A 47,061-nucleotide genomic window follows, 5' to 3' on the forward strand; every position below is an offset into this window, starting at 1 on the left:
GCGACGGTGGTGGTGGGTGCGGTGGTGTGCGCCGCCTACGGGTGGACCATCGTCGCCTCGGTGCTCTCGATCTACGCGCTGGGGGTGGGCGCCTGGCTCGGTCACTGCGTCGAACGGGTGGCCGTCGCCCGCCGCATCAGCACGGTGCGCTCGGCGGCCAAACCACTGCAGCCGCTGCTGCCGGTGATGGCCGCGATCATGGGGCTGACGCAGGGCGTGGTGCGGGCGCTCAGCGATGTCGCCGACCTGCCGGCCCGCCGCCGGGAGCTGCCCATGCTGCGATGGGCGGACAGCACCCGGGGCAATCGGCGCCTCATCGACGGTGACGTCGAAAGCGACGACGAGCCGGATCGCTAGGTGCACTTCGCAGTGCTCAATCCGGTTGCAGAGTCACCGTCAGCAGGTTGCCGCGCGGCTCGTTAGCCCGGCTGCAGCTAGAATAAGTACCGCCCTACGCCACAACGGGAGTTCACGATGATGATGAATCTGCAGAAGGTCCCGGTATTGGCGGCAGTAGCCGCGGTGTTGGCTTTCGGTGCGATAGCGGTCGGAGCGGGGCTGGCACAGGCTAATCCCTTCCCCTACCAGCCGGGGCCACATGAACCCGGGCCAGGACCAGGGATACCCGGACCCGGTATGCCCGGCGGGGGCCCGGTACTACCACCGGGTCAGGTTTCGCCACTACCGCCCGGCCAGGTAAACCAGCTGCCGTTCGTTCCACCGCCCGGCCACTGGGGCAAACCGTGAACGTGGGTGTGTCAATTGAGCGTTGGCCAGACGTGGGCCCCGGGTTGACAAAATAGCCGCGCGCTAATGATTCGATACAGCACCCAGCCGCGACGACTTCGAGTCTCCGCGCTGGCGGCGGTGGCCAACCCGTCGTACGCCCGTGTCGACACCTGGAACCTGCTGGACGACGCGTGCCGTCACCTCGCCGAGGTGGATCTCGCCGGACTGGACAAAGCCCACGATGTGGCCCGCGTGAAGCGCCTGATGGATCGCATCGCCGCCTACGAGAGGTACTGGCTGTACCCGGGCGCAGAAAATCTGGCGGTGTTCCGCGCCCACCTGGAAAGCCTGTCTACGGTGCGGCTCACCGAAGAGGTCTCCCTGGCCGTGCGGCTGCTGGGTGAATATGGGGACCGCGCAGGGCTTTTCGATACCTCCGCGCCGCTGGATGACCAGGAACTGGTGGCGCAGGCCAAACAGCAGCATTTCTACACCGTGTTGCTGGCCGACGACGCCCCGGGCACGGCGCCCGACAGCCTGGCCGAATGCCTGCGGGCGCTGCGTTGTCCCTCCGACGACGTGCAGTTCGAGATCCTGGTGGTCCCCAGCGTCGAAGACGCCATCACCGCGGTCGCGCTCAACGGGGAGATTCAGGCCGCGATCATCCGCGATGACCTGCCGCTGCGCTCCCGCGACCGGCTGCCGCTGATGAACACGCTGCTCGGGCCCAACGAGGACGCGGCCGACGTCATTCCCGATCGCGCCAACGACTGGGTGGAATGCGGCGAATGGATCCGGGAGCTGCGACCCCACATCGACCTGTATCTGCTCACCGACGAGTCGATCGCGGCGGGCGACGACACCGAACCCGACGTCTACGACCGGACCTTCTACCGGCTCAACGACGTCACCGACCTGCACAGCACGGTGCTCGCCGGGCTGCGAAACCGTTATGCCACACCATTTTTCGATGCCCTGCGCGCGTACGCGGCGGCGCCGGTCGGCCAGTTCCACGCGCTTCCGGTCGCGCGCGGCGCCAGCATCTTCAACTCCAGGTCGCTACAGGACATGGGGGAGTTCTACGGCCGCAACATCTTCATGGCCGAAACCTCCACCACCTCCGGCGGATTGGACTCGCTGCTGGATCCGCACGGCAACATCAAAAAGGCGATGGACAAGGCCGCGAAAACGTGGAACGCCGACCACACCTACTTCGTCACCAACGGGACATCGACCGCCAACAAGATCGTCGTACAGTCGCTGACCCGCCCCGGCGACATCGTGCTGATCGACCGCAACTGCCACAAGTCGCACCACTACGGGCTGGTACTGGCCGGGGCGTACCCGCTGTACCTGGACGCCTATCCGCTGCCGCAGTTCGCGATCTATGGGGCGGTGTCGTTGCGCACCATCAAGCAGACGCTGCTGGACCTCGAGGCGGCCGGACAGCTGCACCGCGTGCGCATGCTGCTGCTGACCAACTGCACCTTCGACGGCGTCGTCTACAACCCCCTGCAGGTCATGCAGGAGGTGCTGGCGATCAAGCCAGACATCTGCTTTTTGTGGGACGAGGCGTGGTACGCCTTCGCCACCGCGGTGCCTTGGGCCCGGCAGCGGACCGCGATGGTGTCTGCCGAGCGCCTCGAGCACATGCTGGTGTCGCCGGAATACGTTGAGGAATACCGGAAGTGGGCCGCGTCCATGGATGGCGTCGACCGGTCGGAGTGGATCGAGCGCGAGCTGATGCCCGACCCGGCCACCGCGCGGGTCCGCGTCTACGCCACGCATTCCACGCACAAGTCGCTGTCGGCGCTGCGGCAGGCGTCGATGATCCACGTGCGGGACCAGGATTTCAACGCGCTGACCCGTGATTCATTCGCCGAGGCGTTCCTGACCCACACCTCGACGTCGCCGAATCAGCAGCTGCTGGCGTCGCTGGACCTGGCGCGCCGGCAGGTCGACATCGAAGGCTTCCAACTGGTCCGGCAGGTCTACGACATGGCGCTGGTGTTCCGGCACCGGGTCCGTAAAGACCGGCTGATCAGCAAGTGGTTCCGCATCCTTGACGAATCCGACCTGGTGCCTGAGGAATTCCGGGAGTCCTCGGTCAGCTCGTACCGTGAGGTCAGGCAGGGCGCGCTGGCCGAGTGGAACGAGGCGTGGCGCTCCGACCAGTTCGTGCTGGATGCGACGCGGGTGACGTTGTTCGTCGGCGCGACGGGGATGAACGGTTACGACTTCCGCGAAAAGATCCTGATGGAGCGGTTCGGCATCCAGATCAACAAGACGTCGATCAACAGCGTGCTGTTGATCTTCACGATCGGCGTCACCTGGTCGAGTGTGCACTACCTGCTCGACGTGTTGCGAAGGGTGGCAATCGATTTCGACCGCATCGAAAAGGCGGCCAGCGTCGCCGACCGGGCGCTGCAAAAGCGCCATGTCGAGGAGATCACCGAGGACCTGCCGCACCTGCCCGACTTCAGCGAGTTCGACGTCGCCTTCCGGCCCGTCGACGAATGCAACTTCGGCGACATGCGGTCGGCGTTCTACGCCGGGTACGAGGAGTCCGATCGCGAACACGTGCTGATCGGCATGGCCGGGCGACGGCTGGCCGAGGGCAAGACCCTGGTCTCGACCACATTCGTGGTGCCCTACCCGCCGGGCTTCCCGGTGCTGGTGCCCGGCCAGGTGGTTTCCAAGGAGATCGTCTACTTCCTCGCCCAGCTCGACGTCAAAGAGATCCACGGATACAACCCGGATTTGGGGTTGTCGGTCTTCACCGAGACCGCGCTCGCGCGCATGGAAGCGCAACGCAATGCCGCTCAGGCCGCGGTCGGCTCGGTGACCGCGGCGTTCGAGCTGCCCACGGACGCCTCCGGCATCAACGGGGTGCGCAATGGCGCCGACGACGCCCAAATCGTGCCGTCGGTCGCCGACAGCACCTGAAACGGGGTCACGGTCACGTCGATTTCACGATCAACTCGCTCGATGAGCGAGGCCCCGGAATCGGCGAGGTTCGCCGACTTTTGAGCCGGTCATGTTTCGCTCTGGTCGGGTGGCTCGACGTCGATGCCTGATTGAGCTTCTGCCGCATCGGCTTTGGGCTGGCCGGGGTGGCGACCGGGACGCTGCGGTATGACGACGAGCAACACCGCGATAAGCGCGGCGAGCACCGCCGAGGCGAGCGGGCGGCTCCATGCCAGGCCGCCGTCCGCGACGGGCTTGTCGATGAAGTCACCCACGGTCGCTCCGAGCGGCCTGGTGAGGATGAACGCGACCCAGAACAGGGTGACGCGCGAGATGCTGGTCCAGTAGTAGAGGGCGGCGACGACGATCAGGGCGGCCGCGAATACCAACGCGCCGCGTTCATAACCAAAATCGCGCGTATCGGCCAGCCAATCGCCGAGCGCGGTGCCCAGCGTCTGCGAGAACGTGATGGTCGCCCAGTAGAAGGCCTCCACTTTCGGCGTCGAGACGGTGGAGACCGAGACGGTGCCTTGCGTTGCGCGCCAAAGGCCCAAGGTGGCCAGAAGGCAAGCCAACAGCAGCAGCGATCCGCCCGTGTAGCCGATCCCCAGTGATCGGTCGGCGAAATCGGCCAGCACGGTGCCGAACGTCGTCGACGCCACGATCGTCGCCCAGTAGAGGGCGGAATGGAATCGCTTGGCGAAGATCTGAGCGACAGCCAGCGTCACCAGCGCGGCGCCGAAGATCAGGACCCCGGCGGCGTAGCCCCAATCCAGCGTCATCGTGACGGTATCGCCGCCGGTTTCGCCCAGCGTCGTGGCCAAGACCTTGATGACCCAGAAGCCCAGGGTGACCGCCGGCACCTTGGTCCACGCGCGTCTTGAAACGTCAGTCATCTACGGCCATCTTCCGTCGTCGCTGGTTGTGCATGCCTACGGTAGCCCGCGTCGGGTTCCGCTCACCAAGATCGCAACGCCGGCGGATCGCCGTGGGTGGCGCAATAGCGCGGCTGCCCGCGGTTTTCGCTGGTCGACCCCGAACGCGGCCCGGCGCAATACGCCCGGCCGTCGATGGGGGCCCGTGTCGCCCGCCCGGAAAGGGCCCCTGAGCTGCGTTAGCGTGGCGGCGTGGCGCAACCAGTACCGATCGCAGGGCCCCGGGCCAATCGTGCCCGCCGGGTGGCCGACGTGCTGCGCCAGCAGATCCACGCCGACGCCTACCCGGACGGCCTGCCGGCCGAACTCGAGCTGGCCGCTGAATTCTCGGTCTCCCGCAACACTATTCGCGAAGCACTGGCCGCCCTCAAGCGCGAGCGGCTGATCGACCGTGGACCCAAGATCGGCACCCACGTCGCGCAGCGCAAGTACGCCCACGGGCTCGATGCGCTGCTGGGGCTGAAGGAGACGTTCAAGGACCTCGGCGAGGTGCGCAACGAGGTGCGGGCGGCGATGCCGGTCACCGCGCCGCCGTCGGTGGCCCGCCGGTTGCGGCTGAAGCCGGGGGAGCGGGCGGTGTTGGTCGAGCGGTTGCGCTACCTCGGTGACCTGCCGCTCAGCCTGGACCTCACCTACCTCGCCCCGGACATCGGCCGGCAGGTGTTGAACCATCCCCTAAAGAACCCACTCGAAGAAGAAGACCTGTTCGCGCTCATCGAGCAGGTGAGCGGGCAGCGGCTGGGCTCGGCGACGCTGGCCCTGGAAGCCATTCCCGCCGACGCGCATTCGGCGGCCACGCTGCAGGTGCCCGAGGGCGCGGCGCTGCTGATGCTGGAGCGGCTCACCAGCCTCGCCGACGGCACCCCCGTCGACCTCGAGTACATCCGGATGCGGGGCGACCGAATCACCATGCGCGGCAATCTAGTTAGGAGCGAGGCATGACGCTGATCAACAACACGCGCGCGGACGTACCGGTGACGATCGACGAGTCGCTGTGTATCGACGGCTGCACGCTGTGCGTGGAGGTCTGCCCGCTGGACGCGCTGGCCATCGACCCCGAGACCGGCAAGGCCTACATGCATGTCGACGAATGCTGGTACTGCGGCCCCTGCGCGGCCCGCTGCCCGACCGGCGCCGTCACCATCAACATGCCCTATCTCCTTCGCTGAAAAGCATTTATCCCCAGGAACTTCGATGAAACGACACGCCGTCCGGCTGGCGTCGGTGACGATCGCGGTCGCCGCGCTCACCTCGGGTTGCTCGCTGGAATCCCTGTCGCAGTCATCCGGCGTGGTCAACGTGGTGGTGGGATACCAGTCCAAGACCATCAACACCGTCACCGCGGGCACGCTGCTGCGCGCACAGGGCTACCTGGAACACCGCCTGGCCGACATCACCACCCGCACCGGGACCAAATATGCGGTGCGATGGCAGGATTACGACACTGGAGCCCCGATCACCGCGCAGATGCTCGCCGAAAAGATCGACATCGGCTCGATGGGCGACTACCCGATGCTGATCAACGGCTCCAAGACGCAGGCCAACCAGCTGGCCCGCACGGAGCTGGTCTCCATCACCGGCTACAACCCCAAAGGCGCCCTCAACATGGTGGTGGTGGCGCCGGATTCGCGCGCCACGGGCCTGGCCGACCTCGCCGGCGCCAAGGTCTCCGCCAGCGTCGGGTCCGCCGGCCACGGCACCCTGGTGCGCGCGCTGAACAGGGCCGGCATCAACGGTGCCGAGGTGCTCAACCAGCAACCGCAGGTCGGCGCCTCCGCACTGGAATCCGGTCAGGTGCAAGCGCTCTCACAATTCGTCGCCTGGCCGGGTCTGCTCGTCTACCAGGGCAAGGCCAAACTGCTCTACGACGGGGCCGAGCTGAACGTGCCCACATTGCACGGTGTGGTGGTGCGCCGCACCTACGCGTCGGCGCACCCGGAGGTGCTGGGCGCCTTCCTGCAGGCGCAACTGGACGCCACCGATTTCCTCAACGACAAACCGCTTGAGGCCGCGCGCATCGTCGCCGGGGAAAGCGGACTGCCCCAGGAGGTGGTCTACCTCTACAACGGTCCCGGCGGCACGTCGTTCGACACGACGCTGAAGCCGTCGCTGGTCGACGCGCTGAAAAGCGATGTGCCGTACCTGAAGTCGATCGGCGACTTCGCGGATCTCGATGTGGCCAAATTCGTCGTGGACGAACCGCTGCGCGCGGTGTTCACCGCCCGCGGGCTCGACTATGCGGCGTCACGGGCGCGCACGACGAACCCGTGCGCGCTGCGCGGCGACCCCGCGCTGGCCGGCGAGCTGTGGTTGGACGGAGCCAACACCACGCAAACGACCGCGACCCCGACCGGCCTGCTGCAGGCCGTGCGGGATGCGGTCAGCCACGGCGCCAAGGTCCGCGCCGCCTACGTTCCCGACGCCGAACTCGGCACTCGCTGGTTCGCCGACAAGGCGCTCTGGGTCAAAGACGGGTGGAACTATCTGCCGTTCGGCACCGCGGCCGGGGCGAACAGGTACCTCGCCGGCCACCCGGGCGGCGTCGCCATGGATTACCAAGAGGCACTGGGAGGTTCGGTATGACTGCCCAAGTGGTGGCCGACCAAGTCCTTGGCGTGGTCTCGACGCCTTCGGTGACGCGGCCGCGGCGGATCACGGCGCGGTGGCGGTCGCGGCTGCTGCGACTGGCGTCGGTGGCCGCCGCGATCGGGCTGTGGCAAGTGCTCACCGCGGACAAAGTGCGGCTGTTGCTGCGGTTCGACACGCTGCCCACCGTCACCGAGATCGTCACCGCGCTGCACCGCCGGCTCGGTGCCGGCGAGTACTGGCTCGACCTGGCGCAGTCGCTGATCCGCATCTTGACCGGCTTCGGGCTGGCCGCCGTCATCGGCGTCGCGACCGGTGTGCTGCTGGGCCGTTCGCGGTTGTTCGCCGACGTGTACGGACCGCTGGCCGAGCTCGCCCGGCCCGTCCCGGCCATCGCGATGGTGCCGGTCGCCATCCTGTTGTTCCCGTCCGACGAGGCCGGCATCGTGTTCATCACGTTCCTGGCGGCCTATTTCCCGATCATGGTCTCCACCCGGCACGCGGTGCGCGCGCTGCCCACGCTGTGGGAGGACTCGGTGCGCACGCTGGGCGGCGGCCGGTGGCAGGTGCTGACCCAGGTGGTGCTGCCCGGCATCCTGCCGGGTGTTTTCGGCGGGCTGTCGGTCGGCATGGGCGTGGCATGGATCTGCGTGATCTCCGCCGAGATGATCTCCGGGCGCCTCGGCGTCGGCTACCGCACCTGGCAGGACTACACCGTGCTGGCCTACCCCCAGGTGTTCGTCGGCATCATCACCATCGGTGTGCTGGGATTCGTGACCTCGGCGGCCGTCGAATTGGTGGGCCGTCGCGTGACCCGCTGGCTGCCGCGCGCACAGGAAGGTTCGCGATGAAGGCGTCGAAAACCGGGATGAGTCTGGAGCTCGATCGAGTTCGGTTGTCCTACAACGGCCCTCCGGTGATCGACGAGCTGAGCCTGATGGTGCGGCCGGGGGAGATCCTGGTGCTGACCGGGCCGTCGGGCTGCGGCAAGTCGACGGTGTTGCGGGCGCTGGCAGGCCTGCTCTCACCCGATGGCGGAAGCGTGCTGGCCGACGGCGGCGCCGTCGCCACCACCTCCGGTGACCGCGGAATGGTCTTCCAGGACAATGCGCTACTGCCGTGGCGCACCGTGCGGTCCAACATCGAGCTGGCGCTGCGCCTGCGCGGCGAACCCCGGGCCGGCCGGCGCGCGGCCGCCGAGCGCTGGATCGACGAACTCGGACTCACCGGGTTCGGTGACTACCTGCCCAACAGCCTGTCCGGCGGGATGCGCCAACGTGTCCAGCTCGCGCGCGGCCTGGCCGGGGCGCCCCGCGCGGTGATGATGGACGAGCCGTTCGGGGCCCTGGACACCCGCACGCGGGCGGCCATGCAGCGGTTGCTGATCGACACTTGGCGCACCCACCCGACCACGATCGTGTTCGTCACCCACGACGTCGACGAGGCATTGGCGCTGGGGGACCGCATCGTGGTGCTGGGCCGCGCCGGTGAGTCGCCGCGCGCCTCGATCGAGGTGCCGGAACCGCGCAGCGACCGGCCGCACGAGGAGTTGCGCGCGCAGATCATCGCCGCGCTGAACTACGCGGAGGCCCCGTGATGCAGATTCCGGACCCGACGGCTGCGGTCCGGCTCGACTGCGACGTGCTGGTCATCGGCGGTGGCACCGCGGGCAGCATGGCGGCCCTGTCCGCCGCCGAGAGCGGCGCGCAGGTGCTGTTGCTGGAGAAGGCCCATGTGCGCCACTCCGGCGCGCTGGCCATGGGCATGGACGGGGTGAACAACGCGGTGATCCCCGGCAAGGCCGAGCCCGAGGACTACGTCGCCGAGATCACCCGCGCCAACGACGGAATCGTCAACCAGCGCACGGTGTATCAGACGGCCACCCGCGGCTTCGCGATGGTGCAGCGGCTGGAGCGCTACGGCGTGAAGTTCGAGAAGAACTCCCACGGTGAATACGCCGTGCGCCGGGTGCACCGCTCGGGCTCGTACGTGCTGCCCATGCCCGAGGGCAAGGACGTGAAAAAGGCGCTGTACCGGGTGCTTCGGCAACGGTCGATGCGCGAGAAGATCCGGATCGAGAACCGGTTGATGCCGGTGCGGGTGCTCACCGAAGACGGCCGGGCGGTGGGCGCGGCGGCGCTGAACACGCGCACCGGGGAGTTCGTCACCGTCGGCGCCAAGGCGGTGATCCTGGCGACCGGGGCGTGCGGCCGGCTCGGCCTGCCCGCCTCGGGCTACCTGTACGGCACCTACGAGAACCCGACCAACGCCGGCGACGGCTACTCGATGGCCTACCACGCGGGCGCCGAGCTGTCCGGCATCGAGTGCTTCCAGGTCAACCCGCTGATCAAGGACTACAACGGCCCGGCATGCGCGTACGTGGCCAATCCCTTTGGCGGGTACCAGGTCAACGCGCACGGCGAGCGGTTCGTCGACTCCGACTACTGGTCGGGGCAGATGATGGCCGAAGTCAAAAGCGAGATCGACTCCGCGCGCGGGCCCATCTACCTCAAGGTGTCGCACCTGTCCGACGAGACGCTGACCGCGCTGGAAAACATCCTGCATACCACCGAGCGGCCGACCCGGGGCACCTTCCACGCCAATCGCGGCCACGACTACCGCACCCACGACATCGAGATGCACATCTCCGAGATCGGTTTGTGCAGCGGACATTCCGCCTCGGGTGTGTGGGTCGACGAGCACGCCCGCACCACGGTGCCCGGCCTGTACGCCGCGGGGGATATGGCCTGCGTCCCGCACAACTACATGATCGGGGCGTTCGTGTTCGGCGATCTGGCCGGCACGGATGCCGCGTCGAGTCTGGCCGCCGTGGCCGCGCCGCAACACCTTCCGGAGGACCAGGTGCGCGAGGCGCACGAGTTGATCTACCGGCCGCTGCGCCATCCGGACGGGCCGCCGCAGCCGCAGGTCGAATACAAGCTGCGCCGGTTCGTCAACGACTATGTCGCGCCACCCAAGACGGCGGCCAAACTGTCGCTCGCGATTCGCGCCTTCGACCGGATGAGCGATGAGATCGCCGAGATGGGCGCCCGCAATCCGCACGAGTTGATGCGCGCGGTGGAGGTGTCGTTCATCCGGGACTGCGCCGAGATGGCCGCCCGATCCTCGCACACCCGCACCGAATCACGGTGGGGCCTGTACCACGACCGTGCCGATTTGCCCGGCCGCGACGACAGCCAATGGGGCTACCACCTGAACCTGCGCAAAGCGACCCAAGGCGACGCCGAGAAAGGAATGGTGTTCCTCAAGCGGCCGGTGGCGCCGTATTTCGTTCCGGTTCCGGAGCTGGACGGCCTGCCGCCCACCGACCGGACCGTGTACCCGGTGCAGGAGCCGCCGCTGATCGGTGGCCGGGCCCCCGCCGCGGCGGGAGCCCGCATCGCCTCGGCCGCAACGGTGTTCGAGCCGCCCTCACCCCGCATCGCCGAAGTGCTGCGGCTCGAGGAGCCGACGCTCGCGGACCTGGCGCGCTACCTTGCCGACGCGGATCCCGGCGTGCGCCGCACCGCGGTGACCACCCTGACCGAGCACATCCCCGAGGGGTATGCGCCGGCCCTGTTGACCGCGCTCGGCGATGACGATGCCGCGGTCCGCCGAGCCGGCGCCGACGGGATCCGCGAGCTGGTCGAGGTGCTGCCCGACCCCGAAAAAGCCGGGGAATACCTGGAATCGGGCGACCGCGTGGTGCGGGCCGCCGCGCTGTACGTGCTGGCCGCACGCCGCGCCGGTGACGGCGCCCGATACCGTCGTGCCCTCGGCGATGCCGACCATCGGGTCCGCATCGAGGCCGTGCGTGCGCTGGTGTCCGTCGACGACGTCCACGGGGTCGTCGCCGCCGCCGGCGATGAAGACCGGGAGGTCCGGATCGCGGCAGCCGCCGGACTGGCGGCCCTGAGGGGGGCCGCCCCCGCCAGCCGGGCGGTGCGCCGACTGGTCGCCGACACCGACCCGCTGGTGCGTGCCGCCGGCCTCGCCGCATTAGGTGAATTAGGGTGCGGCCAAGACGATCACACGGCGGTCAAGCAGGCGCTGCGGGCACCGGCATGGCAGGTGCGCGAAGGCGCGGCACGCGCGCTGGCCGGCGCGGCCGTGGACTTCGCGGTTCCGCAGCTGTACGAGGCGCTCAGCGACGCGCATCTGGACGTGCGCAAAGCGGTGGTGCTGAGCCTGGCCCGGTGGGTGGGTGAACCCGCTGCGCGTGAGGCACTGGGGATCGCGCTCAAGGACGGCGACGCGGACGTGCGCGCCTACGCGCGGCGGGCGCTGGAACAAGACGACGTGGCGCGAAAAGGATAGTCAGCGCAGGATCTTGGCGTAGAGCAGGCTGTCCTGCGGCTCGGGCCCCATGGTCGGGTAGACGGCGTGCCGGGCCAGTCGGCCCTCCAGGAAGAAGCCGGCGTGCTCCAGCAGGCGCGCCGAGCGCTCGTTGTCGACGCTGCAGGTGGCCCAGACGCGATACACCTCGCGATCGGCGTCGAGCGCGGCGAGCAGCATGCCGAGCACTTCGGACATCAAACCTTTGCCCCACCAGCGTCTGCCAAGGCAGTAGCCGATCTCGACCGAGTGCGGTGCCGTGCGCCGACAGCTGGCCAGCCCGATGACCTCGCCGCGATGCCGCAGCTCGATCACCCAGGTCTTCTCGTCGGCACTGGCGTTGAGCTTTTCGGTGATCACCCGCCGCGTCGCCGCCACGTCGGGATGCGGTGCCCACAACAGGTACTTGGTGACTTGCGGATCGCGGGCGACCCGCTGGAAGAGCGCCCCGGCGTCGTCGATCGCGGGCGGGCGCAGCGTCAGCCGCGGCCCGTTGATGCGGTCGGGTGGGTAGCCGGGCATGGCGATCCGCCCTTACAGGCCGAGCGCGCGATAGGTGTTGCGGACGAATCTCGGTTGCGCCGTGCGCAGTTTGGCCAGCGACGTGTTGCCGGCGACGGCCGTGGCGGCATCGACGGTCAGGTCCGGCAGATTCTGAATCAGATAGATCAGGATCAGACCCGCGGCGGGGTCGGCCTGCCACCAGGTCCCGTAGGCGCCGGGCCAGCCGAACGTGCCGACACCGCCGGGCCCGAATAGCGGTGTGCTCCTTACCGGATCGGTCACCACCGACAGATTCAGCCCGAAGCCGCGGCCCACCCAGTACGGCGCGCCCAGGAAGTTGTGCCGCTTCTGCTCATCGGTGAGCCGGTCGGCGCGCATCAGCCGGACGGATTCCTTCGACAGCACCCGCACACCGTCGACCGTTCCGTCGCCGAGCAGCATCCGCACGAAACGCAGGTAATCGTCGGCGCTCGACCACAACCCGCCGCCGGCATTGCAGAACGAGGGCGGCGTGAGGTGCGGCGGGCCCATCACGCCGTGCTGCAACTGGTGTTCGTTGGTGAGCCGGTACATGGTCGCCGCGCGGCGCCGCGCCTCGGGGGTGACGAAGAAGCCCGTGTCGGTCATGCCCGCCGGACCCAGGATCCGTTCGTCGAGAACCTGGTGGAACGGCTTGCCCTCGATGCGGGAAGCGAGGACACCCAGCAGGTCGATCGAATGGCTGTAGGTGACACGGTCACCGGGTTGGTGCACCAGCGGCAGCTTGGCCAGCTCGGCCAGCCAGGCGTCCGGCCCCTGGTTGAACGGCAGCCGCAGGTAGGCCTTGGAGATCGGCCCGGACACCGAGAATCCGTACGCCAGGCCGCTGGTGTGGGTGAGCAGATCCTCGATCAGGATGGCGCGGTTCACCGGGTGCGTTCGGTCCAGCGGGCCGTGCGGATCGTCGAGCACCCGCACGCCGGCCAGCTCCGGGGCCCAGCGGACGACCGGATCCTTGAGCTTCAGCTTGCCCTCGTCGACCAGGCTCATCACCGCGGCGACGGTCACCGGCTTGGTCATCGACGCGATGCGAAACAGCGTGTCCCGCTGCATTGGCAGGCCCGCGTCCACGTCGCGATAGCCGATTTCGTTGACCTGCAGCAGTTCTCCGTGTTGCCATACCACCGTCACCGCGCCGGCGAGCAGGCCGGCCTCGCACACGTCGCGGACGGAGGCCGCGTTGCCGTCAAGGGTCAAGCGATTCACCCGGTCAGGTTAGCGGGCCGGCGGTGCTGCCCGATCAGCGCCGATGACCCTGGCTCGACGTTTCGTCGAAAGCGGTTCGAAGAACCGGGTACTTCGTCCCACGCGCCGCCGCGACCCGGTAGGTACTCGCTGCCTGCCCCTGAAGAGACGCATGGGGCGGATGTGACCACCACGGGTGGGGAGCGATGTGGCCACCCGCGCCCGGCGCCGCCGCTCCCGAAATAAGTGCTACGCTGCCGTGCAGTCGACATCCTTTAACGATCCGTCCGGTGAGGCGGAGAAGGAGGTCAAGTTTCGTATGGGTGCTGCGGGCGACACCGGCTCAGTCAGTGATTCCCGGGAATTGATGTCGGCGGCCGACGTCGGCCGCACCATTTCCCGCGTCGCACACCAGATCATCGAGAAGACCGCGCTGGATGGTCCCGACGCGCCCCGGGTCGTGCTCCTGGGCATCCCCACCCGCGGCGTGGTCCTGGCCAAGCGCCTGGCCAACCACATCGGCGAATACAGCGGTGTGGACGTCGGTCACGGCGCGCTGGACATCACCCTGTACCGCGACGACCTGATGCAAAAGCCACCGCGGCCGCTGGAGGCCACCTCGATCCCGGCCGGCGGCATCGACGATGCGTTGGTGATCCTGGTCGACGATGTGCTCTACTCCGGACGCTCGGTGCGTTCCGCCCTGGACGCACTGCGCGACGTGGGCCGCCCCCGGGTGGTGCAACTGGCGGTGCTCGTCGACCGCGGCCATCGCGAACTGCCGCTGCGTGCCGACTATGTCGGCAAGAACGTTCCCACCTCCCGCAGCGAGAGCGTGCACGTGCTGTTGAACGAGAACGACGGTGAAGACGGCGTGGTGATCTCGCGATGACGCGCCATCTTCTCGCCGCCGGTGACCTGAGCCTTGACGACGCCACCGCCATCCTCGACGACGCCGACCGGTTCGCCCAGGCGCTGGTGGGCCGCGAGATCAAGAAGCTGCCCACGCTGCGCGGCCGCACCATCGTGACGATGTTCTACGAGAACTCGACCCGCACCCGGGTGTCCTTCGAGGTGGCCGGCAAGTGGATGAGCGCCGACGTGATCAACGTCAGCGCCGCCGGATCGTCGGTGGGCAAGGGAGAGTCGCTGCGCGACACCGCACTGACGCTGCGGGCGGCCGGGGCGGACGCGCTGATCATCCGGCATCCGGCGTCGGGCGCCGCGCATCTGCTCGCCGAATGGACGTGCGCCGACGACGATTCCGGCCCCTCGGTGATCAACGCCGGGGACGGCACCCACGAGCACCCGACGCAGGCGCTGCTGGACGCGCTCACCATTCGTCAGCGGCTCGGCAGCATCGAGGGCCGGCGCGTCGTGATCGTCGGCGACGTCCTGCACAGCCGGGTCGCCCGCTCCAACGTCATGCTGCTGGCAACCCTGGGCGCCGAAGTGGTCCTGGTGGCACCGCCCACGCTGTTGCCGGTCGGCGTCGACGGCTGGCCGGTCACGGTGTCGAACGACTTCGACGCCGAACTGCCCGCCGCCGACGCGGTGCTGATGCTGCGGGTGCAGGCCGAGCGGATGAACGGCGGCTTCTTCCCGTCGGTGCGCGAATACTCCACCCTGTACGGGCTTTCCGACCGCCGCCAGGCGATGCTGCCCGGCCATGCCGTGGTGCTGCACCCGGGACCGATGCTGCGCGGTATGGAGATCGCATCATCGGTGGCCGACTCATCGCAATCCGCTGTGCTGCAACAGGTTTCCAACGGTGTTCATGTGCGGATGGCGGTGCTGTTCCATGTGCTGGTCGGCACCGAATCCGCCGGAGAAGAGGGTGCGGCGTGAGCGTGTTGCTGCGCGGGGTTCGGTTGTACGGCGAAGGCGACCGGGTCGACGTCCTGGTCGATGACGGTCAGATCGCCGCGATCGGCCCAGGCCTTGACATTCCCGACACGGCCGACGTGATCGACGCCACCGATCAGGTGCTGCTGCCCGGTCTGGTGGACCTGCACACCCACCTGCGAGAGCCGGGCCGCGAGTACGCCGAAGACATCGAAACAGGGTCGGCCGCCGCGGCTTTGGGCGGCTATACCGCGGTGTTCGCGATGGCCAACACCAACCCGGTCGCCGACAGCCCGGTGGTCACCGACCACGTCTGGCACCGGGGCCAGCAGGTCGGCCTGGTCGACGTGCACCCGGTGGGTGCGGTCACCGTCGGGCTGGCCGGCAAAGAGCTCACCGAGATGGGCATGATGGCGGCCGGCGCCGCGCAGGTGCGGATGTTCTCCGACGACGGCATCTGCGTGCACGACCCGCTGGTGATGCGTCGCGCCCTCGAGTACGCCACCGGCCTGGGCGTGCTCATCGCCCAGCACGCCGAGGAACCCCGGCTGACCGTCGGAGCCGTCGCCCACGAGGGACCCACCGCCGCCCGGCTGGGCCTGTCGGGATGGCCCAGGGCGGCCGAGGAATCGATCGTTGCCCGCGACGCGCTGCTGGCACGCGACGCCGGGGCCCGGGTGCACATCTGCCACGCCTCCACCGCGGGCACCGTCGAGATCGTGAAATGGGCTAAGGGCCAAGGTATTTCGATCACCGCCGAGGTCACCCCGCACCACCTGATGCTCGACGACGGCCGCCTGACCAGCTACGACGGGCGTGACCGCGTCAACCCGCCGCTGCGCGAAGCGGCCGACGCGGTGGCGTTGCGCCGGGCGCTGGCCGACGGCGTCATCGACTGCGTGGCCACCGATCACGCCCCGCACGCCGAGCACGAGAAGTGCGTGGAGTTCTCCGCGGCGCGGCCCGGCATGCTGGGGCTGCAGACGGCGCTGTCGATCGTGGTGCGGACGATGGTCATCCCGGGACTGCTGACCTGGCGTGACCTCGCCCGCGTGATGAGCGAAAACCCCGCACGCATCGCGCGGCTGCCCGATCACGGCCGGCCCCTGGAGGTGGGGGAGCCGGCCAACCTGACGGTGGTGGACCCTGACGGCTCGTGGACCGTCGCCGGTCCCGACCTGGCCAGCCGGTCGGCCAACACGCCCTACGAAGCGATGACGTTGCCCGCCACCGTGACCGCGACCCTGCTGCGCGGCAAAGTCACCGCCCGAGATGGGAAGTGTCCGGCATGAATTCAGGCACCCTGGTGGGGTCGCTGATCTTCGCGGCCGTGCTGTTGGTGGTGATCACGGTGGTGATCCAGCTGATGATGCGCACCTCGCGGCGCCGCGCGCAGCGGCAGGCGGAGCTGATCGGCGATTTACCGCAGATCCCGGACGAGGTGGGTGCGGCAAGCATCACCACCCGGGGCCACTATTGCGGTTCAATGATGGCGCCGGGCTGGAGCGAGCGGATCGCGGCCGGCGATCTCGGTTACCGTAGCAAAGCGGTGCTGACCCGCTATGCCGGTGGGATCATGGTGGAACGTCTACGGGCCCAACCGATTTGGATTCCGAAGGATTCGATCACGGCTATCCGCATGGAGCGCGGAATGGGGGGCAGGCCGGCCCGGATCGGCATATTGGCGATCCGCTGGCGGCTGCCGTCGGGAGTCGAGATCGACACCGGATTCCGGGCGAACGACCGCCACGGCTACGACGGGTGGCTTCACGACGGACGGGATGGGCAGGAGAAAGAGGTCGCGTGAGCAGTAAGGCGCTATTGGTGCTCGAAGACGGCCGCGTCTTCACCGGCACCCCCTTCGGCAAGATCGGCCAAACACTGGGCGAGGCCGTGTTTTCCACCGGCATGTCCGGCTACCAGGAGACGCTGACCGATCCCAGTTACCACCGGCAGATCGTGGTGGCCACAGCGCCGCAGATCGGCAACACCGGCTGGAACGGCGAGGACGCCGAGAGCCGCGGCGACAAGATCTGGGTCGCCGGCTACGCGGTACGCGATCCCTCGCCGCGCGCGTCCAATTGGCGCGCCACCGGAACCCTGGAGGACGAGCTGATCCGCCAGCACGTCGTGGGGATCGCCGGCATCGACACCCGGGCGGTGGTCCGGCATCTGCGCACCCGCGGCTCGATGAAGGCGGGGGTGTTTTCCGGTGACGCGCTCGCGAACCCGGTCGAGTTATTGCAACGCGTGCGCGATCAACAGTCCATGTTGGGCGCCGACCTTGCCGGCGAGGTCAGCACGCCCGACGCCTACATCGTGGAACCCGAAGGGCCGCCCCGGTTTACGGTGGCCGCACTCGACCTGGGCATCAAGACCAACACGCCGCGCAACTTTGCCCGCCGTGGCATCCGCAGCCACGTGCTGGCGTCGTCGGCGACCTTCGAGCAGATCGCCGACATCAAGCCGGACGGTGTGTTCTTGTCCAACGGCCCTGGCGACCCGGCCACCGCCGATCACATCGTGGCGGTCACTCGTGAGGTGCTGGGCGCCGGAATCCCGTTGTTCGGTATCTGTTTCGGCAATCAGATCCTGGGCCGGGCGCTGGGCCTGTCCACCTACAAGATGGTGTTCGGTCACCGCGGCATCAACATCCCGGTGATCGACCACGCGACCGGGCGGGTGGCGGTGACCGCACAGAATCACGGCTTCGCGCTCGAGGGGGAGGCCGGCCAGTCCTTCGACACGCCGTTCGGATCGGCGGTGGTCAGTCACACCTGCGCCAACGACGGAGTGGTCGAGGGCGTCAAACTCGCCGGTGGGCGGGCCTTTTCGGTCCAATACCATCCGGAGGCCGCCGCCGGCCCACACGACGCGAATTACCTGTTCGACCAATTCGTCGAGTTGATGGCAGGGGAGCGCTGATGCCACCCACCCGGGCGAGCGTGCGTGTTTGTGCGGCGACACGCCGTAACCGCTGTACATCTGCGCACTCTCGCGTCCCGACCGGAGGGGGAAGGTAGTGCCGCGTCGCACCGACTTGCGTCACGTGCTGGTGATCGGCTCGGGGCCGATCGTGATCGGGCAGGCCTGCGAGTTCGACTACTCCGGTACCCAGGCCTGCCGGGTGCTGCGCGCCGAGGGACTTCAGGTCAGCCTGGTCAACTCCAACCCGGCCACCATCATGACCGACCCGGAGTACGCCGACCACACCTACGTCGAGCCGATAACCGCGGCGTTCGTCGAGAAGGTGATCGCCCAGCAGGCCGAGCGCGGCAACAAGATCGACGCGCTGCTGGCCACCCTGGGCGGGCAGACCGCGCTGAACACCGCGGTCGCGCTGTACGAGAACGGGGCGCTGGAGCGCCACGGCGTCGAACTCATCGGCGCCGATTTCGATGCCATCCAGCGCGGCGAGGACCGGCAGCGGTTCAAGGACATCGTCGCCAAAGTGGGCGGTGAATCCGCCCGCAGCCGAGTGTGTTTCACCATGGAAGAGGTCCGCGAGACGGTCGAGGAGCTGGGGCTGCCGGTCGTAGTGCGGCCCAGCTTCACGATGGGCGGCCTGGGTTCGGGGATGGCGCGATCCGTCGAGGAGGTCGACCGGATGGCCGGCGCCGGGCTGGCCGAAAGCCCCAGCGCCAACGTGCTCGTCGAGGAATCCATCTACGGCTGGAAGGAATTCGAGCTCGAACTGATGCGCGACGGCAACGACAACGTCGTCGTGGTGTGCTCGATCGAGAACGTCGATCCGATGGGCGTGCACACCGGTGACTCGGTCACCGTCGCGCCGGCGATGACGCTGACCGACCGCGAATACCAGCGGATGCGGGATCTGGGCATCGCGATCCTGCGCGAGGTCGGCGTGGACACCGGCGGCTGCAACATCCAGTTCGCGATCAATCCCACCGACGGCCGGCTGATCGTCATCGAGATGAACCCCCGGGTGTCGCGGTCAAGCGCGCTGGCGTCCAAGGCCACCGGCTTCCCGATCGCCAAGATCGCCGCCAAGCTGGCCATCGGTTACACCCTCGACGAGATCGTCAACGACATCACCAAGGAAACGCCGGCCTGCTTCGAGCCCACCCTGGACTACGTCGTGGTCAAGGCGCCGCGGTTCGCCTTCGAGAAGTTCCCGGGCGCCGATCCCACCCTGACGACCACCATGAAATCCGTCGGCGAGGCAATGTCGCTGGGCCGCAATTTCGTTGAGGCACTGGGCAAGGTGATGCGGTCGCTGGAGACCAGCCGCGCCGGCTTCTGGACCAAGCCCGACCAGGACGGCGGGGTCGACGACGTGCTGACCCGGCTGCGGACACCGACCGAGGGCCGCCTCTACGACATCGAACTCGCGCTGCGCCTCGGCGCATCGGTAGAGGAGGTGGCACGGGTCTCCGGCGTGGACCCGTGGTTCGTCGCCCAGATCGGCGAGCTGATCACGCTGCGCGCCGAGCTGATCGCCGCGCCGGTGCTCGACGCCGAACTGCTGCGGCGCGGCAAGCACAACGGTCTGTCGGACCGCCAGATCGCAGCGCTGCGGCCCGAATTGGCGGGCGAGAACGGGGTGCGGTCACTGCGTGAGCGCCTCGGCGTGCACCCGGTGTACAAGACGGTCGACACCTGCGCGGCCGAGTTCGAGGCCAGGACGCCCTACCACTACAGCAGCTACGAACTGGACCCCGGCGCCGAAACCGAGGTGGCCCCGCAGACCGAGAAACCCAAGGTGCTGATCCTCGGGTCGGGACCCAACCGTATCGGCCAGGGCATCGAATTCGACTACAGCTGTGTGCATGCCGCGACGACGTTGTCGCAGGCCGGCTTCGAGACGGTGATGGTCAACTGCAACCCGGAGACGGTGTCCACCGACTACGACACCGCCGACCGGCTGTACTTCGAGCCGCTGACCTTCGAGGACGTCCTCGAGGTGTTCCATGCCGAGCAGCAGTCCGGCGGAGACGGGCCGGGGGTGGTCGGGGTGATCGTGCAACTCGGCGGGCAAACCCCGCTCGGGCTGGCGCAGCGCCTCGCCGACGCGGGCGTGCCGATCGTCGGCACCCCGCCAGAAGCCATCGATCTGGCCGAGGACCGCGGCGCGTTCGGCGACGTGCTGACCGCGGCCGGCCTGCCGGCGCCGAAGTACGGCACCGCGACCACTTTCGCCCAGGCCCGCCGGATCGCCGAAGACATCGGATACCCGGTGCTGGTGCGGCCCTCCTACGTGCTGGGCGGGCGCGGCATGGAGATCGTCTACGACGAGGAGACACTCAAGGGCTACATCACCCGCGCGACCGAGCTCTCGCCCGAGCACCCCGTGCTGGTCGACCGCTTCCTCGAAGACGCGGTGGAGATCGACGTGGACGCGCTCTGCGACGGCACCGAGGTGTACATCGGCGGCATCATGGAGCACATCGAGGAGGCCGGTATCCACTCCGGCGACTCGGCGTGCGCGCTGCCGCCGGTGACGCTGGGCCGCAGCGACATCGAGAAGGTGCGCCGCGCGACCGAGGCCATCGCGCACGGCATCGGCGTGATCGGGCTGCTCAACGTGCAATACGCGCTCAAGGACGACGTGCTCTACGTGTTGGAAGCCAACCCGCGCGCCAGCCGCACGGTGCCGTTCGTGTCCAAGGCCACCGCGATCCCGCTCGCCAAGGCGTGTGCCCGGGTCATGTTGGGCGCCAGCATCTCCCAGCTTCGCGACGAGGGGCTGCTGGCCGCATCCGGGGACGGGGCCCACGCGGCCCAGAACGCCCCGATCGCGGTCAAGGAGGCGGTGCTGCCCTTCCACCGCTTCCGCCGCGCCGACGGCTCGGGCATCGATTCGCTGCTCGGCCCGGAGATGAAATCCACCGGCGAAGTGATGGGGATCGACCGCGACTTCGGCAGCGCCTTCGCCAAGAGTCAAACCGCCGCCTACGGGTCGTTGCCGGCCCAGGGCACCATCTTCGTGTCGGTCGCCAACCGGGACAAGCGCTCACTGGTGTTCCCCGTCAAGCGCCTGGCCGACCTCGGGTTCCGCGTTCTTGCCACCGAGGGAACCGCGGAGATGTTGCGCCGCAACGGAATTCCGTGTGACGAGGTGCGCAAGCACTTCGAGGATCCGCAGCCGGGACGTCCCGCGCAGTCGGCGGTGGACGCGATCAAGGCCGGCGAGGTCGATATGGTCATCAACACGCCCTACGGAAACTCCGGTCCGCGCATCGACGGCTACGAAATCCGTTCGGCCGCGGTGTCGGTCAACATCCCCTGCGTCACCACGGTGCAGGGCGCCTCGGCCGCGGTCCAGGGCATCGAAGCGGGCATCCGCGGCGACATCGGGGTGCGGAGCCTGCAAGAACTGCACAGCCAGATCGGCAACGGCGGCCAGCCCGGAATCGGGGCCCGGTGACCGGCTTCGGTGTCCGGCTGGCCGACGCGAAGGCCGAACGCGGGCCGCTGTGCGTGGGCATCGACCCCCACCCCGAACTGCTGCGGGCATGGGACCTGCCCACGACCGCCGACGGGCTGGCCGCGTTCTGCGACATCTGCATCGAGGCGTTCTCCGGATTCGCCGTCGTCAAACCCCAGGTGGCGTTCTTCGAGGCCTACGGCGCCGCCGGATTCGCCGTGCTGGAACGCTCCATCGCGGCCCTGCGGTCGGCCGGGGTGCTGGTGCTGGCCGACGCCAAGCGCGGTGACATCGGAACGACGATGTCGGCCTATGCCGCTGCCTGGGCGGGCGATTCGCCGCTGGCCGCCGACGCGGTGACGGCCACGCCGTACCTGGGGTTCGGGTCGTTGCGGCCGCTGCTGGAAGCCGCCGCGGCGCACGACCGGGGGGTGTTCGTGCTGGCGGCCACCTCCAACCCGGAGGGGGCGACCGTGCAGCGGGCCGCCTTCGACGGCCGCACGGTGGCCCAGTTGGTCGTCGACCAGGCGGCGGTGGTGAACCGGTCCGCGACCTCGTCGGGGCCGGGGTATGTCGGCGTCGTCGTGGGCGCGACGGTGCTGCACGCGCCCGATCTCAGCGCCCTGGGCGGTCCCGTCTTGGTGCCCGGGCTCGGTGTCCAGGGCGGGCGACCCGAGGCGCTTGCCGGGCTGGGCGGGGCGGAGCCGGGGCAGCTGCTGCCCGCGGTGGCACGCGAGGTGCTGCGGGCCGGGCCGGGTGTGGCGGAGCTGCGCGGGGCGGCCGAGCGGATGCTGGACGCCGTCGCCTACCTGGCGGTGTGACCCGCTAATCCGACGCCAGTGCCGTACTGGGCTGCGCGGTTTCGACGATGACGGTGGTGGCCTTGACGACGGCCACCGCGACGCTGCCGGGACGCAGCTGTAACTCCTCGGCGGCCTCGGTGCTCATCAGCGAAACCACGGTGAACGGGCCGCACTGCATCTCCACCTGGGTCATCACCTTGTCGCTGACCACCGAGGTGACCAGCCCGACGAAGCGATTGCGGGCCGAGCTGCCGATGCTGAGCGGGTCGGCCGGCGGCGAGGGTGCGTTGCTGCGGGAGAAGCGGGCAAGGTCCTCGCTGGCGATCACCTTGCGGCCCGCGGCGTCGTGACTGACCTCCAAGGCGCCCTGGTTGATCCAGCGCCGCACGGTGTCATCACTGACGCCGAGCAGCTCAGCTGCCTGGCGAATGCGCAGGTTGGACACGCCCCGATGGTATCCGATTCCCGACTGCGGATTAACTGCACGCGGCTCGGCCGGCGTCGTATCGCGCTGGTCAGGACTCGCGGCCGCCCACCGTCCCGGCGCCGGGGATCCGCGCCCAAAGACCCCCGCGGGCACGCTGCGCCGGTCGCATCGGGCGAGGCGGCGGTGCTGGCCGGCCCTTTGACCGGCGACGCGACACGCGCGACACGCCGTGACGAATGCGTGATCCCTCGCACCGCCCCCGATCGGTGCGCGCCGGCGCATTTGCGAACGGCCCCGTCACCGCACCCGGCGCCGGCCGGGCCGGTAAAACCGCTGGTAGAAGGCTCAGCAGCGGGCACAAGCGGCCGCGCTAAAGCCGCCGGGACGGCGTCGAGGCGGGCGTCGTCGGCGCCGTCTGGCGGGCCGCTTTGGCGGGACACGCGCCGTTGCATGCTGGGAGTTTGCCCCGTTTAGCAGGGGGGCGGGTTAGATTTCGTCAGGAGGCCTGAGTACGGTCGTCTCCGCTGGCAGAAGAACCGGCGAGACAAAATGAGATCGATTGAAAGTGATTGATCAGATACGGAGGAATCGTGGCCCTTCCCCAGTTGACCGACGAGCAGCGCGCGGCCGCGTTGGAGAAGGCGGCTGCCGCACGTCGAGCACGAGCAGAGCTCAAGGACCGGCTGAAGCGTGGCGGCACCAACCTCACCCAGGTGCTCAAGGACGCCGAGACCAACGAAGTCCTGGGCAAGATGAAGGTTTCGGCGCTTCTCGAGGCGTTGCCCAAGGTGGGCAAGGTCAAGGCGCAGGAAATCATGACTGAGCTGGAGATCGCCCCCACCCGCCGCCTGCGGGGTCTCGGCGATCGTCAGCGCAAGGCCCTGCTGGAAAAGTTCGGCTCCTAAACCGCTCGCCGACGATGCAGGCCGAACGGCCTGAGCAGAAGGCGGGCACTCCGACCCAAGCCGTGGGTGCACCTGCCCAGGAGCGCCTGTGAGCACCGGCGGGGGACCGGACGTCCAGCACGGGGCACGTCCCGAACCATCGGGTGACGGACGTGTGGTCGTGCTGTCCGGTCCCTCAGCGGTCGGCAAGTCGACGGTGGTCCGGTGTCTGCGCGAGCGGGTGCCGAACCTGCATTTCAGCGTCTCGGCCACCACGCGGGCGCCGCGGCCCGGCGAGGTCGACGGTGTCGATTACCACTTCGTCAGCCCCGTCCGCTTCCAGCAGCTCATCGACGAGGGCGCCCTGCTGGAGTGGGCCGAAATTCACGCGGGGCTACACCGCTCGGGCACCTTGGCCGAGCCGGTTCGGGCCGCCACCGCCCGCGGATTTCCGGTCCTGATCGAGGTTGACCTGGCCGGAGCCAGGGCCGTGAAACAGGCGATGCCCGAGGCCCTGACGGTGTTTTTGGCACCGCCCAGCTGGGAGGACTTGGAGGCCAGGTTGGTCGGCCGCGGCACCGAGACCGCGGAGGTCATGCAGCGGCGCCTGGAGACAGCGCGCATCGAAATGGCGGCCCGAGACGACTTCGACCGGGTGGTCGTCAACAGTCGATTGGAGTCTGCGTGCGCCGAATTGGTATCCTTGCTGGTGGGAACTGCGCCGGACCGGCATGACCCGGCTGGCCAGACCAGAAGTCAGACCACATCCAATCAAGATTGAGCACCGAATTTTTAGCGGCTATCAGGCCGTTTGGTCCTCTAGCCCGCCTTCGAACGCCAAGGAGATTGACCTCAGTGACTATTCCGCAGTCCGACTCGGCGCTGGCCGCCGTCCCCGACCGGTTCGATCCCGCCGCCGGGGGACAGGGCGCATACGACACTCCGTTGGGCATCACCAACCCGCCCATCGACGAGCTGCTGGACCGCGTCTCGAGCAAGTACGCCCTGGTCATCTACGCGGCCAAGCGGGCCCGTCAGATCAACGATTACTACAACCAGCTCGGTGAGGGCATCCTCGAATACGTGGGGCCGCTGGTCGAGCCCGGGCTACAGGAAAAGCCGCTCTCGATCGCGCTCCGCGAGATCCACGGCGACCTGCTCGAGCACACCGAGGGCGAGTAACAGGGCCGGGCCGGGCGCGCTGTGGACCGCACGCGGATCCCCAAACGAGTCGTAGTCGGTGTCTCCGGCGGTATCGCCGCCTATAAGGCGTGCACCGTCGTTCGTCAGCTGTCCGAGGCCGGTCATTCCATCCGGGTCATTCCGACCGAGTCCGCGTTGCGTTTCGTCGGGGCCGCCACCTTTGAGGCGCTCTCCGGCCAGCCGGTGCACACCGGCGTCTTCAACGACGTGCCCGAGGTTCCACACGTCCAGCTCGGCAAGCAGGCCGACCTGGTTGTGGTGGCCCCGGCCACGGCGGATCTGCTGGCCCGGGCGGTGCACGGCCGGGCCGACGATCTGCTGACCGCCACCCTGCTCACGGCGCGATGTCCGGTGCTGTTCGCGCCGGCGATGCACACCGAGATGTGGTTGCACCCGGCCACTGTCGACAACGTGGCCACATTGCGCGCGCGGGGTGCGGTGGTGCTCGAGCCCGCCGCCGGGCGACTCACCGGGACAGACAGCGGGTCGGGCCGGCTGCCCGAAGCCGAGGAGATCACCACCCTGGCTCACCTGCTGCTGGAACGCCACGACGCGCTGCCCTACGACCTCGCCGGCTGCAAAATGCTGGTGACTGCCGGCGGCACCCGCGAACCGGTCGATCCGGTGCGCTTCATCGGCAACCGCAGCTCCGGCAAGCAGGGCTATGCGGTGGCGCGGGTGGCGGCCCAGCGCGGCGCCGAGGTCACGCTGATCGCCGGCCATACCGCCGGGCTGATCGATCCAGCCGGTGTCGAGGTGGTCCATGTCAGCTCGGCGAGCCAACTGGGCGACGCCGTGTCCAAGCGCGCCCCGGAGGCCGACGTGCTGGTGATGGCCGCCGCGGTCGCCGACTTCCGGCCCGCGCACGTTGCCGCCGCCAAGATCAAAAAAGGCGCTTCAGAAGACGCCGCGCCCCCGACGATCGAGCTGGTGCGCAACGACGACGTGCTCGCCGGGGCCGTGCGGGCCCGGGCGCACGGGCAGCTGCCCAACATGCGGGCCATCGTGGGCTTTGCCGCCGAGACCGGGGATGCCAACGGCGATGTGCTGTTTCACGCCCGCGCCAAGCTGGGGCGGAAGGGCTGTGATCTGCTGGTGGTCAACGCCGTCGGCGAGGGCCGCGCGTTCGAGGTGGACAGCAACGACGGCTGGCTGCTGGCATCCGACGGCACCGAGTCGGCGCTGCAGCACGGCTCCAAGACCTTGATGGCCAGTCGTATCGTGGATGCGATCGCCGCGTTCCTGCGCGGGGACAGCGGGTAGGGCGGTCGAGTTCTTCTCGGCACCGGGACGGGGTGCCGGCCGGGCTGACGCGAGCCGATATAATTCGGTTGACTAACTATTTGGAAGGATTGGCATGAGCGAAAAGGGTCGCCTGTTTACCAGTGAGTCGGTGACTGAGGGGCATCCCGACAAAATCTGTGACGCGATCAGCGACTCGGTCCTCGACGCGCTGCTGGCGCAGGACCCCCGCTCACGTGTCGCGGTCGAGACGTTGGTGACCACCGGGCAGGTGCACGTGGTCGGCGAGGTGACGACAACGGCCAAAGATGCGTTCGCCGACATCGCCAACACGGTCCGCGCCCGGATCCTCGACATCGGCTACGACTCGTCGGACAAGGGCTTCGACGGGACGTCCTGCGGGGTGAACATCGGCATCGGCGCGCAGTCGCCCGACATCGCCCAGGGCGTCGACACCGCCCACGAGACCCGCGTCGAGGGCGCGGCCGACCCGCTGGACGCCCAGGGCGCCGGCGATCAGGGCCTGATGTTCGGCTACGCGATCAACGACACCCCCGAGCGGATGCCGCTGCCCATCGCGCTGGCCCACCGCCTGTCGCGCCGGCTGACCGAGGTACGCAAGAACGGCGTGCTGCCCTACCTGCGCCCGGACGGCAAGACGCAGGTCACCATCGAATTCGAGGATGACGTCCCGGTCCGGCTGGACACCGTGGTGATCTCCACCCAGCACGCGGCCGACATCGACCTGGAGAACACCCTGACCCCCGACATCCGGGAAAAGGTGCTCAACACCGTGCTCAACGACCTGGCGCACGACACGTTGGACACCTCCTCGACGCGGCTGCTGGTCAACCCGACCGGCAAGTTCGTCGTCGGCGGGCCGATGGGCGACGCGGGGTTGACCGGCCGCAAGATCATCGTCGACACCTACGGCGGATGGGCGCGGCACGGCGGCGGGGCGTTCTCCGGCAAGGATCCGTCCAAGGTGGACCGCTCGGCGGCGTACGCGATGCGCTGGGTGGCAAAGAACATCGTCGCCGCCGGGCTGGCGGAGCGGGTCGAGGTGCAGGTGGCCTACGCCATCGGTAAGGCCGCGCCGGTCGGCCTGTTCATCGAGACCTTCGGCACCGCGACTGTCGACCCGGTCAAGATCGAGAAGATTGTTCCGGAGGTGTTCGACCTGCGTCCCGGCGCGATCATCCGCGACCTGGACCTGCTGCGGCCGATCTACGCGCAGACCGCCGCCTACGGGCACTTCGGCCGCACCGACGTCGAACTGCCCTGGGAGCAGCTGAATATGGTCGACGACCTCAAGCGCGCCATCTAGGCACCTCGCGAGCGAACGTGACTGCAGTGTCACGTTCGGCAGGTCACCGCCGCGGCGCCGGATGGTCGGAATCCAGCGCGGGCAGCCCGTCGATGCTGCGCCGGTTGCGGCTGATAAGCCGCGCATAGGCCGCATCGGTCGCCTGGTTGTGATGCGCGTCGAGTACCGGGCGTTCGTCGACCAGCTCGTAGTAGGGCACCGCGAATCCGCAGGCGTCGGCGATTCGCTCCACATCGACCACGATGACGGCGCGGACGCCCGCATGTTGATCGCCGAAATGCCCTATGAGATCGGCGAATTCGGCGGCGTCGGGCCGAATGACCCGCCCGGTTCCGAACAGGCGCAGGATCCGCGAGCTGCGCGTGAACGAGCAGAACATGACGGTGATCCGGCCGTTGTCGCGCAGATGGGCGATCGTCTCGACACCGCTGCCGAACAGATCCAGGTAGGCCACGGTGCGATCGTCGAGCACCGCGAACGTGTCGCAATATCCCTTGGGGGACAGGTTGATTCGCCCTCCCTCGGAGGGGGCGGTGGCGACGAAGAAAACGGCCTGTTCGGCGATGAAGTCGCGCAGCGACGCGTCGATACCGGGAAATTCCTTCGCCACCCGTGCAGCGTAGCCGCTAACCGGTGAAGCGGTAGTCGTCCAAATCGAATCGCCGGCTGCGCCAGTAGGCCTCCAGCGTCGTCGAGGGGCGCAGCGGCACGTCGCCGTTCTTGTCGAAGTAATAGCTGTTGGCCAGCCGGCAACTGTCCTGCCAGAAGACCTGACGATGCCGCTTGCGCATCATCTCGGCGAAGTACCGGTCGTTGGCCTCCTTGGTGACCTCGACCCGCGTGGCACGCTCGCGGCGGGCCTGCTTCAGACACCGCACGATGTGGTGGGTCTGGGTCTCGATCAGTGCGAAATACGACGAGCCCACATAGCCATACGGGCCCATCACGCTGAACAGATTGGGGAATTTGGGCACGCTGACACCCTCATAGGCCTGTAGCCGGTGTTCGTCCCAGAACCTGCTCAGCGTCGTGCCGTTGCTGCCGGTGATCGCAAAGGTCGGCAAGCTGTCGGTGTCCATCACTTTGAATCCCGTTGCCAACAGCAGCACGTCGACCTCGTGGTCGGTGCCGTCGGTGGTGGCCACCGCTGCGGGCGTGATCTTGTCGATCGGTTCGGTGACCAGTCGCACATTGTCGCGGTTGAAGGTGGCCAGATAGGTGTTGTGGAAGCCAGGCCGTTTGCAGCCGACGGCGTAGTGCGGGGTGAGTTGCTCGCGCACCGTGGCGTCGTGGACCTGCTGACGCAGATAGGAAAGCCCGGCCGACTTCATCCTCTTGGCCATCGGGAACACCGTGAAGTATTGCGCCGCGATCGGGAAGGTCAGCTCGACGAAGGCCTGGCTGAGCAGCCGCTGGGCGACTTTGCCGCCCGGAATGTGCATCGCCCAGCGCACCGGCGCGGGCAGCGGTACGTCCAGCTTCGGGAAGCACCAAATCGGGGTGCGCTGAAATACCGTGAGTTGGGCGACGATTGGGGCGATTTCGGGGATGACCTGCACCGCCGAGGCGCCGGTGCCGATCACGGCGACGCGCTTGCCCGCCAAGTCCTGGGTGTGATCCCACCGGGCGGTGTGCATGGTGATGCCGGCGAAGGAGTCCACGCCGTCGATGTCGGGCAGATTCGGCACGGTAAGCACGCCGCTGGCGCTGATCAAGAACCTGGCGGTGACTTCGCCGCCGGGGTCGGTCTGCACCCGCCACAAGGAATGCTCGTCGTCGAACTCGGCTGAGAGCACTTTGGTGTTGAACCGGATCCGCGATCGGATGCCGTACTTGTCGACGCAGTGTTCGGCGTAGGCCTTCAGTTCGCGGCCCGGGGCGTAGGTTCGCGACCAGCGCGGGCTCTGCTCGAATGAGAACTGGTAGGAAAACGACGGAATGTCCACGGCGATACCGGGATAGGTGTTCCAATGCCAGGTGCCGCCGACGCCGTCGGCGGCTTCGATCACCAGGTAATCGGGCAGTCCGGCCTTGTCGAGCTTGATCGCGGCGCCGATCCCGGCGAATCCGGCGCCGACGATCAGCGTGTGGTGGTCGGGGTTCATTTGCGCCGCTTTCCGATCATGTGTATCCCGTTCTTCGGTCGTAGGGTCAGCGTTGCCTCGAGTTCGACAGGATGGCCGGGCGCGAGGTCAAAGGTAAAGCGCTGACTCATGATCGCCGCCATCAGCACCATCTCCATCAGGGCGAAGCTCTGTCCGATGCAGATGCGCCGGCCGCCGCCAAAGGGCAGGTATGCCGAGCGTGGACGGTCTTTGTCCGGCGGGCAGAACCGGCCGGGATCGAAGGTCTCCGGGTTCGGCCACCAGCGCGGGTCGTGGTGAATGTGGTGGATCGGGATGAGAACGGTGGTGCCGCGGCGGATGTGATGGCCCTCGATGACATCGTGTTCGATGGCCCGCCGCGCGAGGATCCACACCGCCGAGAAGTAACGCTGCGATTCCTGCAGGCATGCGGTGGTCCACGGCAGCCTGGCGAGGTCGTCGGCGGCGGGACGGCAGGGGCCCAGCGCGTCGTCGATTTCGTCAAGCATTCGGTCGCGCGCCGCGGTGTGCTGCGCCATCAGATACCAGAACCACGACATGGCATTGGCGGTGGTTTCGTGGCCGGCGAGCATGAATGTCAGCGCCTCGTCGCGGATCCGCTGTCGTGGCCACCGTCCATCGTCGGCGCGTAGCAACACGTTGAGCAGGTCGGCGGAGTCGGTCGGGTGCGCCAGTCGGTGATCGATCACCGCGTTGACGGCACGGTCCAGGGTGAGCGTGATGTCCTGTATGTCGCGCAACGGCGGCGGCATGCGGACGCCGGAGAACGCCAGCCAGTGCAGCGCGTCGTAAACCGGCCGCGGCATGAGGCCCCACAAGCCGAGGCGCTGCAGCCGCTCGGCATGCCGCAGCCCGCGTGTCGCCAGGTCGTTCATGCTTTCGATCAGTGGGCCGAAGTCCTGGCTGAACAGGGAATTGGCGACCACGCGCAGCGTGGCCTCGACCATCGTCTGGTGGATGTCGAATCGAGTCCCGGTCGGCAGTGTGTCGGTGACGGCCGTGATCGGATCGATGATCAGGTCGACGATGCCGCTCAGGTGGCGCCGGGCAAAGGTCGGGTTCAGCGGGCCGCGGTGCGCGGCCCAGGAATCACCCTCGTCGGTGAGCAGGTTGATACCCGCCGTGGCCCGGATGGGCTCGTACTCGTTGGATTTGACGTATTTCAGGCGGGCCTCGTGCAGCACGTGATCGACGTAATCGGGGTGACTGAGTGAGACGAAACGCCTACCGGCGCAGCGAAATCGAGTGATGTCGGTGCCGCATATGCGGCTCATGAATCCGTCGCCCACATCGAATCCGACAGTGAGGGCCTCGCGCGTCATTGTCCAGGAGCTCAGGCGTGTGGCGGGTCCCGTCAGGGCCCGCTCAGCGGTGAGGGGCGCCATGACTCCAACTGTAGGGGTGACGCGCGCGCCGAGTAATGAGATTATCGGACACAGAGTTGGGAATTTAGGACAGGTGATGGCACGTCCTGCGTCAACGTTGAGTCATCCGGTGCATGCGACCCGGGTGCTGTGCGAGGTGGCCAGGGAGCGCGGGGTGCCCACGAGCGACGTGTTGGCGGGCACCGCGATCGACCCGGCCGATCTCGACAAGCCGGACACGATGGTCAGCGCGGGCGACGAGATCCTGGCGGTGCGCCAGCTGCTGGCCCGGCTTCCGGGCCACAGCGGCCTCGGCGTGGATGTGGGCAGCCGGTCCACGCTTACCCACTTGGGATTGTTCGGATTTGCGGTGATGTCATGTGGCACCCTTCGGGAATTGTTTTCCATCGCGATGCGCTATTTCGCGCTGACCACCATGCACATCCATCTCACACTGTTCGAAACCGCGGAGGACTGCGTCATCGAGCTCGACGCCGACCACCTGCCCGCCGATGTGCGGGGATTCTTCATCGAACGTGATATCGCCGGAATCATCACGACTACAACGGCTTTCGCATTAGCGGTGACCGAAAAGTATGCCGATCAGGTATCGACGGAATTGGCGGTCGATGAGGAACTGCTGCGGCCGCTGCTCGAGCTCGTACCGGTTCACGACGTCGCGTTCGGCCGGGCGCACAACAGGTTGCACTTCCCGCGCGCGATGTTCGACGAGCCGCTACCGCAGGCCGACCGCCACACGTTGGAAATGTGCATGGCGCAGTGCGACGTGCTGATGCAGAACAGTGAGCGCCGCCTGGGCATCACCGCGTTGGTACGCAGCAAGCTGTTCCGCGATTCCGGTTTGTTCCCAACGCTTCCCGATGTTGCGGAGGAGCTCGACATCCATCCGCGAACGTTGCGCCGGCGGCTCGCCGAGGAAGGAACGTCGTTTCGGGCATTGTTGAACGAAGCGCGATCCACCATGGCCGTGGACCTGTTGCGCAATGTCGGGCTGACCGTGGAGGAGGTGTCCACCCGGCTGGGCTACACCGAAGTCTCGACGTTTTCGCATGCGTTCAAACGCTGGTGTGGCGTAGCGCCCAGCGCGTTTTCACGCTGAGCCTACGGGTGCAGGGCTTTCTTCAACGCGGCCAGCCCGCGCTCGAGCGCCGCGGTGGCCGCGGGCACCACACCGGCATAGCCCAGGTAGCCGTGCACCAGCGTCTCGGCGTTGTGCACGTCGGCGGCGACCCCGGCGGCCGCCAGCAGTTCGCCGTATCGGAGGCCGTCGTCGCGCAGCGGGTCGTACCCGGCGACGCCGATGTAGGCCGGCGCCAGGTTGCTCAGGTCTTTCGCGCGCCCCGGCGCCATGTCCGACGGTGGGTCGGACAGATCGACTTCGCCCGCATACCAGCGGGAGAACTCGGCGACGGCCTTGACGTCGAGAATCGGCGCGGTGGCGTTTTCGGCGAAGGACGGTAGCGAGGCGTCCCACATGGTCGACGGGTACCACAACAACTGGAACGTCAAGGCCGGTCCGCCGCTATCGCGCGCCCGCTGCGCCACCGCGGCGGCGATGGTGCCGCCCGCTGAATCCCCGGCCACGGCGATCCGGCCCGGGTCGGCCCGGAGGTCGGCGGCGTTCTCGGCGGCCCAAAGCGTTGCGGCCCAACCGTCTTCGACGGCGCCGGGGTAGGGGTGCTCGGGGGCCAGCCGGTAGTCGACGGACACCACGATCGCGTCGGCGCCGACGGCATGCTGACGGGCCGTGCCGTCGTGCGTGTCGAGGTCGCCGATGACGAAGCCGCCGCCGTGGAAGTACAGCACGACGGGCGCCGCGGGGCTGCCCGGGTGACCGTCGGAATGATTTGGTGGCCAATAAATCCGGACCGCGATCGAACCCGCGGGGCCCGCAATCGTGCGGTCCTCGACCCGCAGCTCGGGATGCAGTGGCCTGCGCGGCAGGTCGCGGAACCGCTGCCGCGCCGCGTCGATCCCGTCCTCGGTGGATAGCCGGAAGGGAACCGCATCCAGTACCTTCTGCAGGATGGGGTCGATCGCGGGTTTCTCGTCGGCTGTGTTATCCAAGCTGGGCATGGACGTACCGTACGCACCTCGTCTGGTGGCGGGCGCCTGGGTGGTGGCCGGCTGGGCGGCCCTCGGCTACGGCATCTACCTGACCGTGCTGGCGCTGCGCTCCCCGCCGGGTATGGAGCTGACCGGGCACTGGGTGCTGCAGCCGGCGTTCAAGGCGTCGATGGCGTTCCTGCTGATGCTGGCCGCGGCGGGGCACGGGCACGTTCGGGAGCGGCGGTGGCTGATGCTGGCGCTGCTGTTGTCGGCCATCGGCGACTGGGTGCTCGCGATCCCGTGGTGGACGCTGTCTTTCGTGGTCGGTTTGGCGGCATTCTTGTTGGCGCACTTGTGTTTTATCGCCGCCCTGCTGCCGCTGGTTCCGCCGTTCTCGCTGTCGTCGCACGGCGAGCGGCCGTCGACGCTGCGCATCGCCGCGGTGGTCCTGATGTGTCTGTCCTCGATCGCGCTGCTGGTGTGGTTCTGGCCGCACCTGGGCCCGGACCAGCTGACCCTTCCGGTGACGGTCTACCTCGTGGTGCTGACCGCCATGGTGTGCACGGCGCTGCTGGCGAAACTGCCGACGATCTGGACGGCGGTGGGGGCGCTGTGTTTCGCGGCCTCGGACTCGATGATCGCCATCAGCCGCTTCATCCTGGGCAACGAGGCGCTGGCGGTGCCGATCTGGTGGTCGTATGCGGCCGCCCAGATCCTGATCACGGCCGGGTTCTTCTTCGGCCGCGAGTCCTTCGCCGAGGACACCCGGGACGCTCCGGCCCCCGCTGAAGGCTGATTTGTCGCATGCTCCCGGTACGCTGCGGGCCGGACGGTAACAACATTGGATAGCAGCATGATTCGCGGCCCGAGGGCGTCGTGAGCCCCAGCGGGCGCATACCGGTCGAGGTGGAACCCATCGCCCGGGTGCTGCCGATGCTGTCGGTACCGCACCTGGACCGCGAGTTCGACTACCTGGTGTCGGCCGACCAGTCCGACGACGCCCAGCCCGGGGTCCGGGTCCGGGTGCGCTTCCACGGCCGGCTGGTCGACGGGTTCGTGCTGGAGCGCCGCAATGACACCGACCACCCCGGCAAGCTGGGCTGGCTCGAACGCGTCGTGTCGGCCGAACCGGTCCTCACCCCGGAAATCCGCCGGCTGGTCGACGCGGTGGCTGCGCATTACGCGGGCACCCGCCCCGACGTGTTGCGTCTGGCCGTGCCGGCTCGCCACGCCCGGGTCGAGCGGGAACCCGTCGTGAGCCGAGAGCCGCCGGGCCCGGCGCTGCCGGCGCCCGTCGACCCGTCGGGCTGGGACGTTTACGACCGGGGCGCTCAGTTCCTCGCCGCCCTGGCCGAGTCGCGCGCCGCCCGGGCGGTGTGGCAGACGCTGCCGGGCGAGCCGTGGACCGAGCGATTCGCCGAGGCCGCCGCCCAGACGGTGCGGGCCGGCCGGTCGGTGCTGGCGATCGTTCCCGATCAGCGTGACCTGGACGCCCTGTGGCGGGCCGTGACGATGCGGATCGACGAGGGCAGCGTGGTCGCCCTGTCGGCCGGGCTGGGGCCGGCCGCCCGCTACCGGCGCTGGCTGGCGGCGCTGCGCGGCACCGCGCGGCTGGTGATCGGCACGCGCAGCGCGGTGTTCGCGCCGATGAGCGATTTGGGTCTGGTGATGGTGTGGGCCGACGCCGACGACAGCCTGGCCGAGCCGCGGGCCCCGTACCCGCACGCCCGCGAGGTGGCGATGCTGCGCGCGCATCAGGCCCGGTGCGCGGCGTTGATCGGCGGCTACGCGCGAACCGCCGAAGCCCACGCGTTGGTGCGCGGCGGATGGGCGCATGACATCGTCGCGGCACGGCCCGTGGTGCGCGCCCGGACCCCGCGGGTGATTGCGCTCGACGACAGCGGCTACGCCGACGAGCGCGACCCGGCGGCACGCACGGCACGCATTCCCTCGATCGCGCTGCGCGCTGCCCGCTCGGCGCTGCAGGCCGGGGCGCCGGTGCTGGTGCAGGTGCCGCGACGCGGGTACGTCCCGTCGCTGGCGTGCGCGCGCTGCCGCGCCATCGCCCGTTGCCGGCACTGCACGGGTCCGCTGTCGTTGCAGGAGGGGGGCGCGGCGCTGCTCTGCCGCTGGTGCGGGCGGACCGACCCGACGCGACGGTGCGCGCGCTGCGGGTCGGATGCGGTGCGCGCCGTCGTCGTCGGGGCCCGCCGCACCGCCGAAGAGCTGGGCCGCGCGTTTCCGGGCACGACGGTGATCACTTCGTCGGGCGACGGTGTCGTGCCCGAGGTCGCGCCCGGCCCCGCCGTGGTGGTCGCCACCCCGGGAGCCGAGCCGGACGCCTCCGGTGGCTATGGGGCGGCGCTGCTGTTGGACACGTGGGCGCTGCTGGGCCGGCAAGATCTGCGTGCCGGGGAGGACGCGCTGTGGCGCTGGATGAGCGCCGCCGCGCTAGTCCGTGCCCGCGGTGACGGCGGCGTGGTGCTGGTGGTCGCCGAATCATCGCTTGCCACGGTGCAATCGCTGATCCGCTGGGATCCGGTGGGGCACGCGGAATCCGAACTGACCGCCCGAACCGAAGTCGGGTTGCCGCCCAGTGTGCACATCGCGGCCATCGATGGAACGCCCGCCGCCGTGACCGCGCTGCTCGAGGAGGCCGGGCTGTCCGACCTCGACGCCGACCTGCTCGGGCCGGTGGACCTTCCGGCCGGTGCGCGACGTCCGGCGGGAACCCCCGCCGGTGCACCGGTGACCAGAATGCTGGTGCGGGTTCCCCGCCGACAGGGCCTGGCGCTCGCAGCGGCGCTGCGGCGCGGCGTCGCTGTGCTCAGCGCCCGGCAAACCCACGAGCCCGCCCGGGTGCAGATCGACCCGTTGCACGTCGGATAACCTTCACAAACTATTACCCTAGGCGACAGTATGCGCATGCAATATTCTCTGTTTACGACATTAGAAGGTTGCTACACTTTCTATTCCTTAGCCGCCGAGAGGCCGGAAACCATCCGGGGAGGGGCGATATGACCGCGGACAACACGACCGTTGACGAGTCATTGGATGTCATCACCGATGCATTGCTGACGGCCTCCCGTTTGCTGATAGCCATCTCGGCCCGCTCCATCGGGCAGGTCGACGAGACCATCACCATCGCGCAGTTCCGGACGCTGGTGATCCTGTCCAATCGCGGCCCGGTCAACCTGGCGACCCTCGCGGGTCTGCTGGGGGTGCAGCCGTCGGCCACCGGCCGGATGGTGGACCGATTGGTTGCCGCCGGACTGATTGACCGCCTGCCGCACCCGACCTCGCGGCGTGAGCTGCTCGCCGCGCTGACCACGCGCGGCCGCGACGTCGTCCGCCAGGTCACCGCGCACCGGCGCACCGAGATCGCGGCCATCGTCGCGAAGATGCCGCCGCCGGAGCGCCACGGGCTGGTGCGGGCGCTGACGGCGTTCACCGCGGCCGGCGGCGAGCCCGATGTGCACCTGGACGCCGAGCTCGATCTGTAGCCGGCTCGCGACCATCGGGATTACGCGCTGCGCTTTGTCGCGGTGACCAGCAGGTACTCCCAGCCCATGGTGCCGTCGGCGAGGTGGTGCTGCGCGAGTTCGATGAGTTGGGCGTCGAGCTCGGCGGCCAGCACCCGGTTGTGGCCGATGTTCGCGTAGGCCTCGATCGTGGGGCCGTAGTGCTTTTTGAAGTAGGTGTGCACAGCCTCGGCGCCGCCGAAGCGGTTCACCGCCAACATGTCACGCGCCGTGGTGATCTCGCTGATGCGCTCACCGAGCAGCGCGGTGACATAGTCCGGGCGCCCCCACAGCGCCGCCGGCGGCACGGGGTGCGACAGGCTCGGCCGGTAGGGCCGGATGGTGGCCAGCATCCGGCCGAAGAAGCCTTCCGGGGTCCAGCTGATCACGCCGATCGTCCCGCCCGGCCGGCAGACGCGGACCAGCTCGTGGGCGGCGCGCCGCTGGTCGGGTGCGAACTGCACGCCGATCGCGGACATGACGACGTCGAATTCGCCGTCGCTGAACGGCAGCGCGTGCGCATTGGCTTCCCGGTAATCGATCCTCAAGCCCTGGGCGGCGGCCCGGTCCCGTGAGCGGAGGAGCAGCTCCGGCGTGAGGTCGGTGGAGACGACGGCGGCGCCGGTGGCGGCGGCCGGCAGCGAGATATTGCCCGAGCCGGCGGCGACATCGAGGACCCGGACGCCGGGCCCGACGCCGGTGGCCTCGACGAGGGCGGGGCCCAGCGGGGCCATCACTTCCTCGGCCATCAGGGCGTAGTCGCCCAGCGCCCAAACCGTGCGATGTGTGGCGGCGACGCTGGCGTCGCTGACGGTGGAGTCGAGGGTCATCAGACCTCCTTGGGGGAAGGGAAGGGTCGTGTCTCGACGTCGTCGTCGACCTGAAACGGCAGTGTGATGAGGCCGCTGAATAATGGCTCCCAGAAATAGTAGCCATGAGCAATAGTGTACGCACGCAAATCCGGTCACCTCGGGCGGGTCCGGTCGGCGTCCGGCGCTTCCTAGACTGAGCCGGTGCGCATCGTCTTCGCCGGTACCCCCGAGCCCGCGCTGCCCGCATTGCGCCGCCTCATCGACTCACCCCGCCACGAGGTGACCGCGGTGCTGACCCGGCCCGACGCGGCCGCCGGACGGCGCGGCAAGCCGGAGCCGTCGCCGGTGGCCCGCGAAGCGCTCGATCGCGGCATCCCGGTGTTGCGGCCGTCGCGGCCGAACTCGGAGGAATTCGTCGCGGAACTGTCGCGGTTGGCGCCGGACTGCTGCGCGGTCGTGGCTTACGGCGCGCTGCTGCGCGACGACCTGCTCGCGGTGCCCCCGCGGGGCTGGATCAACCTGCATTTCTCGCTGCTGCCGGCCTGGCGCGGCGCGGCGCCGGTCCAAGCGGCCATCGCCGCGGGGGACACCATCACCGGGGCCTCGACGTTCCAGATCGAGCCGAGCCTGGACTCGGGCCCGATCTACGGAGTGGTGACCGAGACGATCCGCCCCACCGATACCGCCGGGGAACTGCTTGAGCGACTGGCTATTTCGGGTGCGGTACTGTTGTCGACCACGTTGGACGGCATCGCGGACTCGACGTTGACGCCGCGTCCCCAACCGGTCGAAGGGGTCAGCGTCGCGCCGAAGATCACCGTCGAGCAGGCGCGGGTGCGCTGGGACTTGCCGGCCCTCGTGGTGGAGCGCCGCATTCGGTCGGTCACGCCCAACCCCGGCGCCTGGACGGTGATCGGCGACCTGCGCATCAAGCTCGGGCCGGTGGACGCCGGCAACGCGTCCGGGATGGCCGCTCCGCCAGAACCGTTGCCGCCCGGGGCTATGCACGTCGACCGCAAAGCCGTCTGGGTCGGCACCGGCTCCGACCCTGTTCGGCTGGGCCAAATCCAGCCGCCCGGAAAGAGATTCATGAATGCGATCGACTGGGTGCGTGGTGCCCGGCTCGATCCCGCGGTGCGGGCGACATGAGCGCCGGTGGTGACAGGCCGCAGCGCGGCCGGCCTGACCGCAAGCCGGCGCGGCCGCAGCAGCGCGACCGCCGTCCGCTCCAGCGGGATCGCCGGCCTTCCCAGCCCAAACAGCGCCGGCCGCTCGACCCGGCCCGGGCCGCCGCGTTCGACGTGCTCCGGGCGGTCAGCGAGCGCGACGCGTACGCGAACCTGGCCCTGCCTGCGTTGCTGCGCGAACGCGGAATCACCGGCCGCGACGCCGCATTCGCCACCGAGCTGACCTACGGCACCTGCCGTAGCCGAGGCCTGCTGGATGCGGTCATCGGCGCGGCCGCGGGACGCTCGCCGGAAGCCATCGATCCCGTGCTGCTCGACCTGCTGCGCCTCGGCGCGTACCAGCTGCTCCGCACCCGGGTGGACGCGCACGCCGCGGTGTCCACCACCGTCGAACAGGCTGGCATCGAATTCGACTCGGCGCGAGCGGGTTTCGTGAACGGGGTGCTGCGCACCATTTCCGGGCGCGACGAGAAGTCCTGGGTCGAGGAGCTGGCCCCGGACCCGGCGCGGGATCCGATCGGGCATGGCGCGTTCGTGCACGCCCATCCCCGGTGGATCGCCCAGGCCTTCGCCGACGCGCTGGGAGCGGCCGCGGGTGAACTCGACGCGGTGCTGGCCAGCGATGACGAGCGGCCACAGGTGCATCTGGCCGTGCGCGCCGGCGCGCTGACCGCCGCCGAACTGGCGGATGCGGTGGGCGGCACCGTCGGCCGCTATTCGCCGTACGCGGTGTACCTGTCGGGCGGCGATCCCGGCCGCCTGGCGCCGGTACGCGACGGTGTCGCACTGGTCCAGGACGAGGGCAGCCAACTGGTGGCCCGGGCGCTGACGCTGGCCCCGGTCGAGGGCGACGCCGGACACTGGCTGGACCTGTGCGCCGGACCGGGTGGGAAGACGGCGCTACTGGCCTCGCTGGGCATGCAGCAGCACCCGGATTCCGGGTTTCGGCTCACGGCGGTGGAGCCGGCCCCGCGCCGCGCCGATTTGGTGGCCGAGAACACCCGCGGGCTGCCCGTCGACGTGCTGCGGGTCGACGGCCGGCACACCGACCTCGAGCCGACGTTCGACCGGGTGCTCGTCGACGTGCCCTGCACCGGGCTGGGGGCGCTGCGCCGTCGGCCCGAGGCCCGGTGGCGGCGCCAACCGGCCGACGTGCCGATGCTCACCAAGCTGCAACGCGAGTTGCTCGGCGCCGCGATCGCGCTGACCCGACCCGGCGGCGTGGTGCTCTACGCCACCTGCTCACCGCACCTGGCCGAAACGGTCGGGGTGGTCGCCGACGCGCTGCGCCGCCATCCCGTCAGTGCGCTGGACACCCGCCCGTTGTTCGAGCCCGTCACCGACTTGGGCGACGGGCCCCATGTGCAGCTGTGGCCACACCGCCACGGCACCGACGCCATGTTCGCTGTGGCGCTGCGCCGCGAAGCAGGGTAGCGCCGCGAAGCGGGGTAGCGCCGCCAGATGTGAACCATGCCGCGCGGCTCAGTAGTCTGGCGCTCATGCCTGTCAACACGGGATCATCGAAGGGGCCCCTGATCGCACCGTCGATCCTTTCCGCTGACTTCTCCCGGCTCGCCGACGAAGCCGCCGCCGTGACCGGCGCCGACTGGCTGCACGTCGACGTGATGGACAACCACTTCGTCCCCAACCTGACTTTCGGGCTGCCGGTGGTGGAGAGCCTGCTGGCGGCCACCACCATCCCGATGGACTGCCATCTGATGATCGAGGACCCTGACCGCTGGGCGCCGCCCTACGCCGAAGCGGGGGCCTACAACGTCACCTTCCACGCTGAGGCCACCCAGAATCCGACCGGCGTGGCCCGCGACATCCGTGCCGCCGGCGCCAAAGCGGGGATCAGCGTGAAGCCGGGAACGCCACTCGAGCCGTACCTGGAAATCCTGCCGCAGTTCGACACCCTGCTCATCATGTCGGTGGAGCCCGGATTCGGCGGCCAGAGCTTCATTCCCGAAGTCCTGAGCAAGGTGCGTACCGCGCGCAAGCTCATCGACGCGGGGGAGTTGACGATCCTGGTCGAAATCGACGGCGGGATCAACGCGGACACCATCGAGCAGGCCGCCGAAGCCGGCGTCGATTGCTTCGTCGCCGGCTCGGCCGTGTACGGCGCTGCTGATCCGGAGGCCGCGATCGACGCGTTGCGGCGGCAGGCCGCCAGCGCGTCGGCGCACCTGCGTCGATGACCGTTTCGGCGGGTGAGCGCCTTGATGCCGCGATGCGCTTGGCGATCGAGCAGTCCAATCTCGTCAAGGGCACGACGTATCCGAATCCGCCGGTGGGTGCGGTCATCCTGGACGCCGGCGGGGAGGTGGTCGGCGTCGGGGCCACCGAACCGGCCGGCGGCGACCACGCCGAGATCCTGGCGCTGCGGCGCGCCGGTGACCTGGCGGCGGGTGGGACGGTCGTGGTCACCCTCGAGCCGTGCAACCACTACGGCAAAACCCCGCCGTGCGTGAACGCGTTGCTGAACGCGCAGGTGGGCACGGTGGTGTACGCGGTCGCCGACCCGAACCCGGAGGCCGCCGGGGGCGCGGCCCGGCTGAAGGAAGCGGGCGTCGCGGTGCGCTCCGGTGTGCTGGCGGACGAGGTGTCCGGCGGGCCGCTGCGGGAGTGGCTGCACAAGCAGCGGACCGGGCTGCCGCATCTGACGTGGAAATACGCCAGCAGCGTCGATGGCCGCAGCGCGGCCGCCGACGGCTCCAGCCAGTGGATTTCCAGCGAGGCCGCCCGGCTGGATCTGCATCGCCGCCGCGCGGCGTGCGACGCGATCGTGGTGGGCACCGGCACGGCGCTGGCCGACGACCCGGCGCTGACCGCCCGGCTGCCCGACGGCTCCCTGGCCGAGCGGCAACCACTGCGAGTGGTCGTGGGGATGCGGGAAATACCTTCAGACGCAAGGGTTCTCAACGACGATTCGCGGACCATGCTGATCCGGACGCACGACCCCATGGAGGTGCTCAAGGCGGTTTCGGACCGCACCGACGTGCTGCTGGAGGGCGGCCCGACCCTGGCGGGCGCCTTCCTGCGGGCCGGGGCGGTGAACCGGATCCTGGCCTACGTCGCGCCGACCCTGTTGGGCGGCCCGGTCACCGCGGTGGACGACGTCGGAGTGCCGACGATCGCGCGGGCGTTGCGCTGGCAGTTCGACGGAATCGATCGGGTGGGCCCCGACGTGGTGCTCAGCCTGGTGCCGCGCAGCGGTTAGCAGCGCGCCTAGCGCTCGCTCAGCGAGACCGCTTGCGGCTCAGGGATTTCCGGTTCCTCGGCCTGTTCTTTGCGGCCGCCGATCAGCAGGCCGAGCAGCGCCCCCACCACACAGATGCCGACGGTGGCCGCGAAGATGTCGCCGTACATCATGGCGAAGGCCTTGAGGTACATCGTTCCCTGGGCGGCGATGCGCTCCAACAGGGTGGCGTTCGGCGGAATCGCGGCCGTCAGGCCCGCGACGATCTGGTTGAACCGGTACAGGCCCCACGCGCTGAGCGCGGCCACACCGATCAGCATGCCCGTCATCCGGGCCACCACCACGGCCGCCGAGGCGATGCCGTGTTGCGCCGACGGGACAACACGCAGCGCGGCCGAGGTCAGCGGCCCGATCACCAGCCCGAGGCCGAAACCCGCCACCAACAGGTCGGCGTGCAGCGCGGGGACGTTCACCAGCCCGAGAATGTTGTGTTTCTGGTCCATCACGTCCTGGCGCCAGTAGTGGATCAGCCAGTAACCGTATGCCGCGATGAGCAACCCGACGACGGTCACCGCACGGTCGCCGACGAGGGTGGCGATCCACCCGCCCAGCACCGCCCCGATGGGCAGGGCGATCAGGAACCACAGCAACAGCCCGGCGGCCTGTGCCTGGGTCTGTCCCAGCACTCCCTGGCCGAACAGCTCGACGTCGACCAAGGTCACCATCAGTGCCGCGCCCGCGCACAACGATGCGCCCAGCGCGGCCAGGAACGGCCGGAAGCGCACGCCGGCCGGTTCGATCAGCCGGGTCCGGGAGAAGCGCTCCCACAGCAGGAACAGCACCGCGACCACGACCGCGCCGATCACCAGCGGCAACCCGTAGCTCGGCAGGATCTGCTTGCCGTCGGGTTCCGGGTTGTACAGGCCGATCACCGCAAGGCCCAGCGCGACCGCCAGCAGTACACCACCGACCAGGTCGACCTTCTCGGGCGTTTCGGTCCGTTCGTGCGACGGCAGGCTGAACTGGATCATCACCATGGCGATGACGGTCAGCGGGACGTTGATCCAGAACACGTAGCGCCAGTCGTGGAACAAGAAGACGATGAAGATCCCGTACAGCGGGCCCAGCACGCTGCCGAGCTCCTGGGCGGCGCCGATACCGCCGAGCACACCGGCGCGGTTGCGCTGGGCCCACAGATCGGCGCCCAGGGCGAGGGTGACCGGCAGCAGCGCGCCACTGGCCACACCCTGGATGGTGCGGCCACCGACCAGCAGGTGGAAATCGCCCCAATGACCGGCCAGCGCGGTGACCACCGAACCGACCATGAACAGCGCCAGGCTGACCTGCAGCACCAGCTTGCGGCCGAACCGGTCGGAAGCCCGTCCCAGCAACGGCATGGCGGCGATGTAGCCCAGCAGGTACATCGTGATGATCCAGGTGATGCGCTGCAGCTGGTTGATCGGGATGTGAACGTCGGTCATGATGTCGCGCATGATCGTCACGACGACATAGGCGTCCAGGGCGCCCAGGAGTACCGCCAGACTGCCCGCGCTGATCGCGACGCGGCGCCCGGTTGGTGTGGTCACGAGCTCACCGGGGGCTTGCTGACCTGAACCTGCTCGCCCCACTTGGACAGGGTGATCTCGGCGGAATTGCCCGAACTCTTCTGCAGATTGGCCCGGACCAGCTTGTGGTCACCGGTCTCCTGAATCCACACCGTGCTCGGCACCGGCTGGGTCGCGTTGAATTGCGGCACGATCTTGTTCACCGCGTCGGCCGAGACGTTCCCGCTGACCCGGATGGTGCTCTGCCCGTCGATGGTGTCGCGGCCCTCGGCCTTGGCGTTGCTGAAGTTCGCCAGCGCGTTGCCCAGCCCGCTGTCCGGGTTCAGCAGCACCGAGACGTCGTAGATGTCGGACGCCTTGCCGAAATCACTCCACTTGTTCGGGGTGAGGGTGGCGTAGAGGATTGCGTCGACGACCACGAAGTTGACGTCGATGTCGGACCCGCCCAGGGTGATCGTGGCGTTACCCGATGCGGCGGTGGCCGGCGCCGTGGTGAGGTCACCGTTCAGCGTCTTGATGGGGAGCCCGGGGATCTTGCCCTGAATGCTCAGCGCGATGTGCGCGCTCTTCACATTCTTGGTGGCGTCGGCCGACTGCTTGACCAAGGTCGTGGCGTCGGGGAGCGGTGCGCCGCTCTGCTTCGAGCCGGACGAGCAGCCGGCGATCAAGGCGGTGGCGAGGGTCAGGGATGCGAAAACGGCCGATACACGGCGGCGGGTCTGCATACTCTGCATCGTAGAGGGTGCCGGTGACCCCCCTGATGAACGCGGGGGCCCGGTGTGGTCGATACCACGGTGTTTGCCCTGCTCATCCGCCTGCGTGCGGGCCAATTAGCCTTAGGGGATGTTTACCGGAATTGTCGAGGAACTCGGCGAGGTGACGGGTCGCGACGTCCTTTCCGACGCGGCGCGGTTGACCATTCGCGGGGCCGTCGTGACCGCCGACGCGGGCCATGGCGATTCGATCGCCGTCAACGGCGTGTGCCTGACCGTCGCCGAGCTGCTGCCCGGCGGCCACTTCACCGCCGACGTGATGGGCGAAACGCTGAACCGGTCCAACTTGGGCGAACTGCAGGTCGGCAGCCGGGTGAACTTGGAGCGCGCCGCGGCCGTCAACAGCCGCCTGGGCGGGCACATCGTGCAGGGCCACGTCGACGGGACCGGGCAGATCGTGGCGCGTACACCGTCCGAACACTGGGAGGTGGTGCGCATCGAGATCCCCGCGGAGGTGGCCCGCTATGTCGTCGAGAAGGGGTCGATCACCGTCGACGGGATTTCGCTGACGGTATCCGGGCTGGGCAGCGACCCGCGCGACTGGTTCGAGGTCTCGCTGATTCCCACCACCCGCGAGCTGACCACCTTGGGCCACGCCCCGGTCGGAACGCAGGTGAACCTCGAAGTCGACGTGATCGCGAAATACGTCGAACGGTTGATGTCCCGCTGATCAAGCCGTCGGGATCACCGGCGTGTCGGCGTGGTTCATACTGAATGCAACACGTAGGGCTTCTCGTGTAGGCCGTTTTGACAGTGTTCCCGCCCGCAAGCGGGGACGGCGAGGTAGCAGAGATGACGAGGTTGGACTCCGTCGAGAGGGCGGTTGCCGACATTGCGGCCGGCAAGGCCGTCATCGTCATCGACGACGAGGACCGTGAGAACGAGGGCGACCTGATCTTCGCCGCCGAGAAGGCGACGCCGGAGATGGTGGCGTTCATGGTGCGCTACACCTCGGGATACCTGTGTGTGCCGCTGGACGGCGCGATCTGCGACCGCCTGGGGTTACTGCCGATGTACGCGGTGAATCAGGACAAGCACGGAACCGCCTACACCGTCACGGTCGACGCTAGAGATGGTGTGGGCACCGGGATTTCGGCTTCGGACCGGGCTACCACGATGCGCTTGCTGGCCAACCCCACCAGCGTCGCCGACGATTTCACCCGCCCCGGTCACGTGGTTCCGTTGCGCGCCAAGGACGGTGGCGTGCTGCGCCGCCCCGGTCACACCGAGGCCGCGGTCGACCTGGCCCGGATGGCCGGCCTGCAGCCGGCGGGCGCGATCTGCGAGATCGTCAGCCAAAAAGACGAAGGCTCGATGGCGCAGACCGACGAGCTGCGGGTCTTCGCCGACGAACACGATCTCGCCATGATCACCATCGCCGACCTGATCGAGTGGCGGCGCAAACACGAGAAGCACATCGCCCGGATCGCCGAGGCCCGGATCCCGACTCGGCACGGCGAATTTCGTGCCATCGGCTACGCCAGCATCTACGAGGAGGTCGAACACGTCGCGCTGGTTCGCGGCGACATCGCCGGGCCGGACTCGGACGGCGACGACGTGCTGGTGCGCGTGCACTCGGAGTGCTTGACCGGTGACGTCTTCGGTTCCCGCCGCTGTGACTGCGGACCCCAGCTGGACGCCGCGATGGCGATGGTCGCCCGCGAGGGGCGCGGCATCGTCCTGTACATGCGCGGCCACGAGGGCCGCGGCATCGGTCTGATGCACAAACTGCAGGCCTATCAGCTGCAGGACGCCGGCGAAGACACCGTCGACGCCAACCTCAAGCTCGGATTGCCCGCCGACGCAAGGGATTACGGAATCGGCGCGCAGATCCTGGTGGACCTCGGGGTGCGCTCGATGCGGTTGCTGACCAACAACCCGGCCAAGCGGGTCGGGCTGGACGGGTACGGCCTGCACATCATCGAACGGGTTCCGCTTCCGGTGCGCGCCAACGCGGAGAACATCCGTTACCTGATGACCAAGCGGGACAAGATGGGTCATGACCTGGTCGGGCTGGACGACTTTCACGAATCCGTCCATCTGCCGGGTGAGTTCGGGGGCGCCTTATGAGCCCCGGGCCCGCTTGCCGGGGAGAGCGGCGCCGATGAGCGGTGGCGCCGGTGTGCCGGAAGTGCCGGCGCTTGACGCTTCTGGAGTGCGGCTCGGCATCGTGGCAAGCACCTGGCACAACGAGATTTGTGACGCGCTGCTGGCCGGCGCCCGCAAAGTCGCCGCCGAGTCGGGTGTCGACAACCCCACGGTGGTCCGCGTGCTCGGCGCCATCGAAATCCCGGTGGTGGCACAGGAGCTCACGCGTAACCACGATGCCGTCGTCGCGTTGGGTGTCGTGATCCGCGGGCAGACACCGCATTTCGAGTACGTCTGTGATGCGGTGACCCAGGGCCTGACCCGGGTTTCGCTGGACGCGTCGACGCCGGTTGCCAACGGGGTGCTGACCACCGACAACGAGGAGCAGGCGCTGGATCGAGCCGGGCTTCCGGCGTCGATCGAGGACAAAGGGGCCCAGGCGGCCGGGGCGGCGCTGTCCGCGGCGCTCACCCTGCGTGAGTTGCGCGCCCGGTCGTGACGTTGTCGGCCGACGGACAGACCTGGGATGCGGTGCTGCGTCCCCATCGCACACCGTTGTTCGCTTACGGCGCAGCGTTTCTCATCGCCGGCGCGCACATCGCGGTGGGGCTGTTGCTCAAGGTGAGGTCCACCGGGGTGGTCTTTCAGACCGCCGACCAGGTGGCGATGGTGGTGCTGGGGCTGGTCATTGCCGGCGCCGTGCTGTTGTTCGCACGCCCCCGGCTGCGGGTCGGGCCCACCGGCGTATCGGTGAGAAACCTGTTGGGGGACAAACTGATCGAATGGCCCGACGTTGTCGGGGTCTCGTTTCCGGTGGGTCACCGCTGGGCGCGGATCGACTTGCCCGACGACGAATACATCCCCGTGATGGCCATCCAGGCCGTCGACAAGGGCCGCGCGGTGGACGCCATGGACACGGTGCGCTCCCTGCTGGCGCGCTATCGTCCGGACCTACAGACCCCCTGAGCGCAACGACGA

At 68.7% G+C, this 47,061-nt stretch carries 43 protein-coding genes; 32 read left to right on the top strand and 11 right to left on the bottom strand.

Features of this window, described 5'->3' with window-relative positions; all coding sequences use genetic code 11:
• Together Q0W90_RS04885 and Q0W90_RS04890 are read left to right on the top strand one after the other, a co-directional pair.
• Window positions 1-357: antitermination protein NusB (locus Q0W90_RS04885; RefSeq protein WP_297773429.1), on the top strand; the 357-nt coding region annotated here is incomplete at its 5' end.
• 456 nt (window positions 358-813) lie between these two features.
• Window positions 814-3,675, top strand: coding sequence for an aminotransferase class I/II-fold pyridoxal phosphate-dependent enzyme (locus Q0W90_RS04890; protein ID WP_297773431.1), 2,862 nt, complete (start codon window positions 814-816; stop codon window positions 3,673-3,675).
• Window positions 3,676-3,764: 89 nt separating this feature from the next.
• Here the strand turns inward: Q0W90_RS04890 and Q0W90_RS04895 are convergent, their stop codons facing one another.
• Window positions 3,765-4,592, bottom strand: a complete 828-nt coding sequence (locus Q0W90_RS04895) for a hypothetical protein (protein WP_297595110.1) — start codon at window positions 4,590-4,592, stop codon at window positions 3,765-3,767.
• A 231-nt stretch (window positions 4,593-4,823) separates the two neighbouring features.
• Here Q0W90_RS04895 and Q0W90_RS04900 point away from each other — a divergent pair, with 231 nt between their 5' ends.
• The 6 genes from Q0W90_RS04900 to Q0W90_RS04925 are packed head-to-tail and all read left to right on the top strand — an operon-like array spanning window position 4,824 to window position 11,534.
• Window positions 4,824-5,573 (top strand): GntR family transcriptional regulator, encoded by a 750-nt coding sequence (locus Q0W90_RS04900; RefSeq protein WP_297595111.1) that lies wholly within the window; start codon window positions 4,824-4,826, stop codon window positions 5,571-5,573.
• Entirely contained in the window at window positions 5,570-5,800 is a 231-nt protein-coding gene (locus tag Q0W90_RS04905) for a ferredoxin family protein (RefSeq protein ID WP_297595112.1), read from the top strand. Before Q0W90_RS04900 ends, Q0W90_RS04905 begins: the two co-directional genes overlap by 4 nt.
• Before the next feature lie 25 nt (window positions 5,801-5,825).
• Window positions 5,826-7,214 carry an ABC transporter substrate-binding protein gene (locus tag Q0W90_RS04910; protein WP_297773433.1) on the top strand — a complete coding sequence of 463 codons (1,389 nt, stop codon included), beginning with the start codon at window positions 5,826-5,828 and terminating at the stop codon, window positions 7,212-7,214.
• Complete coding sequence (locus Q0W90_RS04915; protein ID WP_297595114.1) at window positions 7,211-8,068, top strand: ABC transporter permease; 858 nt, start codon at window positions 7,211-7,213, stop codon at window positions 8,066-8,068. Before Q0W90_RS04910 ends, Q0W90_RS04915 begins: the two co-directional genes overlap by 4 nt.
• Complete coding sequence (locus Q0W90_RS04920) at window positions 8,065-8,814, top strand: ABC transporter ATP-binding protein (RefSeq protein ID WP_297699206.1); 750 nt, start codon at window positions 8,065-8,067, stop codon at window positions 8,812-8,814. The genes Q0W90_RS04915 and Q0W90_RS04920 overlap by 4 nt, the downstream gene beginning before the upstream one ends.
• On the top strand, window positions 8,814-11,534 hold the full coding sequence (locus Q0W90_RS04925; RefSeq protein WP_297699204.1) for a fumarate reductase/succinate dehydrogenase flavoprotein subunit: 2,721 nt from the start codon (window positions 8,814-8,816) through the stop codon (window positions 11,532-11,534). Before Q0W90_RS04920 ends, Q0W90_RS04925 begins: the two co-directional genes overlap by 1 nt.
• Here the strand turns inward: Q0W90_RS04925 and Q0W90_RS04930 are convergent, their stop codons facing one another.
• Complete coding sequence (locus tag Q0W90_RS04930) at window positions 11,535-12,074, bottom strand: GNAT family N-acetyltransferase (RefSeq protein WP_297595117.1); 540 nt, start codon at window positions 12,072-12,074, stop codon at window positions 11,535-11,537.
• A 12-nt stretch (window positions 12,075-12,086) separates the two neighbouring features.
• Window positions 12,087-13,292, bottom strand: coding sequence for a serine hydrolase domain-containing protein (locus Q0W90_RS04935; protein WP_297773470.1), 1,206 nt, complete (start codon window positions 13,290-13,292; stop codon window positions 12,087-12,089).
• A gap of 307 nt (window positions 13,293-13,599) precedes the next feature.
• Between Q0W90_RS04935 and pyrR the strand changes: the two genes are divergently transcribed.
• The 7 genes from pyrR (at window position 13,600) to pyrF (ending at window position 22,334) form a co-directional block, all read left to right on the top strand.
• Complete coding sequence (gene pyrR / locus Q0W90_RS04940; RefSeq protein WP_297699202.1) at window positions 13,600-14,172, top strand: bifunctional pyr operon transcriptional regulator/uracil phosphoribosyltransferase PyrR; 573 nt, start codon at window positions 13,600-13,602, stop codon at window positions 14,170-14,172.
• Window positions 14,169-15,128, top strand: coding sequence for an aspartate carbamoyltransferase catalytic subunit (locus Q0W90_RS04945; protein WP_297601989.1), 960 nt, complete (start codon window positions 14,169-14,171; stop codon window positions 15,126-15,128). The genes pyrR and Q0W90_RS04945 overlap by 4 nt, the downstream gene beginning before the upstream one ends.
• Window positions 15,125-16,417 (top strand): dihydroorotase, encoded by a 1,293-nt coding sequence (locus Q0W90_RS04950; RefSeq protein ID WP_297601991.1) that lies wholly within the window; start codon window positions 15,125-15,127, stop codon window positions 16,415-16,417. Before Q0W90_RS04945 ends, Q0W90_RS04950 begins: the two co-directional genes overlap by 4 nt.
• Entirely contained in the window at window positions 16,414-16,932 is a 519-nt protein-coding gene (locus tag Q0W90_RS04955) for a transporter (RefSeq protein ID WP_297601993.1), read from the top strand. The genes Q0W90_RS04950 and Q0W90_RS04955 overlap by 4 nt, the downstream gene beginning before the upstream one ends.
• Entirely contained in the window at window positions 16,929-18,050 is a 1,122-nt protein-coding gene (gene carA, locus Q0W90_RS04960) for a glutamine-hydrolyzing carbamoyl-phosphate synthase small subunit (protein ID WP_297773439.1), read from the top strand. Before Q0W90_RS04955 ends, carA begins: the two co-directional genes overlap by 4 nt.
• A gap of 97 nt (window positions 18,051-18,147) precedes the next feature.
• Entirely contained in the window at window positions 18,148-21,513 is a 3,366-nt protein-coding gene (gene carB, locus Q0W90_RS04965) for a carbamoyl-phosphate synthase large subunit (protein ID WP_297773441.1), read from the top strand.
• The gene (gene pyrF, locus Q0W90_RS04970) at window positions 21,510-22,334 is read left to right on the top strand and encodes an orotidine-5'-phosphate decarboxylase (protein WP_297701070.1); all 825 of its coding nucleotides are present in this window, start codon (window positions 21,510-21,512) and stop codon (window positions 22,332-22,334) included. The genes carB and pyrF overlap by 4 nt, the downstream gene beginning before the upstream one ends.
• 4 nt (window positions 22,335-22,338) lie before the next feature.
• Here pyrF and Q0W90_RS04975 read toward each other — a convergent pair whose 3' ends face one another.
• Window positions 22,339-22,761 (bottom strand): TOBE domain-containing protein, encoded by a 423-nt coding sequence (locus Q0W90_RS04975; protein WP_297701071.1) that lies wholly within the window; start codon window positions 22,759-22,761, stop codon window positions 22,339-22,341.
• 572 nt (window positions 22,762-23,333) lie between these two features.
• On the opposite strand from Q0W90_RS04975, the gene mihF reads away from it, so the two are divergent.
• The 5 genes from mihF to metK all read left to right on the top strand — a co-directional run bounded on the left by mihF (window position 23,334) and on the right by metK (window position 27,399).
• Window positions 23,334-23,648 (top strand): integration host factor, actinobacterial type, encoded by a 315-nt coding sequence (mihF, locus tag Q0W90_RS04980; RefSeq protein WP_046185993.1) that lies wholly within the window; start codon window positions 23,334-23,336, stop codon window positions 23,646-23,648.
• A gap of 88 nt (window positions 23,649-23,736) precedes the next feature.
• Window positions 23,737-24,408: a guanylate kinase gene (gmk, locus tag Q0W90_RS04985; RefSeq protein ID WP_297701072.1), complete on the top strand. Its 672-nt coding sequence runs from the start codon at window positions 23,737-23,739 to the stop codon at window positions 24,406-24,408.
• 74 nt (window positions 24,409-24,482) lie between these two features.
• Entirely contained in the window at window positions 24,483-24,809 is a 327-nt protein-coding gene (gene rpoZ, locus Q0W90_RS04990; RefSeq protein ID WP_297701074.1) for a DNA-directed RNA polymerase subunit omega, read from the top strand.
• Window positions 24,810-24,830: 21 nt separating this feature from the next.
• Window positions 24,831-26,093 carry a bifunctional phosphopantothenoylcysteine decarboxylase/phosphopantothenate--cysteine ligase CoaBC gene (coaBC, locus tag Q0W90_RS04995; protein ID WP_297773446.1) on the top strand — a complete coding sequence of 421 codons (1,263 nt, stop codon included), beginning with the start codon at window positions 24,831-24,833 and terminating at the stop codon, window positions 26,091-26,093.
• Window positions 26,094-26,187: 94 nt separating this feature from the next.
• The gene (metK, locus tag Q0W90_RS05000) at window positions 26,188-27,399 is read left to right on the top strand and encodes a methionine adenosyltransferase (protein ID WP_297773449.1); all 1,212 of its coding nucleotides are present in this window, start codon (window positions 26,188-26,190) and stop codon (window positions 27,397-27,399) included.
• A 43-nt stretch (window positions 27,400-27,442) separates the two neighbouring features.
• On the opposite strand, the gene Q0W90_RS05005 is transcribed toward metK, so the two are convergent.
• From Q0W90_RS05005 to Q0W90_RS05015, 3 genes are read right to left on the bottom strand one after another with little or no spacing between them, the layout of a single operon-like run.
• Entirely contained in the window at window positions 27,443-28,009 is a 567-nt protein-coding gene (locus Q0W90_RS05005; RefSeq protein ID WP_297773451.1) for a pyridoxamine 5'-phosphate oxidase family protein, read from the bottom strand.
• A 16-nt stretch (window positions 28,010-28,025) separates the two neighbouring features.
• On the bottom strand, window positions 28,026-29,504 hold the full coding sequence (locus tag Q0W90_RS05010; RefSeq protein WP_297601195.1) for an NAD(P)/FAD-dependent oxidoreductase: 1,479 nt from the start codon (window positions 29,502-29,504) through the stop codon (window positions 28,026-28,028).
• Entirely contained in the window at window positions 29,501-30,889 is a 1,389-nt protein-coding gene (locus tag Q0W90_RS05015) for a cytochrome P450 (RefSeq protein WP_297773453.1), read from the bottom strand. The genes Q0W90_RS05010 and Q0W90_RS05015 overlap by 4 nt, the downstream gene beginning before the upstream one ends.
• A gap of 76 nt (window positions 30,890-30,965) precedes the next feature.
• On the opposite strand from Q0W90_RS05015, the gene Q0W90_RS05020 reads away from it, so the two are divergent.
• Window positions 30,966-31,988, top strand: coding sequence for an AraC family transcriptional regulator (locus tag Q0W90_RS05020; RefSeq protein ID WP_297601189.1), 1,023 nt, complete (start codon window positions 30,966-30,968; stop codon window positions 31,986-31,988).
• 2 nt (window positions 31,989-31,990) lie between these two features.
• On the opposite strand, the gene Q0W90_RS05025 is transcribed toward Q0W90_RS05020, so the two are convergent.
• Window positions 31,991-32,965, bottom strand: a complete 975-nt coding sequence (locus tag Q0W90_RS05025) for an alpha/beta hydrolase (RefSeq protein ID WP_297773455.1) — start codon at window positions 32,963-32,965, stop codon at window positions 31,991-31,993.
• Between Q0W90_RS05025 and Q0W90_RS05030 the strand changes: the two genes are divergently transcribed.
• The 3 genes from Q0W90_RS05030 (at window position 32,964) to Q0W90_RS05040 (ending at window position 36,441) form a co-directional block, all read left to right on the top strand.
• A complete protein-coding gene (locus Q0W90_RS05030; protein WP_297773457.1) occupies window positions 32,964-33,734 on the top strand; it encodes a lysoplasmalogenase in 771 nt (256 codons plus the stop codon). The genes Q0W90_RS05025 and Q0W90_RS05030 overlap by 2 nt on opposite strands.
• Before the next feature lie 80 nt (window positions 33,735-33,814).
• The gene (locus Q0W90_RS05035) at window positions 33,815-35,827 is read left to right on the top strand and encodes a primosomal protein N' (protein ID WP_297773459.1); all 2,013 of its coding nucleotides are present in this window, start codon (window positions 33,815-33,817) and stop codon (window positions 35,825-35,827) included.
• A gap of 128 nt (window positions 35,828-35,955) precedes the next feature.
• Window positions 35,956-36,441, top strand: a complete 486-nt coding sequence (locus Q0W90_RS05040; protein ID WP_297699240.1) for a MarR family transcriptional regulator — start codon at window positions 35,956-35,958, stop codon at window positions 36,439-36,441.
• Between the two features lie 20 nt (window positions 36,442-36,461).
• Here Q0W90_RS05040 and Q0W90_RS05045 read toward each other — a convergent pair whose 3' ends face one another.
• Entirely contained in the window at window positions 36,462-37,289 is an 828-nt protein-coding gene (locus Q0W90_RS05045) for a methyltransferase domain-containing protein (RefSeq protein ID WP_297773462.1), read from the bottom strand.
• 183 nt (window positions 37,290-37,472) lie between these two features.
• On the opposite strand from Q0W90_RS05045, the gene fmt reads away from it, so the two are divergent.
• The 4 genes from fmt (at window position 37,473) to ribD (ending at window position 41,678) form a co-directional block, all read left to right on the top strand.
• A complete protein-coding gene (fmt, locus tag Q0W90_RS05050; protein ID WP_297773464.1) occupies window positions 37,473-38,420 on the top strand; it encodes a methionyl-tRNA formyltransferase in 948 nt (315 codons plus the stop codon).
• Window positions 38,417-39,892 carry a transcription antitermination factor NusB gene (locus Q0W90_RS05055; protein ID WP_297773466.1) on the top strand — a complete coding sequence of 492 codons (1,476 nt, stop codon included), beginning with the start codon at window positions 38,417-38,419 and terminating at the stop codon, window positions 39,890-39,892. Before fmt ends, Q0W90_RS05055 begins: the two co-directional genes overlap by 4 nt.
• A 65-nt stretch (window positions 39,893-39,957) precedes the next feature.
• Window positions 39,958-40,656, top strand: coding sequence for a ribulose-phosphate 3-epimerase (gene rpe, locus Q0W90_RS05060; RefSeq protein ID WP_297601217.1), 699 nt, complete (start codon window positions 39,958-39,960; stop codon window positions 40,654-40,656).
• Window positions 40,653-41,678 carry a bifunctional diaminohydroxyphosphoribosylaminopyrimidine deaminase/5-amino-6-(5-phosphoribosylamino)uracil reductase RibD gene (gene ribD / locus Q0W90_RS05065; RefSeq protein ID WP_297699231.1) on the top strand — a complete coding sequence of 342 codons (1,026 nt, stop codon included), beginning with the start codon at window positions 40,653-40,655 and terminating at the stop codon, window positions 41,676-41,678. The genes rpe and ribD overlap by 4 nt, the downstream gene beginning before the upstream one ends.
• An 8-nt stretch (window positions 41,679-41,686) precedes the next feature.
• Here the strand turns inward: ribD and Q0W90_RS05070 are convergent, their stop codons facing one another.
• Both Q0W90_RS05070 and Q0W90_RS05075 read right to left on the bottom strand, forming a co-directional pair.
• A complete protein-coding gene (locus Q0W90_RS05070) occupies window positions 41,687-43,243 on the bottom strand; it encodes an MFS transporter (protein ID WP_297601212.1) in 1,557 nt (518 codons plus the stop codon).
• Window positions 43,240-43,956, bottom strand: coding sequence for an LppX_LprAFG lipoprotein (locus Q0W90_RS05075; RefSeq protein WP_297601209.1), 717 nt, complete (start codon window positions 43,954-43,956; stop codon window positions 43,240-43,242). Before Q0W90_RS05075 ends, Q0W90_RS05070 begins: the two co-directional genes overlap by 4 nt.
• Window positions 43,957-44,065: 109 nt before the next feature.
• Here Q0W90_RS05075 and Q0W90_RS05080 point away from each other — a divergent pair, with 109 nt between their 5' ends.
• The 4 genes from Q0W90_RS05080 (at window position 44,066) to Q0W90_RS05095 (ending at window position 47,049) form a co-directional block, all read left to right on the top strand.
• Window positions 44,066-44,665 carry a riboflavin synthase gene (locus tag Q0W90_RS05080; RefSeq protein ID WP_297601206.1) on the top strand — a complete coding sequence of 200 codons (600 nt, stop codon included), beginning with the start codon at window positions 44,066-44,068 and terminating at the stop codon, window positions 44,663-44,665.
• Between the two features lie 122 nt (window positions 44,666-44,787).
• The gene (locus Q0W90_RS05085; RefSeq protein WP_297699229.1) at window positions 44,788-46,065 is read left to right on the top strand and encodes a bifunctional 3,4-dihydroxy-2-butanone-4-phosphate synthase/GTP cyclohydrolase II; all 1,278 of its coding nucleotides are present in this window, start codon (window positions 44,788-44,790) and stop codon (window positions 46,063-46,065) included.
• A gap of 34 nt (window positions 46,066-46,099) precedes the next feature.
• Window positions 46,100-46,582, top strand: coding sequence for a 6,7-dimethyl-8-ribityllumazine synthase (gene ribH / locus Q0W90_RS05090; RefSeq protein ID WP_297596229.1), 483 nt, complete (start codon window positions 46,100-46,102; stop codon window positions 46,580-46,582).
• 2 nt (window positions 46,583-46,584) lie between these two features.
• Entirely contained in the window at window positions 46,585-47,049 is a 465-nt protein-coding gene (locus tag Q0W90_RS05095) for a PH domain-containing protein (protein WP_297699242.1), read from the top strand.
• Window positions 47,050-47,061: the final 12 nt, after the last annotated feature.

It is taken from the genome of Mycobacterium sp., assembly GCF_025933915.1.
Classification (GTDB): domain Bacteria; phylum Actinomycetota; class Actinomycetes; order Mycobacteriales; family Mycobacteriaceae; genus Mycobacterium.

Coding starts and splice junctions, on each gene's coding strand:
- Q0W90_RS05085 (WP_297699229.1), top strand. CDS start 44,788: ATGACGAGGTTGGACTCCGTCGAGAGGGCGGTTGCCGACATTGCGGCC.
- Q0W90_RS04915 (WP_297595114.1), top strand. CDS start 7,211: ATGACTGCCCAAGTGGTGGCCGACCAAGTCCTTGGCGTGGTCTCGACG.
- Q0W90_RS04905 (WP_297595112.1), top strand. CDS start 5,570: ATGACGCTGATCAACAACACGCGCGCGGACGTACCGGTGACGATCGAC.
- ribD (WP_297699231.1), top strand. CDS start 40,653: ATGACCGTTTCGGCGGGTGAGCGCCTTGATGCCGCGATGCGCTTGGCG.
- Q0W90_RS05010 (WP_297601195.1), bottom strand. CDS start 29,504: ATGAACCCCGACCACCACACGCTGATCGTCGGCGCCGGATTCGCCGGG.
- Q0W90_RS05030 (WP_297773457.1), top strand. CDS start 32,964: ATGGACGTACCGTACGCACCTCGTCTGGTGGCGGGCGCCTGGGTGGTG.
- Q0W90_RS04895 (WP_297595110.1), bottom strand. CDS start 4,592: ATGACTGACGTTTCAAGACGCGCGTGGACCAAGGTGCCGGCGGTCACC.
- pyrR (WP_297699202.1), top strand. CDS start 13,600: ATGGGTGCTGCGGGCGACACCGGCTCAGTCAGTGATTCCCGGGAATTG.
- Q0W90_RS05080 (WP_297601206.1), top strand. CDS start 44,066: ATGTTTACCGGAATTGTCGAGGAACTCGGCGAGGTGACGGGTCGCGAC.
- Q0W90_RS04955 (WP_297601993.1), top strand. CDS start 16,414: ATGAATTCAGGCACCCTGGTGGGGTCGCTGATCTTCGCGGCCGTGCTG.
- Q0W90_RS05075 (WP_297601209.1), bottom strand. CDS start 43,956: ATGCAGAGTATGCAGACCCGCCGCCGTGTATCGGCCGTTTTCGCATCC.
- Q0W90_RS05025 (WP_297773455.1), bottom strand. CDS start 32,965: ATGCCCAGCTTGGATAACACAGCCGACGAGAAACCCGCGATCGACCCC.
- Q0W90_RS04930 (WP_297595117.1), bottom strand. CDS start 12,074: ATGCCCGGCTACCCACCCGACCGCATCAACGGGCCGCGGCTGACGCTG.
- Q0W90_RS05015 (WP_297773453.1), bottom strand. CDS start 30,889: ATGGCGCCCCTCACCGCTGAGCGGGCCCTGACGGGACCCGCCACACGC.
- Q0W90_RS05055 (WP_297773466.1), top strand. CDS start 38,417: ATGAGCGCCGGTGGTGACAGGCCGCAGCGCGGCCGGCCTGACCGCAAG.
- Q0W90_RS05020 (WP_297601189.1), top strand. CDS start 30,966: ATGGCACGTCCTGCGTCAACGTTGAGTCATCCGGTGCATGCGACCCGG.
- Q0W90_RS05045 (WP_297773462.1), bottom strand. CDS start 37,289: ATGACCCTCGACTCCACCGTCAGCGACGCCAGCGTCGCCGCCACACAT.
- Q0W90_RS04890 (WP_297773431.1), top strand. CDS start 814: ATGATTCGATACAGCACCCAGCCGCGACGACTTCGAGTCTCCGCGCTG.
- rpe (WP_297601217.1), top strand. CDS start 39,958: ATGCCTGTCAACACGGGATCATCGAAGGGGCCCCTGATCGCACCGTCG.
- Q0W90_RS05040 (WP_297699240.1), top strand. CDS start 35,956: ATGACCGCGGACAACACGACCGTTGACGAGTCATTGGATGTCATCACC.
- Q0W90_RS04920 (WP_297699206.1), top strand. CDS start 8,065: ATGAAGGCGTCGAAAACCGGGATGAGTCTGGAGCTCGATCGAGTTCGG.
- Q0W90_RS04945 (WP_297601989.1), top strand. CDS start 14,169: ATGACGCGCCATCTTCTCGCCGCCGGTGACCTGAGCCTTGACGACGCC.
- ribH (WP_297596229.1), top strand. CDS start 46,100: ATGAGCGGTGGCGCCGGTGTGCCGGAAGTGCCGGCGCTTGACGCTTCT.
- Q0W90_RS04925 (WP_297699204.1), top strand. CDS start 8,814: ATGCAGATTCCGGACCCGACGGCTGCGGTCCGGCTCGACTGCGACGTG.
- metK (WP_297773449.1), top strand. CDS start 26,188: ATGAGCGAAAAGGGTCGCCTGTTTACCAGTGAGTCGGTGACTGAGGGG.
- Q0W90_RS04910 (WP_297773433.1), top strand. CDS start 5,826: ATGAAACGACACGCCGTCCGGCTGGCGTCGGTGACGATCGCGGTCGCC.